Source organism: Aliiroseovarius sp., assembly GCF_030148435.1.
In the GTDB taxonomy this organism is placed as follows: Bacteria; Pseudomonadota; Alphaproteobacteria; order Rhodobacterales; family Rhodobacteraceae; genus JASBTN01.
Genome location: NZ_JASBTN010000015.1, coordinates 1 through 53,770, shown reverse-complemented (window position 1 = coordinate 53,770; position 53,770 = coordinate 1). Strand labels below are relative to the sequence as shown.

Annotated in this window: 43 protein-coding genes and 1 pseudogene; 18 read left to right on the top strand and 26 right to left on the bottom strand. The window is 60.9% G+C overall.

Annotated elements, in window-relative coordinates; translation table 11 throughout:
- Positions 1–75: 75 nt before the first annotated feature.
- From Q1V43_RS03240 to Q1V43_RS03195, 10 genes are all read left to right on the top strand, one after another.
- Positions 76–852, top strand: a complete 777-nt coding sequence (locus tag Q1V43_RS03240) for an enoyl-CoA hydratase (protein ID WP_300513881.1) — start codon at positions 76–78, stop codon at positions 850–852.
- Between the two features lie 144 nt (positions 853–996).
- Positions 997–1,260 (top strand): 30S ribosomal protein S20, encoded by a 264-nt coding sequence (gene rpsT / locus Q1V43_RS03235; protein ID WP_300513879.1) that lies wholly within the window; start codon positions 997–999, stop codon positions 1,258–1,260.
- Positions 1,261–1,466: 206 nt separating this feature from the next.
- Positions 1,467–1,916: a rhodanese-like domain-containing protein gene (locus Q1V43_RS03230; RefSeq protein WP_300513877.1), complete on the top strand. Its 450-nt coding sequence runs from the start codon at positions 1,467–1,469 to the stop codon at positions 1,914–1,916.
- Between the two features lie 76 nt (positions 1,917–1,992).
- Complete coding sequence (gene dnaA, locus Q1V43_RS03225) at positions 1,993–3,375, top strand: chromosomal replication initiator protein DnaA (protein WP_300513875.1); 1,383 nt, start codon at positions 1,993–1,995, stop codon at positions 3,373–3,375.
- A gap of 116 nt (positions 3,376–3,491) precedes the next feature.
- On the top strand, positions 3,492–4,610 hold the full coding sequence (gene dnaN, locus Q1V43_RS03220; protein ID WP_300513873.1) for a DNA polymerase III subunit beta: 1,119 nt from the start codon (positions 3,492–3,494) through the stop codon (positions 4,608–4,610).
- A 127-nt stretch (positions 4,611–4,737) separates the two neighbouring features.
- Positions 4,738–5,850 (top strand): DNA replication/repair protein RecF, encoded by a 1,113-nt coding sequence (gene recF / locus Q1V43_RS03215; protein WP_300513871.1) that lies wholly within the window; start codon positions 4,738–4,740, stop codon positions 5,848–5,850.
- Positions 5,847–6,263: a VOC family protein gene (locus Q1V43_RS03210; protein ID WP_300513869.1), complete on the top strand. Its 417-nt coding sequence runs from the start codon at positions 5,847–5,849 to the stop codon at positions 6,261–6,263. Before recF ends, Q1V43_RS03210 begins: the two co-directional genes overlap by 4 nt.
- Complete coding sequence (locus Q1V43_RS03205; protein ID WP_300513868.1) at positions 6,260–6,880, top strand: LysE family translocator; 621 nt, start codon at positions 6,260–6,262, stop codon at positions 6,878–6,880. Before Q1V43_RS03210 ends, Q1V43_RS03205 begins: the two co-directional genes overlap by 4 nt.
- A 79-nt stretch (positions 6,881–6,959) precedes the next feature.
- Positions 6,960–9,377: a DNA topoisomerase (ATP-hydrolyzing) subunit B gene (gene gyrB, locus Q1V43_RS03200; RefSeq protein ID WP_300513866.1), complete on the top strand. Its 2,418-nt coding sequence runs from the start codon at positions 6,960–6,962 to the stop codon at positions 9,375–9,377.
- Positions 9,378–9,453: 76 nt separating this feature from the next.
- Positions 9,454–9,750 (top strand): hypothetical protein, encoded by a 297-nt coding sequence (locus Q1V43_RS03195; RefSeq protein WP_300513864.1) that lies wholly within the window; start codon positions 9,454–9,456, stop codon positions 9,748–9,750.
- A 338-nt stretch (positions 9,751–10,088) separates the two neighbouring features.
- Here Q1V43_RS03195 and Q1V43_RS03190 read toward each other — a convergent pair whose 3' ends face one another.
- The gene (locus Q1V43_RS03190; protein WP_300513862.1) at positions 10,089–11,378 is read right to left on the bottom strand and encodes a glycosyltransferase; all 1,290 of its coding nucleotides are present in this window, start codon (positions 11,376–11,378) and stop codon (positions 10,089–10,091) included.
- A gap of 42 nt (positions 11,379–11,420) precedes the next feature.
- Between Q1V43_RS03190 and Q1V43_RS03185 the strand changes: the two genes are divergently transcribed.
- The 3 genes from Q1V43_RS03185 (at position 11,421) to Q1V43_RS03175 (ending at position 15,352) form a co-directional block, all read left to right on the top strand.
- Entirely contained in the window at positions 11,421–12,737 is a 1,317-nt protein-coding gene (locus tag Q1V43_RS03185; protein WP_366146200.1) for a PepSY-associated TM helix domain-containing protein, read from the top strand.
- Positions 12,738–12,788: 51 nt separating this feature from the next.
- Positions 12,789–13,778: a class I SAM-dependent methyltransferase gene (locus Q1V43_RS03180; RefSeq protein WP_300513858.1), complete on the top strand. Its 990-nt coding sequence runs from the start codon at positions 12,789–12,791 to the stop codon at positions 13,776–13,778.
- Positions 13,779–13,894: 116 nt separating this feature from the next.
- On the top strand, positions 13,895–15,352 hold the full coding sequence (locus Q1V43_RS03175) for a hypothetical protein (RefSeq protein WP_300513856.1): 1,458 nt from the start codon (positions 13,895–13,897) through the stop codon (positions 15,350–15,352).
- Positions 15,353–15,357: 5 nt separating this feature from the next.
- Here the strand turns inward: Q1V43_RS03175 and Q1V43_RS03170 are convergent, their stop codons facing one another.
- From Q1V43_RS03170 to Q1V43_RS03135, 8 genes are all read right to left on the bottom strand, one after another.
- Positions 15,358–16,395: a methyltransferase domain-containing protein gene (locus tag Q1V43_RS03170; protein ID WP_300513854.1), complete on the bottom strand. Its 1,038-nt coding sequence runs from the start codon at positions 16,393–16,395 to the stop codon at positions 15,358–15,360.
- A gap of 18 nt (positions 16,396–16,413) precedes the next feature.
- Positions 16,414–17,343, bottom strand: a complete 930-nt coding sequence (locus Q1V43_RS03165; protein WP_300513852.1) for a hypothetical protein — start codon at positions 17,341–17,343, stop codon at positions 16,414–16,416.
- The gene (locus Q1V43_RS03160) at positions 17,340–18,383 is read right to left on the bottom strand and encodes a Gfo/Idh/MocA family oxidoreductase (RefSeq protein WP_300513850.1); all 1,044 of its coding nucleotides are present in this window, start codon (positions 18,381–18,383) and stop codon (positions 17,340–17,342) included. Before Q1V43_RS03160 ends, Q1V43_RS03165 begins: the two co-directional genes overlap by 4 nt.
- 2 nt (positions 18,384–18,385) lie before the next feature.
- Positions 18,386–19,363: a class I SAM-dependent methyltransferase gene (locus tag Q1V43_RS03155; protein WP_300513848.1), complete on the bottom strand. Its 978-nt coding sequence runs from the start codon at positions 19,361–19,363 to the stop codon at positions 18,386–18,388.
- 74 nt (positions 19,364–19,437) lie between these two features.
- Complete coding sequence (locus Q1V43_RS03150) at positions 19,438–20,094, bottom strand: hypothetical protein (protein ID WP_300513846.1); 657 nt, start codon at positions 20,092–20,094, stop codon at positions 19,438–19,440.
- Between the two features lie 272 nt (positions 20,095–20,366).
- Complete coding sequence (locus tag Q1V43_RS03145; protein WP_300513844.1) at positions 20,367–21,557, bottom strand: glycosyltransferase family 1 protein; 1,191 nt, start codon at positions 21,555–21,557, stop codon at positions 20,367–20,369.
- Positions 21,557–22,408 (bottom strand): hypothetical protein, encoded by an 852-nt coding sequence (locus tag Q1V43_RS03140; protein WP_300513842.1) that lies wholly within the window; start codon positions 22,406–22,408, stop codon positions 21,557–21,559. The genes Q1V43_RS03145 and Q1V43_RS03140 overlap by 1 nt, the downstream gene beginning before the upstream one ends.
- Positions 22,405–23,436, bottom strand: a complete 1,032-nt coding sequence (locus Q1V43_RS03135) for a Gfo/Idh/MocA family oxidoreductase (RefSeq protein WP_300513841.1) — start codon at positions 23,434–23,436, stop codon at positions 22,405–22,407. Before Q1V43_RS03135 ends, Q1V43_RS03140 begins: the two co-directional genes overlap by 4 nt.
- 191 nt (positions 23,437–23,627) lie before the next feature.
- On the opposite strand from Q1V43_RS03135, the gene Q1V43_RS03130 reads away from it, so the two are divergent.
- The gene (locus Q1V43_RS03130; RefSeq protein ID WP_300513839.1) at positions 23,628–24,509 is read left to right on the top strand and encodes a hypothetical protein; all 882 of its coding nucleotides are present in this window, start codon (positions 23,628–23,630) and stop codon (positions 24,507–24,509) included.
- 87 nt (positions 24,510–24,596) lie between these two features.
- Here the strand turns inward: Q1V43_RS03130 and Q1V43_RS03125 are convergent, their stop codons facing one another.
- The 6 genes from Q1V43_RS03125 to Q1V43_RS03100 form a co-directional block, all read right to left on the bottom strand.
- Positions 24,597–25,664 carry a Gfo/Idh/MocA family oxidoreductase gene (locus Q1V43_RS03125; RefSeq protein WP_300513837.1) on the bottom strand — a complete coding sequence of 356 codons (1,068 nt, stop codon included), beginning with the start codon at positions 25,662–25,664 and terminating at the stop codon, positions 24,597–24,599.
- A gap of 25 nt (positions 25,665–25,689) precedes the next feature.
- Entirely contained in the window at positions 25,690–27,189 is a 1,500-nt protein-coding gene (locus Q1V43_RS03120; RefSeq protein WP_300513835.1) for an NAD(P)/FAD-dependent oxidoreductase, read from the bottom strand.
- A gap of 112 nt (positions 27,190–27,301) precedes the next feature.
- Positions 27,302–28,042, bottom strand: a complete 741-nt coding sequence (locus Q1V43_RS03115; protein ID WP_300513834.1) for a polysaccharide deacetylase family protein — start codon at positions 28,040–28,042, stop codon at positions 27,302–27,304.
- Entirely contained in the window at positions 28,039–29,055 is a 1,017-nt protein-coding gene (locus tag Q1V43_RS03110) for a glycosyltransferase (RefSeq protein ID WP_300513832.1), read from the bottom strand. Before Q1V43_RS03110 ends, Q1V43_RS03115 begins: the two co-directional genes overlap by 4 nt.
- Positions 29,056–29,066: 11 nt before the next feature.
- The gene (locus tag Q1V43_RS03105) at positions 29,067–30,500 is read right to left on the bottom strand and encodes a hypothetical protein (protein WP_300513830.1); all 1,434 of its coding nucleotides are present in this window, start codon (positions 30,498–30,500) and stop codon (positions 29,067–29,069) included.
- 76 nt (positions 30,501–30,576) lie between these two features.
- Positions 30,577–31,566 (bottom strand): UDP-glucuronic acid decarboxylase family protein, encoded by a 990-nt coding sequence (locus tag Q1V43_RS03100; RefSeq protein ID WP_300513828.1) that lies wholly within the window; start codon positions 31,564–31,566, stop codon positions 30,577–30,579.
- Between the two features lie 277 nt (positions 31,567–31,843).
- Between Q1V43_RS03100 and Q1V43_RS03095 the strand changes: the two are divergent.
- A pseudogene (locus tag Q1V43_RS03095) lies at positions 31,844–32,065 on the top strand (transposase); the annotation flags it as partial.
- A gap of 635 nt (positions 32,066–32,700) precedes the next feature.
- Complete coding sequence (locus Q1V43_RS03090; RefSeq protein ID WP_300513826.1) at positions 32,701–34,116, top strand: mannose-1-phosphate guanylyltransferase/mannose-6-phosphate isomerase; 1,416 nt, start codon at positions 32,701–32,703, stop codon at positions 34,114–34,116.
- Positions 34,117–34,438: 322 nt separating this feature from the next.
- Here the strand turns inward: Q1V43_RS03090 and Q1V43_RS03085 are convergent, their stop codons facing one another.
- The 10 genes from Q1V43_RS03085 to Q1V43_RS03040 all read right to left on the bottom strand — a co-directional run bounded on the left by Q1V43_RS03085 (position 34,439) and on the right by Q1V43_RS03040 (position 48,757).
- Complete coding sequence (locus Q1V43_RS03085; RefSeq protein WP_300513824.1) at positions 34,439–35,272, bottom strand: alkaline phosphatase family protein; 834 nt, start codon at positions 35,270–35,272, stop codon at positions 34,439–34,441.
- Between the two features lie 153 nt (positions 35,273–35,425).
- A complete protein-coding gene (locus Q1V43_RS03080; RefSeq protein WP_300513822.1) occupies positions 35,426–37,063 on the bottom strand; it encodes an ABC transporter ATP-binding protein in 1,638 nt (545 codons plus the stop codon).
- Positions 37,060–37,875 (bottom strand): ABC transporter permease, encoded by an 816-nt coding sequence (locus Q1V43_RS03075; protein WP_300513820.1) that lies wholly within the window; start codon positions 37,873–37,875, stop codon positions 37,060–37,062. Before Q1V43_RS03075 ends, Q1V43_RS03080 begins: the two co-directional genes overlap by 4 nt.
- The gene (locus Q1V43_RS03070) at positions 37,872–38,828 is read right to left on the bottom strand and encodes an ABC transporter permease (protein WP_300513818.1); all 957 of its coding nucleotides are present in this window, start codon (positions 38,826–38,828) and stop codon (positions 37,872–37,874) included. Before Q1V43_RS03070 ends, Q1V43_RS03075 begins: the two co-directional genes overlap by 4 nt.
- Position 38,829: 1 nt before the next feature.
- Positions 38,830–40,413: an ABC transporter substrate-binding protein gene (locus tag Q1V43_RS03065; RefSeq protein ID WP_300513816.1), complete on the bottom strand. Its 1,584-nt coding sequence runs from the start codon at positions 40,411–40,413 to the stop codon at positions 38,830–38,832.
- Positions 40,414–40,537: 124 nt separating this feature from the next.
- On the bottom strand, positions 40,538–42,517 hold the full coding sequence (locus Q1V43_RS03060; RefSeq protein WP_300513814.1) for a CocE/NonD family hydrolase: 1,980 nt from the start codon (positions 42,515–42,517) through the stop codon (positions 40,538–40,540).
- Between the two features lie 73 nt (positions 42,518–42,590).
- Positions 42,591–45,242, bottom strand: a complete 2,652-nt coding sequence (locus Q1V43_RS03055) for a TRAP transporter large permease subunit (protein ID WP_300513812.1) — start codon at positions 45,240–45,242, stop codon at positions 42,591–42,593.
- 19 nt (positions 45,243–45,261) lie between these two features.
- On the bottom strand, positions 45,262–46,254 hold the full coding sequence (locus tag Q1V43_RS03050) for a TRAP transporter small permease subunit (protein WP_300513810.1): 993 nt from the start codon (positions 46,252–46,254) through the stop codon (positions 45,262–45,264).
- A gap of 101 nt (positions 46,255–46,355) precedes the next feature.
- Positions 46,356–47,444: a TRAP transporter substrate-binding protein gene (locus Q1V43_RS03045; RefSeq protein ID WP_300513808.1), complete on the bottom strand. Its 1,089-nt coding sequence runs from the start codon at positions 47,442–47,444 to the stop codon at positions 46,356–46,358.
- A gap of 380 nt (positions 47,445–47,824) precedes the next feature.
- The gene (locus tag Q1V43_RS03040; protein WP_300513806.1) at positions 47,825–48,757 is read right to left on the bottom strand and encodes a LysR family transcriptional regulator; all 933 of its coding nucleotides are present in this window, start codon (positions 48,755–48,757) and stop codon (positions 47,825–47,827) included.
- Between the two features lie 51 nt (positions 48,758–48,808).
- Between Q1V43_RS03040 and Q1V43_RS03035 the strand changes: the two genes are divergently transcribed.
- Entirely contained in the window at positions 48,809–50,413 is a 1,605-nt protein-coding gene (locus Q1V43_RS03035) for a GMC family oxidoreductase N-terminal domain-containing protein (protein ID WP_300513804.1), read from the top strand.
- Positions 50,414–50,505: 92 nt separating this feature from the next.
- Here Q1V43_RS03035 and ilvD read toward each other — a convergent pair whose 3' ends face one another.
- Positions 50,506–52,338 carry a dihydroxy-acid dehydratase gene (ilvD, locus tag Q1V43_RS03030; RefSeq protein ID WP_300513802.1) on the bottom strand — a complete coding sequence of 611 codons (1,833 nt, stop codon included), beginning with the start codon at positions 52,336–52,338 and terminating at the stop codon, positions 50,506–50,508.
- Positions 52,339–52,612: 274 nt separating this feature from the next.
- On the opposite strand from ilvD, the gene Q1V43_RS03025 reads away from it, so the two are divergent.
- Positions 52,613–53,770 (top strand): site-specific integrase (locus Q1V43_RS03025; RefSeq protein ID WP_300513800.1); only part of this gene is annotated, 1,158 nt, incomplete at its 3' end.

Below are 53,770 nucleotides of genomic sequence, written 5' to 3'. Positions count from 1 at the left end.
GCTCGCTGCGACTAGGCATTAGCGCAAGACTCTCAGTCGCGATCATGATCGCAGATCAGATTTCAGGGGACCGCCATGGCTTACGAGACCATCATCATCGAAACCCGCGGCCGCGTCGGCCTTGTCCAGCTCAACCGGCCCAAGGCGCTCAATGCGCTGAACCTTGAACTGCTGGGTGAACTGGGCCAGGCCCTGGCCGAAGGTCAAAAGAACGAAAAAGTACGCTGCTTCGTCATCACCGGCTCGGAAAAGGCCTTTGCCGCCGGCGCCGACATCAAGATGATGGCCAGCCAGAGCTTTGTCGACGTCTTTGCCGGGGATCTTTTCACCCCGGAGGAAGACGCCATCATGCGCATCCGCAAGCCGATCATCGCGGCCGTATCGGGCTATGCGCTGGGCGGCGGCTGCGAACTGGCGATGATGTGCGACTTCATCATCGCTTCGGACACCGCGAAGTTCGGCCAGCCCGAGGTGAACCTGGGCGTCATGGCCGGCATGGGCGGCACCCAGCGCCTGACCAAGCTTATCGGTCGTGCCAAGTCGATGGACATGAACCTGACCGGCCGCTTCATGGACGCCGAGGAAGCCGAACGGTCCGGTCTGGTCAGCCGCGTCGTGCCAACCAAGGACCTGATGAAGGAAGCCCTGTCCGCCGCCGGCAAGATCGCCGAAAAATCGATGATCACCGTGATGGCAATCAAGGAGGCGGTGAACCGCGCCGAGCAACTGCCGCTGACCGAAGGCATCCTGTTCGAACGCCGCGTGTTCCATTCGCTCTTTGCGACCGAGGACCAAAAGGAAGGCATGGACGCCTTCGCCGAGAAGCGCGAAGCGCAGTTCCGCGACAAATAAGCCTTTTCATGACGGCTGCTTTCCCTTATAGGCAGCCGTCATACATGCGTGTGAGGCCCGCCTTGGCCAGAATCAGCCGGTTCAGAACCCGGTCGGGCTTTCGCGCAGAAGAAACGTAATCGACCCGACCCAAAGGACCACACCATGGCCAATTCGCCCCAAGCCAAGAAGCGCGCCCGTCAGAACGAAGCCCGCTTTCAAGTCAACAAAGCCCGCCGTTCGCGCATCCGCACCTACCTGCGCAAAGTGGAAGAAGCCATCGCTTCGGGCGACCAGGCCGCTGCCACCGCCGCTCTGAAAGAGGCCCAGCCGGAACTGATGCGCGGTGTCACCAAGGGTGTGTTGCACAAGAACACCGCTGCGCGCAAAATGTCGCGCCTGGCGTCGCGTGTGAAGGCGCTGGGATAACCGGATTCGGCCCCTTCCGGGACCAGAGAGAGGGTGTGCCAAGGCACACCCTTTTTTGTTTTCCCTTGGAAAAAAAGCACTTTCCAAACCGGTTCGGGATTCGTTTCGACAAAGACAGAGTCAAGCGTGAAGTTCTGTTGCGTGGCCCGCCGCCGACACGCTAGCTTGCCTTAGCGATTCACATCGTTGACTTGGGGACAGAAGGCATGAACGCGGTGGCAGAACCGGTTATATCAGAGGTTTTGCCCAACGCTGCGTGGGAGATCCTGGAGGGAGATCCAACCGCCGTACTGGTCGATGTACGCACGAAGTCCGAATGGGCCTTCGTCGGCGTGCCCGACCTGTCATCTCTGGGCCACCACCTTCTGCAGGTGGAATGGGCCCAGTTGCCGAACATGTCCCAGAACCCGCGTTTCGTGGGCGAGGTGCTGGAGCAGCTGGGTGATCGTGTGCCCTCGGTGTTCCTGTTCCTGTGCCGCAGCGGGGTGCGATCAGACGCCGGGGCCCGCGCGGTCAAGGCGCATCTGATGGCCATGGGTCAAAACGCCGAATGCGTGAACGTCTTGGGGGGGTTCGAAGGGGACCTGGACAAAGATGCGCACCGCGGCTGTGTGAATGGCTGGAAGGTTGCAGGGCTGCCCTGGCGGCAGTCGTAAACGGGAAATTTGGCGAATGTCACTGGACCACGCATCCGCGGGGTCCGGACGGGATATCTTTGCGGGTCGGAGAGAGATGAAGAACGAAGAATGGGGACAGGTCCGGGGAAAACTGCAACACACTGTGGGGCAGAACAATTATACAAACTGGATCGAACCTCTGGAGTTCGCACAGTTGGAGGACGGCGTGGCCACCTTCCTTGTGCCGACGAATTTCATGGGGAACTGGGTCGACCGGAACTTCGGTGACAAGATCCTGAAACAGATGGTGGGCCAGGGCGTGAACGTATCGCGCCTGGAGTTTGTGGTGCCCGCCAAACCGGTCGTGCGCAAACCCGGTGCTGCCTCTGCGGCCAACAGCGCCAACGCGTCCGGGGCCGTGCCCGCCGGCCCCTCGGCGGCCGAGGACAGGGACGACCTGCCTGGCGCCGCCCTGGACACGCGCTTTACCTTCGACAGCTTTGTCGTCGGAAAGCCGAACGAGCTGGCCCATGCCGCCGCGCGCCGCGTGGCCGAAGGCGGCCCTGTCACGTTCAACCCGCTGTTCCTGTACGGCGGCGTCGGCCTGGGCAAAACGCACCTGATGCACGCCATCGCCTGGGAAATCCAGGCGCGCAACCCCGAGCTGAAGGTTGTCTACCTCTCGGCCGAACAGTTCATGTACCGTTTCGTGCAGGCCCTGCGCGACAAGCAGATGATGGATTTCAAGAGCCTGTTCCGCTCGGTCGATGTGCTGATGGTGGATGACGTGCAGTTCATCGCCGGCAAGGATTCGACCCAGGAAGAGTTCTTCCACACGTTCAACGCGCTGGTGGACCAGAACAAGCAGATCATCATCTCGGCCGACCGTGCGCCGGGCGAGATCAAAGACCTTGAGGATCGCATCAAATCGCGCCTGCAATGCGGCCTGGTCGTCGACCTTCACCCGACCGATTACGAACTGCGTCTGGGCGTGCTCCAGACCAAGGTCAAACAGTACCGCGAGCAGTACAAGGATCTGGTGATCGCCGAGGGCGTGCTGGAATTCCTGGCCCATCGCATTTCGACCAATGTGCGTGTGCTGGAAGGGGCCTTGATGCGCCTTTTCGCCTTTGCCTCGCTGGTGGGGCGCGAGATCACGCTGGAGCTGACCCAGGACTGTCTGGCCGACATCCTGCGCGCCTCGGACCGCAAGGTCACGGTGGAAGAGATCCAGCGCAAGGTTTCAGAGCACTACAACATCCGCCTGTCCGACATGATCGGCCCCAAGCGGGTGCGCACCATTGCCCGTCCGCGCCAGGTCGCCATGTACCTTGCCAAGCACCTGACCTCGCGTTCGCTGCCCGAGATCGGGCGTCGCTTTGGCGGGCGTGACCACACCACGGTCATGCACGGGGTCAAACGGATCGACGAACTGAAGGCCACGGACAACCAGATCGCCGAGGATCTGGAGCTTTTGCGCCGCGCTCTCGAAGCATAACACGCGCGCGACCCTTCGGGGCCTTGACGGCCCCGGCAAACCATTGGACATTCCAACAAAACCAAAAGCCGGGTGGGGGAGCCTTCCTCCGCCCCGGTCGTCGTCAGGAGTGGGACATGAAGATCAGTATCGAACGCGGCACGCTGCTGAAAGCCGTCGGCCAAGCGCAATCGGTTGTCGAGCGCCGCAACACGATCCCGATCCTCGCCAACGTGCTGATCGAAGCCGAGGGCGACACCGTGTCCTTCCGCGCCACCGACCTGGATATCGAGGTCGTGGACAAGACCAACGCAATGGTCGAACGGGCCGGGTCCACCACCGTGTCGGCCGTTACCCTGCACGAGATCGTGCGCAAGCTGCCCGACGGGGCGCTGGTGCAGCTGACAGACGATGGCGCCGCCGGTCGCCTGACGGTCGAGGCAGGCCGCTCGAACTTCTCGCTCGCCACCCTGCCCAAGGAAGATTTCCCGGTCATGGCGAGCTCGGATTACTCCGCCAATTTCTCGGCCCCCGCGCCGGTGCTGCGCCGGCTGTTCGACAAGTCGAAATTCGCCATCTCGACCGAAGAAACCCGGTACTACCTGAACGGCGTCTACATGCATGTGGCCGATGGCGAGGATGGTAGGGTGCTGCGCTGTGTCGCCACCGATGGGCACCGTCTGGCCCGCATCGACGCGGACCTGCCCATGGGCGCCGAGGAGTTGCCCGGTGTGATTGTGCCGCGCAAGACAGTGGGCGAGCTGCACAAGCTCCTGGATGATGACGATGCCACCATCGCCGTGTCGGTCTCCGAAACCAAGGTGCGCTTTGCGACGCCCGAGATCACCCTGACCTCCAAGGTCATCGACGGGACCTTCCCGGACTACACCCGCGTCATTCCGGTGGGCAACACCCGCAAGATGGAAGTGGACGCGACCGAGTTTGCCCAGGCCGTGGACCGTGTCGCGACCGTATCGTCGGAACGCTCGCGCGCGGTGAAACTCGCGCTGGACGAGGACCGCCTGGTCCTGTCGGTGAACGCCCCTGATGCGGGTGCGGCCGAGGAGGAGCTGGCCGTCGCCTACGGCGACGAGCGGCTGGAGATCGGCTTCAACGCCAAATACCTGCTGGAGATCGCCAGCCAGGTCGATCGCGAAAACGCCGTCTTCCTGTTCAACAACTCGGGCGATCCGACCCTGATGCGCGAAGGGGGGGATACCTCCGCCGTCTACGTCGTCATGCCGATGCGCGTGTGACCGGGCGCTGCGGTCCTGACATTCCTCCCCTCTCGCACATTGCGCGAATGTGCCGCCGGGTCTGCGCGCCCGCAAACGGTCGCTTGGCCTCCGGCGGGGATATTTGTGGAAAGATGAAAGCGGGACGGTGAGCAAACTGGCCCTCTCCGAGCTGACCCTCAGCCACTTTCGCAGCCACAAGGCGGCGCGCCTGTCTCTGGACGGGCGGCCGGTGGCGATCCATGGGAAGAATGGCGCGGGCAAGACCAACGTGCTGGAGGCGGTGAGCCTGCTGTCGCCAGGCCGCGGTCTGCGGGGCGCCAAACCGGACGAAATGGCCCGCAGGCCCGAGGCGCTGGGCTGGAAGGTTCGCGCCGTCCTGCAAAGTCTGCATCAGCTGCACGAGGTCGAAACATGGTCCGAAGCGGGCGCACCGCGGCAGGTCAGGATTGACGACAAGCCCGCCCCGCAGGTGGCGCTGGGCCGTATTGCACGGGTGCTTTGGCTGGTGCCTTCGATGGACCGGCTCTGGACCGAAGGGGCCGAGGGGCGGCGCAGGTTCCTGGACCGCATGACGATGAGTTTCGAGCCCGCGCACGCGGATGCCGTTCTGACCTATGAAAAGGCAATGCGGGAGCGGAACCGGCTGTTGAAGGACGGGCAGAGCGACGCCCATTGGTATCACGCGCTGGAGGTGCAGATGGCCCAGGCCGGGGCGCGAATCCACGCGGGACGGCTGGCCGCCCTGGGGCAGCTCACCGCAGCGCAGGCCGAGGCCGGCACCGCCTTTCCGGTGGCCGACCTGACCCTGTTTCACGCCGATGGGTTCGCCCTGCCGCACGAACCCGACGACCTGGTCGACGCCCTTGCCGAAAGCCGCCCGCGCGACTTGCTGGCCGGGCGGACCCTGGTGGGTCCGCATCGTGCAGACATGGCGGCCGTCTACGCCGCCAAGGGCGTGGCCGCGCGGGACTGTTCAACCGGTGAGCAGAAGGCGCTGCTGGTCAGCCTGATCCTGGCCAATGGCCGCGCGCTTGCCCATGAATTCGGCGCCCCTCCGATCCTGCTGTTGGATGAGGTCGCCGCCCATCTTGACGCCGGTCGCCGCGCGGCGCTCTATGATGAAATCTGTGCCCTTGGCGCGCAGGCCTTCATGACCGGCACCGGGCCGGAACTGTTCGAGGCGCTGGGCGACCGGGCAATGTCTTTCGAGGTGCGCGAAACGGGAGGCACCTCGCACGTGGAAAGGGTGAACCCATGAAAGCCAATCGCGTCACGCTGATCACACTGGGGGTCAAGGATCTGGACCGCGCCCGCGCCTTCTACGAGGCGCTGGGCTGGCAGCCGTCCAATGTGCTGGACGAGGTCGTCTTCTATGACATGAACGGCATGAAATTCGGCTTCTACACGCTCGAGGGCCTGGCCAAGGACACGCGGCGCAAGGTCGAGGATCTGAAGACCGGCGCCATGACCCTGGCGCAGTGCTTTCCGACCGAGGCCGAGGTGGACGCGGCCTTCGACAGGGCGCTCGCCGCCGGCGCGACCGAGGTGGCGCGACCCGAAAAGGTCTTCTGGGGTGGCTATTCCGGCTATATCGCCGATCCGGACGGGCATCTGTGGGAATATGCCATGAACCCGTTCTGGGAGATGGATGAGGACGGGCACCTCACGTGACCATCGCGCCCTTCGAACTTGGCCTTTACATCGTCGGCCTGTTCATCCTGTTCCTGACCCCCGGCCCGGTCTGGGTCGCGCTGGTTGCCCGCGCGCTGGCGGGCGGGTTCCGGCAGGCCTGGCCAGTGACCATGGGGGTGGCAATCGGCGATGTGCTCTGGTCGGTGCTGGCGGTGCTGGGGGTGGGCTGGATCACCACCACCTGGGGCGGCGCGATGGAGGCGCTCAGATGGGTCGCCTTTGGCTTCTTCCTTTACCTCGGGATCACAATCCTGCGCCACGCGGGTGACAGCCTGGAACGCGACAGCCGCCTCACCCGCCCCGGCATGTGGGCGGGGTTTGTTGCCGGGCTGATCGTGATCTTGGGAAACCCCAAGGCGATCCTGTTCTACATGGGGGTGCTGCCCGGGTTCTTTGACCTTTCACGACTGACGATGCCGGACATTGCAGCCATCGCCACCGCCTCCTTTGCCGTGCCGTTGGTGGGCAACCTCTGCCTGGCCTGGTTTGTCGACCGGGTGCGGCGGGTTCTGGCCTCACCCAAGGCAGTCCGACGCATGAACCTGACCGCCGGCGTCCTGCTCGTCACCGTGGGTCTGGCGATCCCCTTCCTGTAACACAAAATCTTGTGCCATCCGCGTGACATCCCCCCCTGGAACCCATATAAAAACGGGAAGGCAGAACAGGACATTCCGAATGGCGGATGACGCACAGAAGGGCGCCGACTACGGCGCCGAATCCATCAAGGTTCTCAAAGGCTTGGAAGCGGTGCGCAAGCGCCCGGGCATGTATATCGGCGATACCGATGACGGCTCGGGCCTGCACCACATGGTCTATGAGGTGGTGGATAACGGCATCGACGAGGCGCTGGCCGGTCACGCGGATGCGGTGACGGTTACGATTCACGCGGATTCCTCTGTTTCCGTCTATGACAACGGGCGCGGCATTCCGGTGGACATCCACCCCGAAGAAGGCGTGTCCGCAGCCGAGGTCATCATGACCCAGCTGCACGCGGGCGGGAAGTTCGACTCGAACTCCTACAAGGTGTCGGGCGGTCTGCACGGCGTGGGTGTGTCGGTCGTGAACGCGCTGTCGGTCTGGCTGGAGCTGCGCATCTGGCGCAACGGCAAGGAACACTATGCCAAGTTCGCCCACGGCGAGACGGTCGAGCACCTGAAAGTGGTCGGCGACTGCGGCGACCGCACCGGGACCGAAGTGCGTTTCCTGGCCTCTACCGAGACTTTCTCGGACCTCGACTACCAGTTCAAGACACTGGAAAACCGCCTGCGCGAACTGGCCTTCCTGAACTCCGGTGTGCGCATTATTCTGGAAGATGAACGACCGGCCGAAAAGCTTTCCACCGACCTGCATTATGAAGGTGGCGTGAAGGAGTTCGTCAAATATCTGGACCGGCACAAGACCCCGATGGTCGAAGAGCCGATCTTCATCATCGGCGAAAGGGACGGCATCACCGTCGAGGTCGCGATGTGGTGGAACGACAGCTACCACGAGACCGTGCTGCCCTTTACCAACAACATCCCGCAGCGCGATGGCGGCACGCACCTGGCGGGCTTTCGCGGTGCGCTGACGCGGACAATCAACCTCTATGCCAACAGCTCGGGTCTGGCGAAGAAGGAAAAGGTGTCATTTACCGGCGACGACGCGCGCGAGGGTCTTACCTGTGTGCTGTCGGTGAAAGTGCCGGACCCGAAATTCAGCTCTCAGACCAAGGACAAGCTGGTGTCGTCCGAAGTGCGCCCCGCGGTCGAAGGGCTGATGAACGAGAAGCTGCAGGAGTGGTTTGACGAGAACCCGCAGCTGGCCAGGCTGATCGTCGGCAAGATCATCGAAGCGGCACTGGCCCGCGAAGCCGCCCGCAAGGCGCGCGAGATGACGCGCAAGAAATCCTCGCTGGACGTGGCCTCGCTGCCCGGGAAACTGGCCGATTGCCAGGAAAAGGACCCGGCCAAGCGCGAACTGTTCCTTGTCGAGGGGGATTCGGCCGGCGGGTCCGCCAAACAGGGCCGCTCGCGGCACGACCAGGCGGTTCTGCCCCTGCGCGGCAAGATCCTGAACGTGGAACGCGCGCGTTTTGACCGGATGCTGTCAAGCCAGGAGATCGGCACGCTGATCACCGCGCTGGGCACGGGCATCGGCCGCGACGAGTTCGACATTTCGAAGCTGCGCTATCACAAGGTCATCATCATGACCGATGCCGACGTCGATGGCGCCCACATCCGTACGCTGCTTTTGACCTTCTTCTTCCGCCAGATGCCGGAGCTGATCGAGGGCGGCTACCTCTATATCGCGCAGCCGCCGCTTTATAAGGTCAGCCGCGGCAAGTCCGAGGTTTATGTGAAGGACCAGACCGCGCTCGAAGATTACCTGGTGGCCCAGGGCATCGAGGGCACCGTTCTGCGCCTTGCTAGCGGTGAGGAAATCGCCGGTGCCGACCTGACCCGCGTGGTCGAGGGCGCGCGCACCTTCAAGCGCATCCTGGATGCCTTCCCGACCCACTATCCGCGCAACATCCTGGAGCAGGCCGCCCTTGCGGGTGCCTTCGACCCGGGCAAGGCGGATGCGGACCTGCAGGCCGTGGCCAATGACGTGGCCAACCGTCTGGACCAGGTCGCGGTGGAATATGAACGTGGTTGGAACGGGCGCATCACCCAGGACCACGGCATCCGCCTGTCGCGCATCCTGCGCGGGGTCGAGGAAATCCGCACCCTGGACGGCGCCGTCCTGCGGTCTGGCGAAGCACGGCGCCTGTCCGAGGTCTCGATGGACACGCGCGACATCTATGCCGATCCCGCCCGCCTGTCACGCAAGGAGCGTGAGGTCATCATCCACGGCCCGGTCGACCTGCTTGGCGCGATCCTGGCCGAAGGCGAAAAGGGCCTGACCCTTCAGCGCTACAAGGGTTTGGGCGAAATGAACCCGGACCAACTGTGGGAAACCACCCTCGACCACGAGGCCCGCACCCTGTTGCAGGTCAAGGTCGATGACCTGGGCGAGGCCGATGACATATTTACAAAGCTGATGGGCGACGTGGTCGAACCACGCCGCGAATTCATCCAGCAAAACGCCCTGTCGGTCGAGAACCTGGACTTCTGATCAGTTTGTAGGATTCCCCATAGCACTGCGGATACCCCATAGTTTTGCGGAATCCGCCCATAGTTCTGCGGGTTGGGTGGTTGGTTTTGAACGGGCGGCTCGGCGTTGGCGTGTCGTCATCGCATCGGCCATCCTGCCTTGCAGGCGGGCCTGTTCAAATCGAAAAGTGGCTACAGGGAAGCCACCCGACATCTACCTGATGGCATATCGCCCGCCGTTCGTCATGGGAAGCAAGCTCGGTGTGAAGCTGGAGCGGCGCTTGAGGAAAACAAAGAACTCGCCCAAGGACGTCTTTGCGAGCTCAATCGGCCAGCATTCGCTCGCTGCGTGCGACAAGGAGCGCCATGACAAGATCGTCGTGCACTCGAAATGACTGCTCTCCGATTTCGATACGATCAGCCCCAGGCACATCAAACCATGTATCTGCATCAAGGTCAGACATAGTTGCGTCGTCCCGAGAGCCGTTGAAGAGAATACTGAAAGCGTTGCTCTGCGGGTCAAGGATACGGCTGATCCCAGACATCGAGATTTACGATCGTGTGGCCGAGGTCGGGGTGGTGGACAACCTCACTTCGCTGATGGGCACCTTCCTGCGTCACTTCAAGAACGGTGGAAATCCCGACCACGTCGATCTTGTGTTGACGGTGATCCGTGTTCCTATTGCAGCGTCGAGAACCGACTTTCCAGCGCCCTGCCAGGGGTACACGCCACCTACGATGCGATGAACGATCCCTCAATGCTTTGCGCAAGGGCCGGGTTTCCCTTCCGGCGTGCGGCCCCGGCGAAAGCGGCACCATAAGCAGCTAACACACGGTCTTCGCGCCACAGCGCATCGAACCCGCTTTGGGCCCCGGCGGCAAGGCGGGCGCGTGTTGCCTTGTCGTTCTGCAGTTGCGCCATCGCCGCAACAAGCTCTTCCTGGGTTTCAAACAGCAGGCCGCCCCCGGCAGCGCCAACGATTTCGGGAAACGGCCCTAGCCGTCTGGCGATCACCGGCGTGCCCATCCGGAAGCTCTCGATCAGGATGGCGCCAAAAGTTTCATAGCACAGCGAAGGCACAAGGCTGGCAATCGCGGACTTGTAATAGGCTGTCAGCTTTTCAGGCGGCAGGCGGCCCAGGAAATGCACATGCGGGTTCCCTGCCGCCTTTTCCTTTAATGTTTGCGCAAACTCACCGTCCCCTGCGATCAAAAGATCGGCCTGTCCATGGCGCTGTATCGCCGGTAACAGATCCTGAACGCCTTTGATCATTTCGAGACGGCCAACAAACAGAAAATAGGGCCGGGGGTGCACGGGAGGCGCGCCGCTGCGGGTCTCGTTGCTCTCTGTCGCCGAGGGTGCAGCCAGAGGTGGCAGGAACAGTGGCAGCACCTCCATGTCCTGCTTCAGACCGTAGGCGCGATGCTTGTCGCGGCTGAACCGGCTTTTGGCGATGATAAGGTCCATTTTGTCCAGGCTCTTGTTCAGCATGCCAGTGGCCCGCCACAACTGCGGCGGACGTCGATGGGCAAGGACACAGCGCAGGCATTGGCGCGATTCACAGGGCTTCTGATTGTGTCGCCACAACACATGCGTCGGGCAAACCAACCAATGTTCGTGGGCCTCATAAACCCGCAGAGGTGCCTCGATCCCCAGAATTCCGGGGGCCCCCATGAGGGAGACATTGTTGTGCCAGATGATATCGGGGCGGGTGTCTGCCACAATCTGGCGCAATCGGTTTGCATGAAGAACGGCACGCCCGGTCTGCTGCACCAGAAGGTTGGACACCGGGCCAAAGCGGCTGCGCAACCCAATCACCTCAATGCCGTTCCGAGGGACCTCGGGTGCATCCCCCCTGAGCTCACCGCCAAGGGTCAGATAGGCGTTTTCATCGTGGACAACCGTCACCCTGTGACCGCGCGCGACCAAGGCCCGCGCCATGCGCTCGACACTCACGCCATCGCCGCCAAAGGAGTATGGCGGATAGAAAGTTGTCAACATCAGGATACGCAGTGAAGCCATTGAGCTGCTTTCGGTGAATGAAAACAGTTGACGGGTCAGGGGATGAAATTGCAATGCTCAAATGGAGAGATTTCCCGTGAAGGGTCCCCCGAACGCTGGAGAGTCAGACAAACCGAAACCCGGCGATTGAAGGGGCGGAAATTGATGAAGTCGTTTTTACGGAAGCTGCACATTCCTGTCACCGCGCGGGACTGGCATTCACTGGTTGGCATGGTTTTTCTGCTGGTCTTGTTGTTCCTCTTTGTGACTGGGACCCTGTCTGTTTTTGGCCGCGAGATTGACTGGCTCTTTACCCCTGAACAGCGGGTTGCGGTCCAAGCGGAGGGAAAGCAATCCTTTGGGGCCATCTATGATGCTGTTTCGGCAAGCCATCCTGGCGCCCGGTCGCTGTCCATTCTGCGATTGCCGGGCGCGCGTTTCGCGGATCAGGTCACGATACAGGACACCACGCGGGGCAAGCTGATTGTCTATGTGGATCCCTACCGTGCTTTGGTGCAGGGGGATGCCCCGTTTAACAACCTTTGGCGGACGCTGCGGGAACTCCATCGCGGATTGTCTTCAGAACGCCGACCGGTTCAGATCCTCATAACGTTCATGACGATCCCGCTGGCCGCGATGCTGATCACCAGCCTGATGTTGTATCCCAAATTTTATCGCGGATTTTTCCGCCTGCCAAAACGCGGCGCGCGACTACGTGCACAATTGAGCGATCTGCATCGGTTCATTGGCGCCTGGTCGATGGTGTTCATCATTGTTGTGGTGCTGACCTCGGCGGAATTCATGATCGAATCCGTTGGGCTTGGTCCGAATTACTATCCCTTCTACGCGGAACCGGCAAAAGACACTGAACCACCACTGCCCGAAGGGTTTTCCGGCGCCGATCTGGACAGATCAGTCGCGCTGGCGGTCGAAAAATATCCGGGTCTGATGGTTTCCGACATTGTCTTGCCCTCACGGAACGGCGAAGCTCTGGCGATCCGGGGCGACTTGACGGCCAAACTTGTGCGTCCCTCCGCAAATTCCGTCATTTTCGACCCTGCCACACTTGAACTGAGAGGCGCATATCGGGCTGAGACAAGCGGCATACACTTGTGGTTTTTTGAAGCGATGCGCGTCATCCACTATGGCAGCTTCGCGGGCCTGACAAGTCGCCTCCTCTGGCTGGTTTTGGGTCTGGGGCTGTCCGTGCTCGCGGCAGCAGGAGCGCTGATCTATGCAGAGCGGCTGATATTCATGTCAAAACGTGGGGATAAATACCAGCGACGGACACGATTTGGGCATATATGGTTCGGAATGGGGCCGGGAAAGTGGATTGGACTGGCGAGTTTGGTCGCGGCAATGTGGTGGACGATACAATAACCAGCGATATCATTCAGCTTTCAGTCGCATTCAGACTTGACCCTCTGTACCATGACGGGGATCAGCCTCATTCATTTGGGCATTCAATCGCTTGAACCCGGCAATATCAGGACCCCCATGACCGTTTCCTCAGATTTCAAAGCCAAAGACGCCGAAAGCTACGATGAGGTTGCGGACAAGTTCGACGAACTGGCACAGCTTTATGCTGGTCCACAGGCGCGTTATCTGACGCAGGCAATCGATATCGCGTCACGGAAACACGTGATTGATATGGGATGTGGCACAGGGCTTGTCTCCTTCGAGGCTGCCGCTACATCAAGCCACCAGACCACGATCACCGGCATCGACCTGTCTCAGGGGATGTTAACGCAAGCAAAGGCGAAGGCGGAACAGAACCTCCTGTCAGAACGGGTCACATTTCAGGCCGGCGATGCAGAGGCACTGGACTTGCCGGATGACTATGCTGACGGGTTTGTTTCGCTGTACGCTTTCAGCCATTTTCCGCATCCGGACAAGGCTGCGCACGAAGCACTCCGGGTGCTGTCGCCCGGCGGGCGGCTGGCGGTTGCCATCGGCAGTGGTCCGCAGCTGATGACACGCGCCGGCACAGGGCGTGCCGCAGCCGCCATACGGCGAAAATGGAGGCAGATGCGCGGGCGTGAGGTAACAGCCTGTGATCAGATTGACCGTCTGGTCCGCAAGCACCTTCCGCCAATCGCGGAAGGCAAGGTTGCAGACTGGGCGTCAGGCCAGCGAGATGTTGTCGGATTGCTTGAGGGCCTGTTTCAGGCCGCAGGTCTTGTTGACTGTCGGCGCGACTGGGTTGGCACCGATCACAGCGTACCGGATGCTGACGCTTTCTGGACGCTGCAATCGACGATTTCGACATTTGCCCGCAAGCATATCGCAGCGGCGACCCCTGCACAAAACGCAACGCTGAAAGAGGCGTTTCGCGCTGAATGTGATGCGGTGCTGCAGGCTAACGGCAAACTGACCTACAGCGTAGGGGCCGCCGTGATCAGCGGCCGCAAGCCGCACTGAAAGTGCGAGGGCAGGGCCATGAACCAAGACCGCCTTTCATACCTGTCGGGAACGGCAACCAACTTCGCAACATTTGAAAGCGCGTCTGGCAACAGCCGGCGCGCCAATGGCATGCGATGATCGTCATCGGTCTCATACAGATTGCGATCCTGCTGGCTTTCCTGCTCCGGGCCAAGGGGCTTGCCATCCTGATGGGGCCGGAGGGTGTCGGTGTAATCGGCACGATGGACCAGTTCATCGTTACCGTCACGCAGGTCGCCGCCTTTGGCATACCAGTCGCTGCGATGAAATTCATGTCCGCTGCGCATTCCGTCAGCGACACGGCCTTTCGCGACAGCTTTGCGGCCTTTGTCCGTGTCATTCTCGGGCTGGCATTTTTTGCATTCGTCATTGGCTTGTGCCTTCTTCTGGTCGTGCACACGCTGGTCAGCCCGTTAACATCCCAAAACTGGGTTTGGGTCGCCGCGCTGTTAAACGTACCGCCCATGATGCTGACCATTCTGATCGCGCATACATTGGCCGCTGCTCAACTGGCACGCCGGGCGGCGCTTTACAATTTGTGTTTCCTGTCCGGGGTCGCAATATCCGGGTTGACGGGGGCTTGGTTAGGCGGGATCCCCGGCTTCTACTATGGCACCGCAATTTCTGGATCCATTGTTGTGGTGCTTGGTCTCGCGTGGCTTTGGCGACGACTGGGGCTTTCAGTCCTGCGAAAGGGTGTTTCGATCCGGGACCAACTGACCCTGCGCCCAAAGCTGTTTGGCACCGCGCTGACGGCATCGATTTCGTTGGTCTCGTTTTCCCTCACAATGCTGTTGGTCCGCTATATTGTCATTGTTCGCATGGGAGAAGAACCGACAGGGTATCTGCAGGCCGCTCTCGCGTTGGCGCTGAGCCTTGGCTCCGTTCTGGCGGCCATCAATTCGCTGCAGCTTGCACCCAGCATGAACCGTGACCAGCCCAACACTGAGCGGTTTCAGCGCGCGGAGGATTTTGTCAATCGCGTCGTCCTGCTGGCGATGGCAGGGGCGGTTCCGCTGGCGTTGTTGCCCGGGCTGGGGCTGACAATCCTGTTCACATCGGAATTTGTGCCCGCAGGCATGGCCCTGGTTCTCTGCTTGGTCTGGCAACTGGCCCATCAATTCCGGGTCACACTCCTGCAGCTTTTGATCGGGACAGACCACCCGCTTTCCGGCGCACTTGCCATGGTTTCAGCATTCAGCGTGGCCGTGGGGGTTACGATGATGTTGATCGCGACATTTGGAATACTGGCGGCACCGATAGGGTTGATACTGGGAGATATTGCGGCGGTTGCGCTTATGCTTGTCCGATTGCGTACTGCGGTGGCGATGCCGATCCCTTGGGCGGTCGTGGCGCGGTCTGTCGCCGCTGCCCTCGCAATATTGGGGGCAGGCTTGTTGTTTGATCCAACCCGCGTGCTACCAGATATGGCGGGCATGGAACTGCGGCTGATTTACGCGATAGGTGGGTTTGTGCTGATCTGGAGCACCATGCCCTCCTACCTGTCCCCGGCGGCGGCATTGGGCTGGGTGCGCAACAGGCGCAGGCGCTGACCGCCTCAGCGCGCCTTAGGCTTTGTCCCGCTTGCTCGATAATAGGCCCCGACAAGGGGCATCACCGGTCTGGCCAGCGCAGATTGCGTTATCGTGTTATAGGCGTGGGCCATACCTGTCTTCAGCTTGGAAAACTGCAGGATCTCTTCGGGGCTGATCGGCGGGAATACAACGTCAAGGTCCAGTCCCGCCTCGCGCCGGAACAGGCGCCTGATCTCGCCAGTGCTCAGCAACCGGCAATAGGCATACTCCCGTCCCGACATCAATTTGACCCACGGGGCCTGCCAGCGGACAGGCAGATATCCAACCCCCCAGACATGGGCGTGCGGTTCAGGAGACAGGCTGTAGCGGTTTGGTGTCACCATGGCGACCGTCCCACCAGGGGCAAGCACTCGCCCTATCTCGGACGCATAGCGCTTTTGGTTGCCCACGTGTTCAATCACATCATAGGAAATGACCGATCCAAGCGCACCCGCTCGCAGCGGCAAATGCTCTGCCAGGGCGCCTGCAAGCATTGGCTCCACCCCAAAGGACCGCGACCAGTGCTTGGCGATCATCAGCCACTCCAGAGACACGTCAATGCCCTGCATCACCCGGCCTTCTCGGGCCGCCGCCGCCACAAACTGGCCTGGTCCAACGCCAAGGTCCAGCACCGGGTCGCGGGTCAGAGGGGCCAGCCAGCCCGACATCTCCCGGCTGCATTTCTCGATGCCAAACAGGACTTGTTTCAGACGATAGCGGCTCTTTTTTTCGTCAAACTTTCTTGAATTGCGGAAGATATCAATGATCGCTTCGGACAAACCCTGTTCGCGGGCGACCGTATCAATGTGCAGGGCGCGATCCCGGTCGTGATCAAAATCAATCCAGGCCGGGGCTTCAACTCTGAAGTCAGGAATTTCCGCGACAAGTGGATAGCGGCGGGCGCATTCTTTGCAGACCAATGTGTCAGGATTGGCGTCAAGTTCGCCATGACAGGCCGGGCACGCCCAGCTTAGCCTGAGCTGTTTCATGGGCGACGCTGCTGCCTGTTCATCTATCTTCATGCCACTCGATCCAGAAATTTAATACAAACTATCACAGGACGTTCCTGTGCCAAACCATGATCCCGTGGCTTCGCCCGCGGACCAGGCAAGACAAAGCGCGGACAGCGCCGCCGCCCCGCTCAGGCCCAGACGTTCTACACTTTGGGCGCGGAAACTTGCGCCGAGGTGGCGATATAGCAAGAGAGCCGGCACGATCGGGGCGCCCAGCCTGTAGGTCCAGCGTTTGCCCTTGGCGGCCAATGCGGCGCGGGTCCCGCCAAAGCAGCGGGCATAGCGATACCGGCTGGCAAGCAGCGATCGCAGATTGTATCGTGTGCGGATTTGCACCGCCATGTCAGGGATCATGACGACTGGTACGCCGTTGTCCTTCAGTCGCGCCTGACAGAACGGTTTGTTCAGACCTTCGCTGCTGAGGATGTCCTTGCAGTGGTGGCGAAGGGCCTCTGCGGGCAGGATCATGTTGTTTCCCGGCAGGTCCGCAGGAGGGGCCTGCGATACCCTCGCGGGGGCAAACGCCAAATACTCGAACGCGTAAGCGGCCCTGTCGGCGGCCCCGCCCGGTGCCAGTGTGACCGCGCCACCCAAGGCTGCGCCGGGATGCGCATCCAGTGCGGCCAGCGCGGCACGCAGCCATCCTGTGACTGGCACCGCCTTGGGTTCGAGAAAGGCCACATGCTGACCCCGGGCACGTGCCAGCCCTTCGGCCTTGAGCAGGGGCATGTTCAGTCCGGGCCGCAGGAGGCGGAGCAATGGATCCGGCACTGTATCGGGTAACGCACCGGCTGTGGGCCGCCCATCTGCCAGGATGACTTCCCATTGGAAAGGTTCCGCCAAACCCGCCGTTTCGGACGCCAACGCCGCCAACACCGAATCCGGGGTTTCCTGCGGGTGGCGCACGATCAGCACCACCGAAAGGACAGGAGCCCTGGCTGTTGGCGAGAGGCTCATTCAAGCGTTTCCAAGACAACCGGCTTACCTGTTTCAGAAGCGCTGTAGACCGCCTGGGCAATTTCGACCGAGCGAAACCCGTCCTGCCCCGTGGCAATGGCAGTCCCGGTGCTGCGCCCTTTCGTCAGGGCAATGAAATCCTGCATTTCCTCAACGAAAGTCTGGATCGCTGTAGACTGCCAACCCTTGAATTTCTCGGTAAAAATCAGCGGCAGATAGAGTTTTCGCCGCTTTGTACGCGCGCCGCCGGGGCGGTCCATCGTCACCTCGGAAAAGAACATCGGCGCGTAATAGGCCCGCGCCATGCCGCGTGTGCCATAGACTTCGACGTAGAAATGATACCCTTTCCATTCCGTCCAGCTTGCTCCGGCGCTGCCGATTGTTCCGGTGGGGCCCCGGAGAAGCGCAAACCCGTTGTCTTCGACACGGTCCAGCTCCCAGGTCTTGTTCTGCGTCAGCCCGTAGACATCCTTGACCGGGCCCATCAGGTGGTGAACCAGGTCGATCATGTGAATCCCGTTGTCCAGCAATGCGCCGCCGCCCATCACGTCCTTGGAATACATCCATTCGGCCTTGAACTCTGACAGGCCGGTGTGCCCGGAATAGCCACGTACGTGCGAAATCTCTCCCAACCGCCCCGAGGCGATGCTGGCGCGGATTTCCTTCACCGCCGGGAAGTAACGGTGATTGAACCCGACGGTCAGCACACGGTCATTTTTCTTGGCGGCAGCGATCATGCGTTTGCAGTCTTTGGTGGTCGGGGCCATGGGTTTTTCCACGATCACATGTTTGCCTGCCTCAGCCGCAGCTATGGCCATGTCCGCATGGCTGTCTGGCGGGGTGCACAGGATCACCGTTTCGACCCCGGCATCGGCGAGCAACTCATCAAATGTCGCATAAGTCCGCGCGCCGCCCGCCAGCGCTGTCGCGCGCTCGGGCAGCATGTCAAAGACACCGGCAAGGTTGCTGCCTTCCAGAAGATCAATGGCCGCTTTACGCAGCTGGGCAATAGCGCCTGCACCAACGATCGCAAATTTCATATTCAGGTCCTTTTGCTTGAGGGCATGCCGGGCGTACGCCGTGCGGTGATTTCAAAGACTGGGCCAATGTGAAGCAAGGCCTTGCGGGTCAGCGCATTGGAACAAAGCAGACGATAAAGGGTCAAAGCAATCCGTTTCGCACCTTCGGACGCACGAACCCGGTCCACCGATACCGTCATCGGGGCAATCCGGGTACATTCAAACCCCGCCTTGGTCAGCGCCCGGCCCAGCCCAGCAGGAGACTGCATGTTCTGAAATCGCAATGTGTCAAGACCCCTTCGCCAAACCACGTAGCGTCGTCGAATGGCCGCCGGCAGAAACCCGACACCCCAAAGGCCTGCGGGTGGGTAGGGGGCAAGTGTAAACCGGTTCGCGCCGGTCACATGAAGACACCCGCCGGGCGCCAGCAATGAACTGATCGCCCGCGCCCCGGCACCGGTGTCCGGCAGATGTTCAAAAAGGTCGGCCGCTACAATACGCTCAAAAGCGGCATCCGGGAGCGGCGGATTGGCAATGTCAGCGCAGACCAATTCCGCGCTCAGCCCCTCTTCGGACAGATGTTTTTGTGCGATCACCAGCCAGCGCAGTGCAATGTCGATGCCACTGACAGACTGACCGGCCCGCGCGGCCGCAACGACTACTCCTCCGGCGCCACAGCCCACATCCAGCACCGCAGGTCGATTGCCATCAGCGGGGGGAAAGCTGTCGAGCATCGAACGGCCCCGTGCCTCTCCGGCAAGGACGTAATCGGCAAACCGGGTGGCCATGGGGGGCGGCACATCATCGGTGATGCGATAATACTCGGCGACCGTTTCAGCAAAGCTGTGGGTCTGCGCATAAACGTGCAGGCGGGTGGCCTTGGCGCGCTCTTCTGCAATGGTCAGATAACGGTCAGATGACAGGCGGAAGTCGGGAATACCACACAGAACCGGAAACCGCATATCACAGCCTTTGCAGACATAGCTTTCATCTTCCGGCACGACTGGCAGGCGGCATTGCGGGCAGACATAGTCACCGGGCTGTCGCATGTGCTCTGATTTTGCATGTGGTGCCGTCATGGATTTTTGCCCCTGGGCGCGCGAAGGGCATCGCCGTAGCCACAAGCCTCACCAAGGCACCAACTGGCCAGGAAGCCGTAAAAGGGCAGAGCGGCACCCAGAAAACCAGATCGAAGCTCCGGGTGCGACAGCACTTTTCGGGTTTGTTTGAAGGCAAAAACAGGAAAGGCAGCCGGCGCGGCAAGGACCATGACCCATTGCATCCAGCGAGGGCGGCCCGCGCTGCGGTGACGCCCAAAGACACGACCATGCCACCGCCGCTGTTGGCGGAATTCAGCAGCCGTGTAGCGGTTCTTGTGAACAACGGTCAGGTCCGGGATGTGCTCCATGACAAACCCGGCAGACAGAAAACGACGGTGGTAGTTGGGTTCCCAAAACCCATCGGGCAACAGGTCGGAACAGGCCACCACCGCGTCACGGCGATAAAGGGCGTTGTCCGCAGATAAATCACTGACATGCGCGCGCGCGCGCTCGGGGCCTGCATCAGCGTAGCGCAGCAAATGCACCCCGCGCCCGACAGGGTCCGCGTCAGGATCCGCGAGGATCGTTCCGCCGAAAGCGGCATGCTGTTTTCCGGCTTCCGTGCCAACCAGCAATAGCGCGCGCGCCAGCCATCCCGTGCTGGGGGGACAATGGCTGGTCAATGTTGCCACCCACATGCCCTGTGCCGCCAGGAAACCGTCCCGCCACATTTCCGGAATAAGCGCCCCCGGCGCACCGGCGACCAGACGCAGGTCTGCCCTGGTCTCGGCAAGCCGTTCGAAGGCAGAGACCTGGGGGTCATCCGACGCATGGCAAATCAGGATCTCGACCCCCGTTTCGGGGGGGAGGATGTCCAGAAATGCACCCACATCAGATTGCGCGCCCTGAACGCCAACCGCAAGACTCAGCACGATGTCGGACGCAGCCTTGTCGGAGGAGTGATTCATCGGCTGTCGATCCCTGTCTTGAGGTTCTCGAGCGCCGCGATTGTCAGCTCTGCCGCCTGATCCCAGGTATTGCGTGACGTTTCAGGGATCGCATTGCCCCGCAGGGTCGCAGCAAATGCGTCATCCCGTGCGACTCGCTTCATCGCGCTGGCCATATCCTCCACATCATAGGGATCAAACCCTAGGCCCGCCGACCCGGCAACCTCCATGACCGCTCCATCCCTGGCCCCCAGAACCGGGGCCCCGCAAGACATGGCCTCAAGCGCAGGCAACCCAAATCCTTCGGACAACGAAGGCAGCACCATCGCGAGAGTTTCAGAATAGAGCGCGGCCAGATCAGCGTCGGACACGTAACCGGGAAACCTGACCTGTTTTGCCAGGCGCGGAGATGCCGCCATCAGACCGCACAGCTCGTCATAGATCGAATGAAACCCGCCACCTTTCGGGTCTCCGACCATTACGAGGACCAGGTCTGGAAATTCAGGCTCCTGGAGCACGCGGTCAAAGGCCTCAAACAGGCGCACCAGGTTTTTATGCGGCGCAAACCCCCCGACATAGGTCAGGAACCGCGCCTCAGGTTCCAAACCGACGGTCTGTCGGGTTCTACTGCGGTGTCCCTTGTCACTCACCGGGGCAAATACCGGCGCAGACCCTTCGCAGATCACGTCAATCCGGTCGCTGTTTATGTTCAGATACTCGATGATTTCCCGCTTGGCGCTTTGAGAAACAGTCAGGATCCGGTCGGCGGCATTCTGGGCCAACCATGTCTTGACCGTCCAGGGCAGACGCTGGCGCCAATTGGGAAAGACCAGCTCGGGGAAATGTTCGGCAATGGCGTCATGAAACGTTACCAGATTGGGCACACCTCTTGGCGGGGGAAACCAAGAATAGACCGCCGGATAAAACAGCGCGTCGGGCCGGGCAGCCGCGGCCGCACGGCGAAAGGCCAGCACATCGCGAATACCGCGCCGGGCGTCCGCGGTGGCGGAGTCGATGACCCGCCGTGCCGTTTCGACCTGCAGCAGCTCTGCGGATGCGCTCAAGTCCCCCAGTGTCAGATCATCATCCGTCAGCAAGATATAGTCGTTCACCGTGTCACGGCGCAGCATCGCGCTGACCAGTTCACGTGTGAACCGGCCAAACCCGCGATTATTGAGCCAGCAAGAGGCGTCTATGACGATGCGCATCAGTTCCAACTCCGTTCGCTGTTGCCTTTGCCGGCAATCTGCCCTGTCAGTTCGCCAAGCGCCCAGGCAGTTGCCATCAAGATGATCCAGGGCATTTCGGGCACCCATTGCCGGGCGGGGCCAGCACGGCGCGCCGCCCGCAAAGCCCGCAGGCTGAGTACCGGCATCGCGAGCGCAGCCTTTATGATACCAATGAACGGATTCCCCCCCCGATCAGCCCCATAAAGGCGACCGTGCCCGAACCGCGTGGACAGCCGTGCGCCTGCTACATCGGGCTTTGCATACACCGCCGTGAGCGCCGCAATACAGCTTATCTTGCGGCCCGCCGCCAAAAGACGCCTTTCCAGATCGTGTTCGATAATGCCCTCTTGGGGATCATGGGTCTGCTCTAGGTCCGTCAGCCGGATTGCAAATGCGTTTCCGGGCAATGACCCTGTCGCTGTGCTCCCGTCGAAACGACCATATTCCAGCCGACCCAGCGCGCGATAGCGCGGGGGCAGGTCAGGCGCCACTTTGACCGGCCCGCAGGCAGCCCCCACAGCTGCATCCGCAAAAATCTCACAAAGCACGGTGGCCCAGCCGGATTGCAAAACTGTCGTGTCCTCGATCAGGAAGGCGACGGGCGCCGTCGCACTATCGGTTGCGCGGCGTCGGCGCAGCGGCACGTTATCCGCATTTGCTCCCCTCAGGACTGTCCGAACCGAAACGCCCGCTGCCGACCGGGCCTCTGTTTCCAGATCTGCCGCATTCCTCTTGGCCTCCGCCGGCCCCAGCAGCTCGATGACGACCGCGTCACAGGTGACGGGCCCATCAATGCCTTTCCTTTGGTTCGCGTTCAACGCTGCGGTCATGCTTCCCGCGCCTCTGGTTGAACGGTCCGTGAAAGAAAATGGTCCCGGATGACGGCCACCGCTATGGCCTCTTCGGCGCCAATGGGTGACTGCCCATGCCTGGCAGTCGCGGTGTAGAATGCCGCCAGTAGCGTGCGCAATCCCGGATAGGCCGGCTCCCGGCGCAGGGCGCGCCCTGTCAGATTGACCGCCGCATGCCGCAGAATGGAGCCCGCATCGCTGAACGGGCGCAGGGTCTTGGAGCGGCGACTGGCTGTCCCGTCACGAAACCGGGCATAGCCATGGAAAAGGTCCGCCTCCCAGGCCCCTTTGTTACCGTATAGAGCAAGCGACGCCTCGCTCGGGCGCGCGGCAAGACTGAGCGTAATACGCAGCGCGACGGTGTCTATGTTCGCGCTCACCTGCCATCCGGCGGACCCGACCGGTGCTATTGTCCAGTCAACCAGATCCAGCGGACGCTCGGGCCAAAACCTTTGCGCGATGGCGATTGGGTGGGGCAGGATATCTCCGGCGATGCGAGGCAGGTCGCGGGCATCCGCACCCACAGCGCCTGCAGAAAAAAACCGCATGTCGATCAGTTCCGGCCGACCAACTCTGTCGCGCTGCGCGCGAATCCGTTCCAGCGCTGGCTGAAACGCATATTGATGCACCGGGCACAGCAACACCTGCGCCTTATCAGCCTGTTCGCAAAGATCCCGTGTTTCCGTGGCGTCCGTGGCCAAGGGCTTTTCGGCAAACACATGGATGCCATGCGCGATGGCGGCGCGGATGATCTCACCATGACTGCCGCTGGGGGTACAAAGGTGCACAACATCAGGATCAACGGACTCGAACAGAGCTTGCGGACTGGTAAAAACAGGCACGTCTGGGCCCGCCACCGCCCGCGCGCGATCCGGATCGGTATCCCCTACAGCAATGATCTGCGCACCCAGACGTCGCGCAGCATGTGCATGCCATCGGCCCATCAGGCCGGCTCCCAGAACAGCGACCCTGGGCGCAGATATTCTGGTGCGCGGGGTCAACTGCATTGACCGGAATCGGAGGAATTCGTAGGCACGTCCTGAAGAAGGGCAGGGCAATGTCTTGCATCTGCGTCTTTCATATCAGCGATCGGCAAATGCCATTCTAGGATCGCAGCCGACTGACGCCCATTCAAAGGACACTCAGCTTGAAATCCGATAGCAAATCCCAGCAAACGTCCCTGCCCGACCTTTCTGTCGTGATCCCCTCGGTCAACAGCTTTGATGACGTTGATGGCTGCCTTCGCGCGCTTGAGGCCGCACAGGGCGCGCAACTTGAAATCATCGTCATTGACCGGCTTGGCGAGCATGTCCGCCACTTCATTCGACGGGAGCATCCTGGTGTTACCGTGCGCGCCGTGCCCCCCGAGACGACCATCCCGCAGATGCGTGCCTTGGGGATTCGACAGGCCAGCAGCCCGGCGACTGCGGTGATCGAAGACCATGTGATTGTCCCTGAAGGCTGGGCGAAAGCCATGCTTGACGCGTTGCACGACGCGGGGGACCAGATTGGCGCTGTGGGCGGTCCGGTGGACAATGCCGCCACCGAAAACCGCGTCGACTGGGCCGCTTTCCTGTGTGAATACAGTTCCACCCTGCCACCTCTGCCCGCAGGCAGCGCCACTTGGTTGCCGGGCAACAACGTCATCTATCCAACAGAAATTCTGCGAAAACATGACGCGGTGCTGGACCGCAATGCGTGGGAAGGGGCATTGCATGATGCCATTCTTGAAGGAGGCAATCCTCTGGCGATGCGCCCGGATATCATCGTTGGCCACAAGATGCATTACACGATGGGCCTGTACCTGTCGCAGCGATACTATTACTCGCGCAGCTTTGCCAGCGTCCGCGGCGCGCAGATGCCGTTTCTCAAGCGGCTGGCGGCCGGGGCCGCGGCGCTTGTTGTTCTGCCCCCTTTGATGTTCATCCGAACGGTGGCGCGGGTGCGGGGCAAATCGCCCTACAACGCGCATCTGGTCGCCTCGCTGCCGATGTTGGTGCCGTTCTGCATCTCCTGGGGTTTGGGCGAAGCGGCGGGCTTCTGGTTCGGGGGAGGCAACGCGCTTGCCAAGGTGCGGTGATGGGCCAGCCGGGGCTTGCCGGTTACGGGGCACAACAATTACTTCCATAAACGCACTCCGCATCGGCCCGTCCGAGAAAAGAATATCCTAGACCGATTGGTCTGTCAGCTTGAGAAACGCACCACCGGCCTCGCTTGACTGATACGCGGACAACATCAGCGCCAGCGTATTGAGGTTATCCTCAGCGCTGCACGGAGGCTTTTCGCCGTCACGGATCGACTGCAACATCGCGCGCAAAAGATTGGCTGTTGAATTGGCAAAAAGATCCAGCGGGTCGGTTGCGATCCGGCTGCGGCGCTCCCCCTGATAGAGGTCAGCAGATGCGCTGGCGGCCAGGTCCAGGCGGGCAAAAGGCTTTTTCGACCCGCTCCGCAACCCGAAACTGGCTTCCGCCTTGCCGCCAATGTGGGTTTCGATACAGGCGTTGCTGCCGTCAAGACGGATGTCGAGGTACCGATGCGGCCCGCGCGACAGCCGGTCCAGCGTGATATGGGCAACCCGGTCGCCAGAGAATTCCAGCTGAATGAGATTGAGGTAATCCGCACCCTCCGGGTTGTTCGGCTTTGGCATTCGCGCCGAGATGGCATGCGGCTCTTCACCGAAGAAGAACCGGCACAGGTCCAGCGCGTGGGTGCCGAATTCAAAGCAGGTTCGCTGCTTGCTTTCGCCGCGCCATCCTTTTTCGGTTTCTTCCGTCACAAAAAACGTCTGGTGCATGGAAACAAAGAGCAGATCCCCAAACCTCTCGCTACCGATCGCTTTCTGGGCTGCCTCATGTACATTCATGAAGCGGAATTCATTGTTTACAACAACATGGCGATCTACTGCCCGGGCGACCTTGATCACCTCGTGACCTTCTTCCATCGACAGCACAAAAGGCTTCTCGCAAAATACATGCGCCCCCGCTTTCAGCGCGTCCATGGCAATCCTGCCATGGCTGTCTGGTGGAGTGACGATTGCGACGACATCAGGCTGGCACTCGGCCAGAAGACGGCTGAAGTCACGATAAACCGGAAATTTGAATGCACTGGCATCGGCGACGGGGTCCACGCCGCCCACAATCCTGAGGCCCGGCGTCTTTGCAATCGCAGGCAGGTGAATCCTGCGTGCGGCAGCACCCAGTCCGACAACGGCTATCCCGAGCAGATTGGTCATCTGCAATCCCTTCGATCAAAGTACGTCAGGCTGTCGAAAGGCGCGCGTCCGTGTTTGATTTGTCAGAACTGATCTGGAATTCCTCGTGGTAGGAACGCTCTACGTTGACGTCCCAGACATTGTGGTTTTCGCCCACAATGTTGCGCGCCGCCAGCATCGCAGACAACATGGAGTGATCCTGATTGTTGTAGCGATGCAAGCCGTTGCGCCCGACGGTCTGGAAGTTCTCCAGATTTTCCATCCATTTCCGGATCACCTCCAAGGCACCCTGATACTCGTCGTCGTATACCGGATAGGCCTTGGGTTGACGGATAATGGCAGATCCGATGACGCTGCTTGCCGACCCCAGGCCCAACTCCTCGAGCTCTTGCGACGCGAGCGCCGTCAGATCATCATCTTCCATGGTCCATAGACCGTCGCCCTCCTGGCAGAAGTACTCCATACCAATTGACGCTGTGTTCTGATCAGGCAGCATTTCCGGCGACCAGGCACGGAAGTTCTGGATGCGACCACATTTGATGTGAGAGCTATGGATGTAAATCCAGTTGTCCGGGAACGGATCCTTTTCATCCAGAACCAGCGTCACGATCATGAAATCACGATAGCTCAGCTTGTCAGCGGCATCGAGCACCTCCTGTGGCGGCGGCGGTTGCATGCAGTGCAGCAAATCACGCATGGCCATGGAGTTCACAAATTCATCGGCTTCAAATCTGGTGATCTTGTTGCCTGTCTTATCGGCGGGATCTGAATCGGGGTCCCAGGACTCAAGATCAACGGATGTGACGCGATTGCCCTCCCGATTGACCTGCACAACCTTTGTGTTCATCTGGACTTCACCGCCATTTTCGATGACCTTTTCGGTGCAGCGCTCCCACATCATTCCGGGGCCAAGCCGCGGGTACTGAAATTCTTCGATCAGACTTGCGGTATCATTCGACCCGGTCAGGGCGTTCCAGACCGCCTTGGGAAGGGACAGGTTCTTGATCCGCTGCGCGGCCCAATCGGCACTGATCAGCTTGGGGTCGATGCCCCATACCTTCTGCGTGTAACTGCGGAAAAAGTGCATATAGAGACGACCGCCAAATCGGTTGATCACCCACTCTTCGAACGTCCGCTCAGTGCGATAGGGGCGCACCTTCCATTTCGTGAACGAAATGATGATACGGAAAGTTTCGTACACACCGATATTCTTCAACGCATTAAATATCTTAAGTGGGTAATCGAAGAACTTTCCACGATAGTAAATTCGGCTGAGACGTGGAACCGTGATGAAATCAGTCCCCAGCACTTCGTGCCACATCTGTTCGACTTCTTCCACTTTGGTGAAGAAGCGATGGCCTCCGATATCAAACCGATAGCCGTTATGAGACTCTGTCCTGGAAATTCCGCCAACTGAATCGCTGGCTTCAAAAACGACAGGTTTGTGGGTGTCGCTGCGGCGCTGCAACTCATAGGCAGCAGTCAGCCCTGCCGGACCAGCACCGATGACAGCGACAACTTTATTGCTTGTAGGGGAACGGGTCAAAGAGATCTCCAAAAAAAGACGTTACCGGTTTTACCATGTGAGCCCCGGGCGGGTCAATTTTTTCACTTGTTTCGTTAAGTTTGGTTAACAATAACCACATTTCAGAGCTACTTCATGAAATTTGTGAACGAATTTGTCGAAATGCACGTCTTAGTTGAAGGTACAGGCCACCCCGGCCCTCGAGATGAGCCCGCCATCGGATTAGATTGGTGAAGTAGTACATTTCCAATCTTGGCAGATCGTGCAGATCACTTGACGGCCCCGCGGTGGCAAGTCGCGTTCCCACGGATGTCAGTCGATCCCGTGCCATGATACGCCGTGCCGCGTCAGAACTGCGGCCATAGGGGGGGGCACAGTGCAACGGACGGCGCCCAAGCTCGCGCTGCATGCGCGCGTCTGCCGTACCCAGTTCATTGGCTATGGCCGCTTCATCCAATGCAGACAGATCCGAATGGGTGGCCGTGTGGTTGCCGAAATCCACGCCATCAGACGCCAATTGACGAACCTCGTTCCATGTCATCAGGGGTCGCGGTGGATCATGGGCACCGTCCCAGCGTTCTGTGCCGTCCATGCAATCCGTTGGCAGATAGACCATCGCCGACAAATCCAACCGACGCAAAACAGGCCATGCGACCTCTGCAAAGTCGCGAAACCCGTCATCAAAAGTGATTGCGACAGCCCGGCCCTGACCTCCGCTCAGATGCGCCGGCACATCGTCCATCCGAAGAACCGGCAGGCCCGAGGTCGCAAGCGCCATCATCTGTGCTTCGAACAGCTCTGGCGCGATCGAAGTGGGGCCAGGCGCCTCGGCAATAGAGTGGTACATCAGGATGTCGACCGTGCCACCCATCATGGCACGTGCAGACGGTTGCGCCTGCGCAGAACATGATACTCAAACAGGCACCACACATAGGCTGTTGCGGAATAGACGTAATATACCTGGTGATACAGCATGCCCCCGACGGCAAGCCGCAGCCCGCCTTTCCTGAACAGGAACCGTGCGAAAGCCCCGTTCATGAACAGCGCCAAGAGCGCGATCAGTACGGCAAGCGGCCACAGATCAGGTCTGATCAGCAAAATCGCCGGTTGCAAAAGCAAGGCCAAAGCGACGACGGCCTTTACCCGCTCAGCCCACCCCGTATTCAAATCGTTCGTTAGACCTTCGCGGGAAATCATCAAGCGTGACCAAGGCAGTGCGCGACGGAAAATGTCGGTGAACATTGCATTGCGGATGGTCCAGACCTTAAGGTGTTTGGCCTCCAGATCCGGCAGCAGCAGGATGCGCCCACCGGCATTTCGAATGCGATAACCAAGCTCGATATCCTCAATCGAAGGAACCGCGTAGGTTTCGACATCAAATCCGCCAACCTTGAGAAACATCTCGCGGTCAATGGCACCACATCCGGCCCAAAACGTCTGTGCTTCGCGGTTGGCACGCTGGTGATAGAAGCGGTGCATCAGGTTCTTGTAACGTGAGAACCAGGGCGTCCCTGCCGGTGCATCATCGTAGGATCCGAAAACAGCTTTGACGTCCGGTTCCTCAAAGGCGCGGCGAATGATGGCACCGCCCCCTTCCCGGGCGATTACATCGCTGTCCACCAGCCACAGAATATCGCCCACGGCCGTAGCCGCAGCCAGGTTGCGCGCGGCGCCAGGCCCCCCGTTTTGGGGCGTCGCCAGTACCCGGGCGCCAAGGTCGCGCGCAACCTGGGCAGTATCATCAGGTGAGCAATCGTCGATGACCAGCACCTCGGCCACCTCTCCGGACTTCTGCATCGCCAGAAGCGGTGCAAGCACATCTGGCAACAGATGGGCCGCGTTGTAGGCGGGCACAATAACACTGATGCTTTGGGGAGGGGCGGTCATCGGGAACTCCGTTACTCAGTTGCAATGCGTTTTAAGGGATCGGAACGTTCTTCCCTGCGACGAGCGAAAAGGACGGCGCCGCCGATCACGGCAGCAACGGGCAAAAGCCAGATCACACGCGCTCCATATCGGTTGGCGGGTTGCGACAGCACACCACAGACAATCGCATTGGCCACCACGCCAATCAGGATCATTACCAGGAATGTTGCCACCGCAGGCGGCAAGCGGCCGCTGAAAAGAAAGCCCAGCACAAAAAGTGCCGCAAGCAGGTACAGAACAGACTGCGCAGGGTTGGCGATGGCCAGCCATCCGGTATCGGCCGTCAGCCGACCTGCCGCAAATTCCCCCCAGGCCATTCCAGCCATCCCGGTTGCCTGTTCCACGATCTCATCGGTCTGAAGCGTCATATTCACGCTATTCAGGGTCAACTGGCGGTATACGTTGCCTATAATCGCCCATGAAGTTTCGAGCGGTCGGTCAACTAGAACATCCAGGAAAAACCGGAACTGCTGCTGGGCAACCCTACGCTGATCATCCGCCGACATCAGTTGGAACGACCCGGTCGTCGGGCTTATTGAAAATGAAATATTCGTGGCGGTGAACCGGGTCGGGTCATCCGAGGCAGACAGGGCTTTCAGAAGGGCACAGCTAGGTTCGGGGTCTACCGGACACATGTCCAACAGATAGGAATACCCCGGCCCGTCCTGAATCAGTCTTGCCGTCAAAAATGGCCGATAGATGACCTCGGCGCTTTCCACCTGCTTGGCGGCGAGGCGCAGAACCATCTGCTCGCCAACCCCTGCAAGAAGCACCACCAGGAACAGCACGGAACCCAACCAGCGGCGCGGGCTTCGACTCAAAACGGACCTCAGCAAGAGGATCGGCATCAGGATCAACCCGATAGCGAGGTGTGATGGGCTGGCTGTAATGGCAAGAATACCCAGTGCCGTGACAAGACAAAGCTCCCATATCCGCATCCTTGGGGCATATGCTGCCAACAGCGCGGCTGACATCAGCAGGACCGGTGCCAGCATGTCGGGCATCAGAAAAGCGACGTAGAACGACAAGGATCCAACGGCTGCCAACCCCACGGCGGCAAGAGAGATACTTAAAGATCGCGGCGCATGCGAAAGGCCACGCACAGACAAACGGCTGGCCAACCAGACAATGCCGACGCCAAGCGCCGCATTCATCGCAACCATGCCGTCAACGGCCCCGATCCAGAAAAATGCGCCCAGAAGCAGCGAATAGATCATCGACCGTGAGCCATCGACCGTTTCGACCGAGCCACCTGCCGCAATTTCCTGAGGCGTCCCAGACGACGCTGCTGACACCTCCCGCAGCGGGGCCAGATCCAGACCGACCAGGGACAACACCTGATGACCGCGATCAAGATAGAAGATGGTATCATAGTAAAAGGTTGCCCCGCCGTTGGCCAGAAACACCCACAGTGAAAGAAGCAAGGAAAATACGATTGCAAACGTGCCCGTTCCTACCCGTCCCCAGACAGAACTCATTCCTTCAGGCCCTCCCGCTGCGCTGCGCTTGTGCAGCATTTCCTGACTTTTGGAGGGCATCTGCGAAATAGCTGATCGTTGCATCGAGGCCCTGTTCCAGACTGATCTGCGGTTCCCAATCCAGAAGCTCTTTGGCACGGGTTATGTCAGGCTGGCGCTGAACCGGATCATCCATCGGCAGGGGTTTCAGAACAAGCGGTGCAGTGCTGCCGGTTTTGGCAAGTACCATTTCAGCAAGTTGAAGAATGGTCAGCTCGCGCGGATTGCCCAGGTTTACCGGCCCGGTCACATCGTCAGATGACGCCATCAATCGCATGAGTCCGTCGATCAGCTCCGAAACAAAGCAGAACGAACGGGTTTGTTTGCCATCCCCGAAAATCGTGATCTGATCCCCGGAAAGAGCCTGAACGATAAAGTTCGAGACCACCCGACCGTCATCAGGCAACATGCGCGGCCCGTAGGTGTTAAAGATCCGGGCGACTTTGATCCTTACTCCGTGCTGGCGGTAATAATCAAAGAACAGTGTTTCGGCACAGCGTTTGCCTTCATCATAACAAGAGCGCTGCCCAATGGGGTTGGTGTTCCCCCAGTACTCCTCATGTTGCGGATGCTGGGTCGGATCGCCGTAAATCTCGCTTGTTGACGCTTGGAGAATTTTGCACCCGAGCCGTTTTGCCAATCCCAGCATGTTGATCGCACCATGAACAGAGGTCTTGGTGGTTTGCACAGGGTCGTGCTGATAGTGGACGGGGGAGGCGGGACAGGCGAGGTTGTAGATTTCGTCAACCTCGACATAGAGCGGAAAAGTAACGTCGTGGCGCAGCAGTTCAAACCGGGGCTCGCTCAACAAATGCCCCACATTGGAGCGCCTGCCGGTAAAGAAGTTGTCGACGCAAAGAACCTCGTGACCTTCTTTCAGCAAACGTTCGCACAAATGGGAGCCCAGGAATCCAGCACCCCCCGTCACCAGTATTCGCCTCAGATTGTACGTCATTTCTGCTCCACTACCGTTATTCTACAAGTCAATGCTTAAGGCGTTCCGGAGCAAATTGATAGACGGTCTGCTGGTGTCCGAATATCCGAACTGGGCTTTAGGTTCAGACGGCAAGCTCAACCCGATCATCAATGGGGTAATCTTGGAAACGTCAACACAAGACCGAATAAGTTGTGCCAGCCTCCTTTTTTCCCCTCCAGGGTCCAAACCCAAGCAAACCATTGGTTTCAATTGGTCGTACTGTTTTCACTTCTGAAAGTTGAACAGGAACGGAACAATGGCAGGTGAGTTTTGGCTTTCGGATCGGGCATGGGCAGCGGTCGGGCCGCCGCTGCCCAGGAACCAGCCAGGCGCGCGCAGGGTGGATGACCGCAGGGTGATCAGAGGTATCGTCCATGCGTTGAAACCGGGATGTCGATGCAAGGGCTGCCCGTCTGTCTACGGCCCGCCGACGACGATCTATAACCGGTTCAACCGCTGGAACTGGAAAGGTAACTGGGGCTGCATCTTTGCCGAGCTTGTGGCCCCGGCGGCAATGCCCGCCCCCTCCCGTCCCGCCTGATCGCGGACAAGGGATACGACGCCAACCATTTGCGGATGCCCTGGCCGATGGCGGTGTCGAGGCCGTCATCCCCTCGACCTGCGGGGTGTTGAGGGCCACAGCCCGGACCTTCCCTCTCTTCCCGGCGTTCCCCTCCTGAGGCGTCACGGTCGTTCAAGGCGGCTGGGCGCCGGGCGATTGAGACGCCCGACAGGCCGGGCTGCTGCCGGGATCTCATCCGGGGACCTGGTCTGGCCGGGCCTGTTTTCAATGACGTAAGAAAACACGTCAGAGACAAAAACCTGTACAGTCTCTGTAAAAGTTGAAAATCTTTCTACGGATTAAGCACGAGGAGATGATCAACTCAGCAGCGCTCCTCCATCAGGTCCAAAGCCTAAACAAAAGTGAATGAAAGGCGGGCACCTGACCCATTTGGCTTGGATGAAAAACCGCGAAATCAAACTGAAATTATTGCCCTGGAGAGAATAACTTGACCCATAAAAAGATTTTCTTTTACAACATTCGACACATATGCGGTTGGTTTCGAAATCAAGCCCAGAAAAGTCTTCGAGATGGTTTAGGGAGAGTATGAAATGATTACTCCTATCCTACTCTGTGGAGGTTCCGGAACGCGGCTTTGGCCCCTCAGTCGCAAAAGCTATCCAAAACAGTTTTCCCCGCTGATCGGAGACACATCCCTGTTCCAGGCGTCGGCACAAAGACTATCAGGAGACGGGTTTTCTGCCCCACTGGTGCTGACCAACTCGGATTTCCGCTTCATCGTCACCGAGCAGCTAGCCGAAATTGGCATTGATCCAGGTGCTATCCTGATTGAACCGCAAGGGCGCAACACGGCACCGGCCGTTCTGGCTGCTGCTCTCTTGCTGGAAAAGACGGACCCGGAGGCGTTGATGCTGGTCGCACCGTCTGACCACGTGGTGCCCGATCCTGCAGCATTCCGGGAGGCGGTCGAAGCCGGCGCTGAAGCTGCCAATGCCGGTCAGTTGGTGACGTTTGGTATTACCCCTGATCATGCGGAAACGGGCTATGGCTATCTGGAGCTCGGGGCCCGGATTGACGGGTTGTCACCGCTGCCCCTGAAGCGGTTCGTCGAAAAACCTGATACGCCCCGTGCTGAAGCAATGCTGGCCGATGGCCGTCACCTCTGGAATGCCGGCATATTCCTGTTTTCGGTCAGGACCATTCTGGAGGCGTTCCGCGAACATGCACCCGACTTGATTGCGCCGGTGCAAGCGGCATTGGATGACAGCAAACCCGATCTTGGTTTCCTTAGACTGGATCCTGCTGCATGGGGCAGTGTTCAGGAGATCTCGATCGATTATGCGGTGATGGAACACGCGAGCAATCTCTCGGTCGTACCCTTTTCCGCCGGCTGGTCTGATCTGGGTGGCTGGGATACGGTCTGGCGTGAGGGGACACGCGATGAACGGGGCGTTGGTACCAACGGCCATGCAACCGCAATAGATTGCGAAGACACACTTCTTCGTTCCGAAGACGAAGGGCTCGAGGTCGTTGGGATAGGTCTTAAAGACATCATCACCGTGGCCATGCCCGATGCGGTTCTGGTCGCCGATGCAAACCGTGCGCAGGATGTTAGAAAAGCGGTCTCAGCCCTAAAGGAAAAACGGGCTAAACAGGCTGAAACTTTCCCGAAAGATCACCGTCCCTGGGGGTGGTTTGAGAGCCTTGCCATCGGAGACCGGTTTCAGGTGAAACGCATCGTCGTTCACCCCGGCGCGGCCCTGAGCCTGCAAAGCCACCACCACAGAGCCGAGCACTGGATCGTGGTCGAAGGCACCGCCAAGGTCACGATTGATGATCGGGAGCAGTTGGTGTCCGAGAACCAGTCGGTCTACATCCCCCTGGGGGCCATTCACAGAATGGAAAACCCGGGCAAGGTGCCAATGGTTTTGATCGAAGTGCAGACAGGGTCCTATCTCGGGGAAGACGACATTATCCGCTATGAGGATGTGTATGCGCGGGGCTGAGCTTACCTGTTTCAAGGCCTGGGGCCCAAACCCAACCAAACTATAAGTTTCCATTGATCCTACTGATTCACTTCTGAAAAATTGAACAGGAACGGAACAATGGCAGGTGAGTTTTGGCTTTCGGGTCGAGCACGGGCAGCGGTCGGGCCGCTGTTTCCCAGGAACCAACCGGACGCGCGCACCACTCGGCGCACTGCGGAAACGGGCTGTGCAGATTCAGGCCATCCATCGCCCAAGTTGGGCCCGTAAGCGCTGACGTCAGCCAGTCGGAAGGTGCCCCAAGCCGCCCCGGAGCGATGATCTTCTCCACCGGGGCCGTTTCTTACAGGAAGGGCGCGGCCCGCATCGTCTCGGGGATCGGCACGCCCAGACGCTTCAGTATGGTCGGAGCCAGCTGAAGCTGGTCCAGCCGTTCGTCGTAATCCGGTCCTTCGGCTTCTCCGAAATAATAGAGCGCGAAATCCTGCTGCAGTTCACTGTGCCCGCCGTGGTGGCCGCGCTCGTCCTGGCCATGATCGGCGGTGACGATCACCTCGTACCCGGCCTCGCGCCACCTGCGGATGAACGGCGCCAGCATTTCGTCGGCGACGAAACAGGCGTGGTCCATTTCCGGGCAGTCATGGTGGAACCTGTGCCCCATGCTGTCCAGCGTACAGCTGTGCAGAATGCCGTAGTTCAGCCCATGGCGCTGGCACAGGCTGGTCAGTGTGGCAAAGAGGTCCACGTCCGAGGGCGTCATCTGGTTGGCATGGCCATAGCCGGTCATCGAATGGAACCGGCCGTGGTTGATCGTCTTGCTTTCGGGCTCGTCATACTCGATATCGCGCACGTAGTCGAAGGGCGAACGGTTGAAGAACTCGGACCAGAAGGAATGCGTCACCGCCCCGGTCACACCGCCCGCCTTGCGCACTTCGGAAAAGATATCGGGATGGGACAGGCGGAATACATTGCCATTGCCGGTGCAGCCATGTTCCTGCGGGTTCACGCCGGTGTGGATCGAGGCATAGCAACTGGCCGAGGTCGAGGGCAGCACCGACCGCATTTTCCAGCGCTGCGCATCGCCACTGTCCACCCAGCCTTCCATGTTACCGAACAGGCGCCGCCAGTTGCGCCAGGGCACCCCGTCCAGAATGATCAGCAAAAGTTTCCGGTCCATTGCGCATTCTCCCTTGAGCGCTTCGGTTTGGATCACCCTAACCCGATGGGGTCACAGGGTTATACCCAGTCGCGCCATGGGTTGCCTCTTTGCGACAGGGTTCAAACAGCAATAGGGGCCGCCGATGGCAGCCCCCGGAAAAATTCGCCGGTCTCAGTTCCCCGCGCTTTCCATCTTGCGGTTGGCGATCACCTCTTCCAGCCAACCCAGCCGCATTTCCGGCACCGAGGACAACAGCAGGTCGGTATAATCGTCAAACGGCGGGCTCAGAACCTCGGTCTTGGTGCCGTAGCGCACCAGGTTGCCCTGGTACATCACGGCAATGCTGTCCGCGATTGCCTTTACCGTCGCCAGGTCATGGGTGATGAACAGATAGGCGACATCCTCGATCTCCTGCAGGTTCAGCAGAAGGTTCAGGATTTCTTCGGCCACCAGTGGATCCAGCGCCGAGGTCACTTCGTCGCAGATGATCAGCTTGGGTTTTGCCGCCAGGGCGCGGGCAATGCAGACACGCTGCTTCTGCCCCCCCGACAGCTCTGCCGGATAACGGTCGATGAATTCGACCCCCATCTCGATCTCGTCCAGTAGCTCGATGATCCGCTTGCGCTTTTCCGCCCCTTTCAGGCCGAAATAGAATTCCAGCGGACGGCCGATGATCGTGCCCACGGTCTGGCGCGGGTTCATCGCCACATCGGCCATCTGGTAGATCATCTGCAGCTCGCGCAAATCCTCACGCGACCGGCTGGCCATGTCGCGGCTCAGCTCGCGCCCATCGAACTCGATCCGCCCGTCACGCGGCGGCAGAAGGCCGGTAATCACGCGAGCCAGCGTTGACTTGCCGGACCCGGATTCACCCACGACCGCCAGGGTTTGCCCCGGCCTGAGCTCGACATTGACATCATGCAGCACGTCGAAGTTGGTGCCCTTGTAGCGCGCGGTGATATGCTCGCATTTCAGCACCGGTTCCGTGGTCGGCGGCTTTTCAGGGTGCTCGCTGGAGCGGACCGAGACCAGCGCCTTGGTATAGTCCTCCTGCGGATTGTTGATGATCTGGTCGACCGAGCCATACTCCACCGTATCGCCCATTTTCAGCACCATGATGTCGTCGGACACCTGCGCCACGACCGCAAGGTCATGGGTAATGTAGAGCGCCGCGACGCCGGTGTCCCGGATCGCTTCCTTGATGGCCATCAGAACGTCGATCTGCGTGGTCACGTCCAGCGCCGTGGTGGGTTCATCGAACACCACCAGATCGGGTTCCGGACACAGGGCCAGGGCCGTCATGCAGCGTTGCAACTGCCCGCCCGAGACCTGGTGCGGGTAGCGAGAGCCAATGTTATCCGGATCCGGCAGACCCAGTTTCCTGAACAGCTCCACCGCGCGGGCTTCGGCGTCCTTCTTCGAGAACTTGCCCTGGCTGATTGCGGCTTCAATGACCTGGTCCATGATCTTCTTGGCCGGGTTGAAGCTGGCGGCAGCGGACTGCGACACATAGGTCACTTCGGTCCCACGAAGCCTTCGCAGATCCTTCACAGAGGTTTTCAGGATGTCCCGACCATTGACCCAGACTTCTCCTCCGGTCAGCTCGACCCCGCCACGGCCATAGGCCATGGTGGCCAGGCCGATGGTGGACTTGCCCGCGCCGCTCTCGCCGATCAGGCCAAGGACCTTGCCCTTCTCCAGATCGAAATCGACCCCGTGCACAATTTCGATGTCATGCGGCTTTTCGCCGGGCGGATAGACCGTTGCACCGATCTTCAGGCCACGAATCTTTACAAGGCTATCGGTCATCCCCGACCCCCTTTCAGGCTGGTGGTGCGGTTCAGAACCCAGTCGGCGACAAGGTTGACCGAGATCGCCAGCGTGGCGATCGCCACGGCGGGCCAGAGCGCCGCGCCAATGCCCCAGACGATGCCGTCCTTGTTCTCCTTCACGATCCCGCCCCAGTCAGCCTCGGGCGGTTGTACACCCAGGCCCAGGAAGGACAGGGTCGAAACAAAGAGCACCATGAAGATGAAGCGCAGGCCCATTTCGGCGACCAGCGGCGACAGGGCGTTTGGCAGGATCTCGCGGAAGATGATCCAGGCACGGCCCTCACCGCGCAGCTTGGCGGCCTCGACGAAGTCCATCACGTTGATATCCACCGCAACGGCGCGCGACAGGCGATAGACGCGGGTGGCGTCCAGAAGGCCCATGACAATGATCAGCATCGGAATAGTCACCGGCATGACCGACAGCACCACGAGGGCGAAGATCAGTGTCGGGATCGACATGATCAGGTCGACGAACCGGCTCATCGCCTGATCGACCCAGCCGCCGATCACGGCTGCGGTAAAGCCCAGCACCGACCCGGTGGTAAAGCTCACCAATGTCGCCGCCGTGGCGATAAAGATCGTGGTGCGCCCGCCATAGATCATGCGGCTCAGCAGGTCACGGCCGATATTGTCGGTGCCCAGCCAGTGCTTGGCGCTCATCGGCTCCCACACGCCGCCAACGACCTCGGCCATGCCATAGGGAGCAAGAAACGGAGCGAAGATGGCGACCAGGAAATAGGACGCCGTGAAGATCAGGCCAATCATTGCGGCCAGCGGGATTTTCATCATTTCGGATGCCTCAGACGCGGGTTGGCCAGGATCGACACGATGTCGGCCACCATGTTCAGACCGATGTAGACCGCGGCGAAGATCAGGCCGGAGGCCTGCACCACGGGTACGTCCCGTTTGGACACGTGATCGACCAGATACTGTCCCATACCGGGATAGGCAAAAACGACCTCGACCACGACAACGCCGACAATCAGATAGGCCAGGTTCAGCATCACCACGTTCACGATCGGTGCGATGGCATTCGGGAAGGCGTGCCTGGCAATGACCTGAAAGCCCGAAAGGCCCTTCAGTTCGGCGGTTTCGATATAGGCCGACTGCATCACGTTCAGGATCGCGGCACGGGTCATGCGCATCATATGCGCCAGCACCACCATGGTCAGCGTGATCGCTGGCAGCAGCACCAGGGTCAGGCGCTCGCCGAAAGGCATGCCGTCATAGACAGTCGCCAGTGGTGGAAGCCAGCGGAGTTTCACCGCGAAGATCAGGATCAGCACATAGCCGATGAAGAACTCCGGCAGCGAGATCGAGGCAAGCGTCACGCCGGAAATCAGCTTGTCCGGCCAACGCTCGCGAAAGCGCACGGCGATCAGACCCAAAAGAATGGCCAGCGGGATGGCGATCACCGCCGCGACCCCGGCCAAGAACAGGGTGTTGCCCAGACGCGCGCCAATGGCCTCGGAAATGTCGGCGCCAGAGGTCAGGGCGGTGCCCAGGTCCCCGGTCAGCGCTCCACCCAGCCACGTGAAATAGCGGGTGACGGCAGGTTCGTTCAGCCCCATGTCGCGGCGCAGGTTCTCCAGCGCCTCGGGGGTTGCGGATTGTCCCAGGATCGACTGCGCCACGTCACCCGGAAGGATTTGGGTGCCGGCGAAGATCAGAACCGAGACGGCGAGCAGAAGGAGGAGGCCCAGCGCAAGGCGCTGGACCACCAATCGAGTTGCAAGACCCATTTTAACCCACGAGCCACATCTTGGCGGGGGCGTAGTTGTTCATGACGTCGAAGCCCTTGGTGTCGCGCCATCCGGCAACCTTGTCCGAAGTGGCATCGATGAAGTCATTGAACATCGGGCCAATCAGACCGCCTTCGTCACGCAGGATGGTCGACATGTCGGCATACATCTGGGTGCGGGTTGCTTCGTTCAGTTCGGCGCGGGCCGCAAACAGCAGCTGGTCGAACTGTTCGTTGAAGAAGCGGGTATCGTTCCAGTCCGCCGTCGACAGGTAAGCGGTCGAGAACATGGCGTCCTGGGTAGCGCGGCCCGACCAGTAGCTGGTCGAGAACGGCTTGTTGTTCCACACTTCGGACCAGTAGCCATCATTCGGCTCGCGCTTGATCTCCAGGTCGATGCCGGCACCTTTCAGAGACTGCTGGAACAGGGCCGAGGCATCCGGTGCGCCCGGGAAGGAGTTGTCCGAGGTGCGCAGCAGGATCGGACCCTCGTGACCCGAGGCCTTGAAGAAAGCCGCAGCCTTTTCTGGATCGTATTCACGCTGTTCGGTGGGTGTGAACAGCGGGTAGGAGGCGTTGATCGGCGTGTCATTGCCAACCGAGCCATAGCCGAACAGAATCTTGTCGACCATTTCCTGGCGGTTGATGCCATATTTCAGCGCCATCCGCAGATCCTTGTTGTCGAAAGGCGCGGTGTTGGCGTGCATGATGAACACGTAATGGCCCGGACCGGCGGTCGAGCGAACCTCGACACCCGGCGCACGCGAGATCAGACCGGCGATCTTCGGCGGAACGCGGTTGGCGATATGCACCTGACCCGACTGGATCGCGGACATGCGCGCGGTATCGTCGTTGATCGCCAGAATCTCGATCGTGTCGGCATGACCCATCGTGTCCAGCCAGGCGTGCGGGTTGCGCTCGAATACGGTGCGCACCCCGGCTTCGTGATCCTTGATCACATAGGGTCCGGTGCCGATTGCGGCGGTGGGGTTGTCCTTGCCGCCATTGGGCTGGATCATCAGGTGGTAATCGGTCAGCAGGTAGGGAAGGTCGGCGTTCGGCCCGTCCAGCTCGACGACGAAGGCACCGTCTTCCACCCGCATGTCCTTGATGCCACGCAGGAGGCCCAGCGCGCCCGACTTCGATTCTTCGCCCGCGTGACGCTCCATCGTCGCCAGCACGTCTTCGGCGGTCAGCGGCTGACCGTTCGAGAAGCTGATGCCCTTGCGGATCTTGAACGTCCAGACGCGCGCGTCCGGCGAGGACGAGAATTCCTCGGCGATGATTGGATCCAGACCGCCAGTTTCGCCCAGTTCCAACAACGGCTGGCCCCACAAACGCGTAATGCTGGACATGGTGGTGTTTGTGGACAGCGCCGGATCAAGACTGTCCGTGGCCGACCCGCCAGACAGCGCAACCTTGATCGTGCCACCTTTGACCGGCTCGGCGGCATGGGCTGCGTTCGACAGAAAGGTCCCGGCAGCGGTGGCGCTGAGGCCCAGTGCCGAGGCGCGGCCCAGGAAAGACCGGCGGTTCATCTTGCGCTGGATCACGCGAGACGCGAGATAGTCGAGTTCTTTGGACATTGAGAGCTCCCTGATTGGCGGGCCCTTCGGGGCCCTTGTCATTCTTTGTACCGGTGAAGCTTTGCCCAATATTTCGCATCGGGCAAGGGTTCTGTCGTTTTCAGATGGCCTGAAAGCGACAGACTCATAGGCATTTGCGAATTATCTGCGCTTCTTCGTCGCGGGCATGGAGCAGGCTGTCCCCCTCATAGGCCTCGATTCGCGCCCTGAGGTGGAAATGGGTCGCATCCGCCCACATCCGGGTCGAAGCCTCGGTGCGCACCGACCAATCGCCCCGCCGCAAAGTCTGGGTCCAATTGGTTTCCCCGACGGCAGATGTTGGGTCATCCGGGTGAATCACCCAGCGTTCGCGGGCTATGGTTCCGTTTATCAGCCCATGGTCGGCATCCTCGACCTCGCCGAAATCATCCTCGATCATCAAGGTCATGTAGCCGGTGCCGTGATCGGTCTTGGTCACTCGGCTGTTGGCCGCCGCGCGCAGGATGCGGGTGGCCCAGGGGTCCGCGGCGTCCGGCGGTTCGAACTGCCATTCGTCGTGATCCGCCGTGGCGCGCATCGGCAGATCCAGATAACCCGCAGTCAGGGTCAAGGTGCCCTTCATCGGCGCCGGCCAGACCATCGGCCAATAGGCGTTGGAGATCGACACCCGCAGACGATGACCGGCAGGCAGGCGATAGGCGATCTGGTCGAGTTGCAGCGTCAGGCCGATTTCCTGCCCGATCGGCAGCGGTCGAGGTTCGGCGGCGCCGTCGCGATGCGCCAGGTTCAGCACGCCCCAGGTAATCCGGGTCGAGGCCCCGTCGGGATGCACATGGCACAGGCGCACCGCGATCTGGCCCTGGGGCGCATTCGCCCGCAACCTGAGCCGCACCGCCGGGGCGCCGACGATATCCATGTCCGTCTCTGCCGGTTCACTGTCGAAACAGACCGACAGGCTGTCGTCCCGCCGCTGGTCCCCCGGCAACTCCGGCCCCAGCCAGATGGCGCAGTATTCGCCGCCCGCGTAACCGGTGGTCTGGACCGACGCGATGATCTCGCAGAGCTCCGCCCCGCCATCCCCCAGGCGTCGCCCGCGCCCAAAGGGCAGGCGCTGCACCGGCACCTCGGCCGGGTCCCTAGACATGGCAATCCAGCGCCCCGGACGGTGTTCGTACCAGGTTGCCGGCCGCACCCCGTCCATCAGGTAGTAGCGCAGGTCCGGATCCTCCTCGACGCCCGTATCCACGCCCTTCAGCCATCTGTCCCACCACCTGAGCGCCTCCTGAAGGAAACCGATGCGCGGTTCGGGCACGGCGAAATGCGGGTATTTGTGCACCCAGGGGCCGATAATGCCTTTCACGGGGGCATGAAGGTTGCGCACCAGAGCAGGCACCGCGTTCTTGTAGGCATCGCCCCAACCGCCCACGGCAAGGGTCGCCGCCGTGATCGCCGAATAGTCCTCGCAGACCGACCCATGCTGCCAGTACGCATCGCGCGATTGATGCTCCAGCCACCTGGCGGCGAGGAAGGGCAGGTTCTCAAGCCGTTCCAGCCACATCTCGCGCCACTTGTCACCGACCAGCGCCGGGTCGGGCGGGCGAGAGCTGTAGCTCCACATCGTACCGCCCCAGCCAAGGTTCTCGTTCAGCAGGCAGCCGCCCTTGTAATGGATGTCGTCGGCAAAGCGGTCCACGGTGGAACAGAGTGTAACAATCGCCTTCAGGGGTTTCGGGTCCAGGGCCGCGACTTGCAGCGCGTTGAATCCTCCCCAGCTGATCCCCATCATGCCAACATTGCCGTCGCACCAGGGCTGCGCGGCGAGCCAGTCGATCACCTCCAGAGCATCCGCCTGTTCCTGCGGCGCGTATTCATCCGTCATCAGCCCTTCGCTGTCCCCGTTCCCGCGCATGTCGACACGGATGCAGGCGTATCCGCGCGCAGCAAAATACGGGTGGGTCAGCGCATCGCGGGCGCAGGTGCCGTCGCGTTTGCGATAGGGCAGGTATTCCAGGATCGCCGGAACGGGTGTTCCGTCCGCCGGGCGCCAGATACGGGCCGACAGGCGGGTGCCGTCGGACAGGATGATGCCCTCGTCGGGCAGCTCGATGATGTCATGCAGGGTCATGCGCCCATGGGGAAAGGAAAAGGGCGCCCCGTCAAGTGACAAGGCGCCCCGATCGGTGTCGTTTTTCTGCCGATCAGAAGTTCAGCGAGATATCGCGGTGATAGGACGAACAGCTTGCCATCTCCAACGCCTGCTCGCGGGTAAAGCGGTCCTGCAGGCGGACACCCAGCGTACCGCGAATCCCGTCCATGTAGGTTTGGATCCCCGGGACCAGGGCTTCTGCTTCGGCGCGCCAGACAAGCTGTTCCTCGAAGGCGGTGACAGCCTTGTCGAACTCCTCCAGAGCCTTCTCGCGGTCCGGCGTCCTGGCGCGCAGCGCCTTGCGGGCCTTGTCCAGCGCCTTCTTGACGTCGCTTGCCCCATCGACCGAGCCGAACTCGCGCGCCAGATCCTTGACCAGCTCCTGGCTTTCGTCCTCGGACAGGGCCTCGATCTGGCCACGCATCTCGCGCAGCGGGGTTTCGAGCGCGGCAAAGGCCTCGTTCGCCGAGATCACCGCCAGCACCTCGACCGCCCCTTCCCAGGCACCATCGGCGGCGCGACGATAGGTGTTGCGCGCCTTGGTCTCGGCATTGGTCAGCAGGGCGAAGGTCTTGTGCTCCTCCTCCCAGGAGGCCGGGATCGTGGTTTCCAGATGCTCGACCTCGGCTTGCAGCACGGCCACCTCGGCTTCCAGCTCGGCACGGGCCTCGGCCTGGGCCTCGTCGCGCATGCGCCCGGCCGTGGTCGACATTGCCTTGGCCTCGGCCTCCAGACGGCGGATCTGCTTTTCGATCCCGCGCACCAGAGTCAGCTGCGGACGGTAGACATCAGCCGCCTCTTCAACCGCCTCGGCCGCGACAAAGACAGCCTTGATCTGCTCGATCGCCTTGTCGGCATTGTCCAGCGTATCCTCGAAGTCACCCGCCAGACCCTTTGGCAGGGCGGACAGATCCAGACCACGCGCGGCTTCGATCGCCTGCACGGTCGCCGCCTCCTCGGCCAGTTTCTGCCCGATATAGTCCTCGAGGCAGAGCTGCAGTTTCGGGTTGCGCGGCGGCGGCGAGCTTTCCGACAGGAAGCTCACCCGGTTTGGCAGGTAGTTCACCAGCGGCGGATAGAGCCCCACAATGGCCAGCGCCATCAGCTGCAGCGTGATGAAGGCGATGACGCCCTTGTACATCTGCACCGTCTTGACAACCGCCGGGGCCACACCACGCAGATAGAACAGCGCGAAGCCGAAGGGCGGGGTCAGGAAGCTGGTCTGGATGTTCAGCCCGATCATCACACCCAGCCACACGGCGGTAATGTTCGCCTGCGGATCGGCCAGCAGGATCGGGGCGACGATCGGCACCACGACCACGGCGATCTCGATGAAGTCCAGGAAGAAGCCCAGGATGAAGATCACCAGCATGACGATGACGAACTGGGTCCAGAAGCCACCCGGAAGCGAGTTCAGGAACTCGCGCACCAGTTCCTCGCCCCCGAAAGCGCGGAAGGCGGCGGTCAGCATTGCGGCCCCCAGCAGGATGATGAAGACCAGCGCAGTGGTCTTGGCGGTCTCCAGCATCACCCCCTGCAGGGTGGATTCGAGCTTGAACACCCGCCAGCCCGACCAGATCAGCGCGGTCAGGAACATCAGCGTCGCGATCACGCCCAGCAGGATGCCCAGGCGATCGCTGCCGTCGTTGGCGGCTTTGACGTTCATCTCGAAATTGGCCAGCGCAAAGCCGACCAGCACCAGCGAGGCAATGGCCAGAAGCGCAGGCGCATAGAGCCCCTTGGACTGTTCCGGCAGGCGATAGCCCGCCATGATCATCGCACCGGCCGCGCCGATGGCACCGGCCTGGTTCACCGTGGCGACCCCGGCGATGATCGAGCCCAGCACGAGGAAGATCAGCGCGAGCGGCGGCACGAGCGTGATCAGCACATTCTTCAGAAACGCGCCGTCATACTTGCCCTCATAGGGCACGGCGGGAGCGTGTTTCGGCCGCAGGATCGCGAAGACAAGGATGTAGACCATGTAGATCCCGACCAGCAGCAGGCCCGGCACGAATGCGCCCAGGAACATCTCGCCGGCCGAGGTCGAAGCCACATCGAAGGTCGACGGCATCGACAGCTCTCCGGTCGCATTCTTGTGCAGCGCCTTGCGCAGGGATGACGCCTGGTCGGTGGCCGAGGCCAGCTGGTCGGCCAGGATGATCAGCACGATCGAGGGCGGGATGATCTGCCCCAAGGTGCCCGAGGCGGCAATCGTGCCGGTCGCCAGCGACGGCGAATAATTGTTGCGCAGCATCGCAGGCAAGCTGATCAGGCCCATCGCCACCACGGTGGCGCCGACGATGCCGGTCGTGGCAGCCAGAAGCGCGCCGACGAAGACGACCGAGATGCCCAACCCGCCCGGCACCGGGCCGAACAGGCGCGCCATCGTGACCAGAAGGTCCTCGGCGATCTTCGAGCGCTGCAGCATGATGCCCATGAAGATGAACAGTGGGATGGCGATGAGCGTATCCCTCTCGACCTCCCAAAAGACCCCTCGCAGGTTCGTTACCCCCGCCGACAGCCATTGCTGCGGTCCGCCGGAGTGAAAGAAGGCATCTGTCGAGCCTGCAAAGATATACCCGGTCCCGGCGGCAAGGCCGATGGTGATGATCGCAGCGCCCGGCAGCGCGAAGGCAACGGGAAAACCCGAGCCCAGCGCCATGGCCATGATCAGGATGAGAAGGGCGAGGAAAAAGAGTTCCATGTGTGTGTCCTATCCGATCTCAGTGCGCCGCAGGGGTGACATCGCGGTGGCCGGGCTCGTCCCGTTTGTCCGCGACCGCGTCGAAGAAATAGCTGACGAACTGGATCAGCATGGTAATGGCGAAGAGGCCCAGGAAGGCGGCCATCTGGTATTTGATGAACATTCCGACCGAACCGGTCTGCGAGACTTCGAAATTGGCAACCGGGCTGTTGATGATCGACCGGGCGCCGTTGAAGCCGATGCCGATGATCACCCAGCAGGTGCTCATGCCCAGGGCAATCGCGCCGATCGCATTGACGAAGCCGCGGGTCGTGGGACCGAAACCGGCATAGAGAACATCGACGCGCACATGGCCTTCCTCGAACAATGTATAGGCCGAGGCGAACAGGAACAGCGCGGCGTACCAATACCGCACAAGGTCGCCCATCAGCGCCTGTTCATAGGAAAAGACGAAGCGCGAGATCACGATCAGCAGCTCGGCGACTACAACCATCAGCGCCAGCCAGGTAAAGCCAAGCGTGCGGGTAAAGAAGGCCAGGATGAACCCGGCGACGATCAGCGGCATGTGGATATAGGGACCAACCCAGCGCGCCTTGCCGAACAGGCGAGCGGTTTCTTCGCCAACCAGCACATCGAAGATCTTTTCGACCCGCATGAAGGCCACCGTCGCATCGACGATGCCAACCAGGAACACCGACCAGAACAGCGCGCGGATCAGGTAGACGTTGAACCGGTGGATCAGGTGCGCATCCCAGCGCAGCGCGGTTGTTGCCGAACGCATCACGTAGAGCACCGCAACAGCGATGGCCGCGCCGTAGATGGCGAGCTCAAGCCAGGTTCCGGCGGTGGCTCCGCCCGAGGCGATCGAAGTGACCGGCGCGATGCCGAACCCGACGGTAAGCACATTGTTGACCTGAAAAGCGAACAGAACCGCCAACATGCACCAGCCGAACAGGCGGGCAAGGATGGCGGGATCGCCGGTACGCGGAATTTCGATGGGTGAGCTGGCCATTGGTCCCCTCAACTGGCAGTGCGGGCGGGTTTGCACCTCCGCCCACTGGCAAAAGAGCGGGACCGAAGCCCCGCTCTGAGTGTTTTGCAAGCGGCGTGGGTTTATTCACCCAGGCCCAGAACGCGGTTACGCTCGTTCACGAACTTGGTTTCGAACAGCGCCATGGCGCCACCGATTTCGCGCAGCGCGGCCTGGAAGGCGTCGTCGACTTCCACGGCCAGGTCCGAGTGATCGCGGGTCTCTTCGAACACTTCCGCCGCGGCTTCGCCGAAGGCATCCCAGACGTCTTCGCCGAACTCTCGCACTTCCACGCCCTGTTCGTTGATCAGCTTGTTCAGGTACTGGCCGTTCAGCGCCATCGCCTCTTCGTACATGTTGGCGGTCTCTTCGGCCGAGGCGGCCTCGATCACGGCGCGCTCCCAATCCGACAGGCTTTCCCACCAGGCTTTGTTCATGCCCAGCGCCAGGTTGGCGTTCGGCTCGTGCATGCCGGCGGTGTAGTAGTACTTGGCCGCTTCGTAGAACTTCATGAAGTAGTCGTTGTACGGACCCACCCATTCGGTCGCGTCAATGGCGCCCGACACCAGGTTTTCATAGATCTGGCCACCCGGCAGCGACACGGTCGACACGCCCAGTTTCGACATCACGTTGCCGCCCAGACCCGGAATACGCATCTTCAGGCCCTTCAGGTCTTCGGGGCTGTTGATTTCCTTGTTGAACCAGCCGCCCGCCTGGGTACCGGTGGCACCGCAGACCAGCGGTTTCAGACCGAATTCGCCCGAGACCTTGTCCCACAGGGCCTGACCGCCGCCGAACTTGACCCATGCGTTCCATTCCACAACGGTCATGCCGAAGGGCACGGTGGTGAAATAGGCAAAGGCCGGGTGCTTGCCGACCCAGTAGTAATCCGCGGCGATATAAGCCTGCGAGTTGCCCGAAGCGACTTCGTCAAACGTGTCGAACGCACCGACGCGTTCCCCGGCGGCAAAATATTCGACGTTGATCGCACCGTCCGACAGCTGGCCGATACGGGCGGCCAGGCGCTGGGCCGAGGTCCCCAGACCGGGGAAGTCGCGCGGCCAGGTCGAAACGATGGTCATGGTCTTGCCGCCTTGGGCAAGTGCCGGGGTCGCCAGTGCGGTTGCACCGGCGCCAAGGGCTGCGCCCTTCAGAAATTTACGACGTTCCATTTAAATTCTTCTCCTCCGAGTTTGGACAGTATTCTTGTCACAACATGCCCCGCCAGTTGGCTTGGCAGGGGCTGCACGCCAATTACTACGGAAGTAGCGGCAGATTTCAAATGGATTTTTCCTGAACTGGTAAGATATCTTTACCAAACACCGGTACGGTAGCGTATAACCCCTTAATAATAAACGCACGGCGTAGAAACCATTAGGTATTACTACTACCACATGGCCGCTCCATCATGCCGTAGCAATTGCACGCCAAACTATACAGATTTAACCACATTTCCTGGGTCAGCCACCGCCCGTTCGCCTCTCTGACAGACTGAACTTCACCGGGTTTGCCGCTTGACGTTTGGTCAGCTTCCCGCACCAGCCCCGCCCCCTCAGCCCGGCTGAAATCGGAACAGGGGCCCGGCGTTGCGCACGGCTCCGACGATGAAATCCGCAGTGGTTCGAATGCGGGGTTGGTCGCGGATGTCCTCGCGAATGAGCAGCCAATAGGCACGCTGAAACCCGACCCGGTCGGGCAGCACCGCCTCCACCCCCTGCCCCCGCGCCATATAACTGGGCAGCACGCCCAGCCCCGCCCCACCGCGCACCGCATCCAGCTGCGCCTGGACCGTCGCGGCGCGGTAGGTCTCGACAAGCCCCGGATGGATCGCACGGTTGAAATCGAGCTCGTCGGTGTAGAGAAGATCGCCAATGTACCCGACAAAGGGAAATCGCGGCAGGCCCCCGGTGGATCCGGGTCGCCCCATCCGGTCCAGCAGCGCAGGCGCGCCGTAGAGCCGCAGGTCGTAATCCACCAGCTTGCGCCGCACCACGCGACCGGTCTCGGGCCGCTCCAGGCTGATCGCGATATCCACGTCGCGTTTCCACAGCTTGTGGGCGCGGGGCACCGGAACCAGCTCAAACGCCATCGAAGGCTGCGCCACCGCCAGCCGCGGCAGTTCACGCGACAGAAAGGCATTGCCAAACCCGTCCGGCGCGCCGATGCGCACGGTGCCTGAAACGTCGCCCTGCCCCGCCAGCCGGTCGCCGATCGCGGTGCCCGCATCCTCCATCCGTTGTGCCAGCGCCAGGATTTCGACCCCGGCCTCGGTCAGGCGGAAGCCTTCTCCACGTTCGAACAGCTCCACCGACAGGCTGTCGGTCAGCCGGGCAAGATGCCGGGCCACGGTGGTGTGGCTGACCCCGAGCCGCCGCGCAGCCCCGGTCAGGCTGCCGGCCCGGTGCGCCTCGAGAAAAAACCGTATGTCATCCCAGTGATAGAGCAACTGAACCCTTTCGAACGACACCTGTGCAGAATCGTTCATTGCCTGACGCCACTCTTGCCCCGATCCTGTGGCGGATCAAGGAGGCCGTGCATGAAACAGCTGGGCAATTTCGACTACATCATCGTCGGCGCGGGCTCGGCGGGCTGCGTACTGGCCAATCGCCTGTCCGAGGATGGCGCCAAGCGGGTGCTGCTTTTGGAGGCCGGGGGCAGCGACAATTACCACTGGGTCCACATTCCCGTGGGCTATCTCTACTGCATCGGCAACCCGCGCACCGACTGGATGTATTCGACCCAGGCCGAGCCGGGGCTGAACGGGCGCGAGATCCTCTATCCGCGCGGCAAGTTGCTGGGTGGCTGCAGCTCGATCAACGGAATGCTCTATCTGCGCGGCCAGGCGCGGGACTATGATATGTGGCGCCAGGCGGGCAATACCGGCTGGGGCTGGGACGATGTGCTGCCCCATTTCCTGAAATCCGAGGATCACTTCGACGGCCGGACACCGATGCACGGCGAGGGTGGCGAGTGGAAGGTCAACAGGCAGCGCCTGAGCTGGGAGCTGCTGGACCGGTTTGCCGATGCCTGCGAGGCCGCCGGCATTCCCCGCACTGATGACTTCAACACCGGCACGAACGAGGGCGTGAGCTATTTCCAGGTCAACCAGCGCAAGGGCTGGCGCTGGAGCACGGCCAAGGGCTTCCTGCGCCCCGCCAGGGGACGCACCAATCTGGTGGTCGAGACCGGTGCTCAGGTCGAACGGCTGATCTTCGACGGCAAACGCGCGACCGGCGTGCGTTTCATCCAAAACGGCGGCCCGGTCGAGGCCCATGCCAATGCCGAGGTGATCCTGTCGGCGGGCGCGGTAAACTCGCCGCAGCTTCTTATGCTGTCAGGGATCGGCCCGGCAGATCACCTGAAGGCGCATGGAATCGAGGTTTTGCACGACGCGCGCGACGTGGGCGGCAACCTGCAGGATCACCTGCAACTGCGGCTGAGCTACAGGGTCGAGGGGGTCAAGACCCTGAACCAGCAGGCCTCCACGCTTTGGGGCAAGGCCGGGATCGGGTTGCAGTACCTGCTGACCCGCTCCGGCCCGATGTCCATGGCTCCCAGCCAGCTGGGTGCCTTCATCCGCTCACATGAAAGCGTCGAGACCCCGGACCTGGAATATCACGTGCAGCCGCTGTCGCTGGGCAGTTTCGGTGGCGATCTGGACCCGTTCCCGGGCTTTACCGCCAGCGTGTGCAACCTCAGGCCCGACAGCCGCGGCACGATCCGGCTGGCCTCGGCCCGCGCAGCGGACGCCCCGCTGATCGCGCCCAACTACCTGTCCACCGAAAGCGACCGGCTGACCGCGATGCGCGCGATCCGGCGCACCCGCGAGATCGTCTCCCAGGCCCCGCTGGCGCAGTTCAAGCCCGAAGAGATGCGCCCCGGCCCCGCCTATAACACGGACGATGAGCTGGTCGAGGCGGCGGGCAACATCGGCACCACGATCTTCCACCCGACCTGCACCGCGCGCATGGGGCAGGACGAACACGCAGTGCTGGACGAACGGCTGCGCCTGCGCGGGGTGGACGGGCTTCGCGTGGTGGATGCCTCGATCATGCCGAACATCGTGTCGGGCAATACCAATTCCCCAACCATCATGATCGGCGAGAAAGCCTCGGCGATGATCCGCGAGGACGCGCGCTAGGGGTTTGCAGAAGGCAGGGTTCTTGCCTGCGTCGCGCAAACAAAAAGCCCCGGAGTCTCCTCCGGGGCTTTTGTCATTCCATCCGGGTCCGGTCAGACCTTGCGCACCGCGCCCTTGGCCGCCGATGTGGCCATGGCCGCATAGGCCCTGAGCGCGGTCGAGACCTTGCGCTTGCGCGGCTCGGCGGGATGCCAGCCCTTCTCGTCCTGCACCTTGCGGCGCGCGGCAAGCTCCTCCTCCGACACCGCCAGGTTGATGGTACGGTTGGGGATGTCGATTTCGATCTTGTCACCGTCCTGCACCAGACCGATCGCGCCACCTTCGGCGGCTTCCGGCGAAGCGTGACCAATCGACAGGCCGGACGTCCCGCCCGAGAAACGGCCATCCGTCAAGAGCGCACAGGCTTTGCCCAGCCCCTTCGATTTCAGGTAGCTGGTCGGGTAGAGCATCTCCTGCATCCCCGGCCCACCACGCGGCCCTTCGTAACGAATGACGACCACGTCGCCTTCCTTGACCTTACCGGTCAGGATGTTGTTCACGGCGGCGTCCTGGCTTTCGCAGACATGCGCTGTGCCGGTGAATTTCAGAATGCTTTCATCCACACCGGCCGTTTTCACGATGCAGCCATCCTCGGCGATATTGCCGAACAGAACCGCCAGACCACCGTCCTTGGAAAACGCGCTTTCGACCGAGCGGATCACGCCATTGTCGCGGTCCGTGTCCAGCTCCTTGAACCGGTTCGCCTGGCTGAACGCCTGCGTGGTGCGCACGCCACCGGGTGCCGCCTTGAACAGGCTTTCGGCCTCGGGGTTGTTGGCGACCTTGATGTCCCACTTGGCAATTGCCTCGCCCATGGTCGAGCTGTGCACGGTGGACACATCGTTGTGCAGCAGACCCGCGCGGCTGAGTTCGCCCAGAATCGAGAAAATACCCCCGGCGCGGTGCACGTCTTCCATATGCACATTGTGAATATTCGGTGCGACCTTGCACAGGCAGGGCACCTTTCGGCTGAGCCGGTCCATGTCGGTCATGTCGAAATCGACCTCGCCTTCCTGGGCGATGGCCAAGAGGTGCAGCACCGTGTTGGTCGATCCGCCCATGGCAATGTCCAGCGACATGGCGTTCTCGAACGCTTGATAGGTGGCGATCTCACGCGGCAGAAGGCCCTTTTCCTCGTCCTGATAATGCCGCTTGGTGATCTCGACGATCTTGCGCCCGGCCTCCAGAAACAGCGCCTTGCGGTCGGCGTGGGTGGCCAGGGTCGAGCCATTGCCCGGCAACGCGAGGCCCAGCGCCTCGGCCAGGCAGTTCATCGAGTTCGCGGTGAACATGCCCGAACACGAGCCGCAGGTCGGGCAGGCGTTTTCCTCGATATGCTGGACCTGCTCGTCGGTCAGGTCCTCGCTGGCGGCGGCGACCATGGCGTCGACCAGGTCGATCTTGTCCATGTCCAGCCCCTCGACATCGATCTTGCCCGCTTCCATCGGCCCGCCCGAGACGAAGATCACCGGAATGTTCAGGCGCATGGCGGCCATCATCATGCCGGGCGTAATCTTGTCGCAGTTCGAGATGCAGACCATCGCATCGGCGCAATGGGCGTTGACCATGTATTCGACACTGTCCGCGATCAGCTCGCGCGAGGGCAGCGAATAGAGCATACCGTCATGACCCATGGCGATCCCGTCATCCACGGCGATCGTGTTGAACTCCTTGGCCACACCCCCGGCGGCCTCGACCTCGCGCGCCACCATCTGGCCCAGATCTTTCAGGTGCACGTGGCCGGGCACGAATTGGGTAAACGAGTTCACGATGGCGATGATCGGCTTGCCGAAGTCGCTGTCGGTCATCCCTGTCGCGCGCCAAAGGCCACGCGCGCCCGCCATGTTGCGGCCGTGGGTCGAAGTTCTGGAGCGATAAGCTGGCATGGTTCCACCTGGCATATTTGAATAGACCGCACCCTTTTGCTGCGTCGCGGGTGAAGAAACAAGGGGGGACGCCGCCAGAGCGGTGCTTTCGTGATCTTACCGGGGAAAAATGGTGCCGATGATAGGCATTGAATACCTATATCATGTGGTTCCATGCTGTTCCGAATTCCACGAAATTCCAGCTAGTTCCATGTAATGTCCGTTTCATGCTGTTTCATCCTGTACCTTTCTATACTATATATAGAGGGTGGATATTTAGGGGGGCGTAATTTTGATGGAATTGAACAAGCTTACGGCAGCGAAAATCAAGAACGCCCCTCCTGGCAAGTACTCCGATGGTGCAGGCCTCTGGATTCACAAGCGCGAAGACGGAGGCGCACAGTGGATTCTCCGCGTGTCCGTTCATGGCCGGAGACGGGAAATGGGCCTTGGGGGATACGACTCCAGTGGCAAGTATGGCGTCTCGCTCAAGATGGCGCGGCTGGAGGCCCAGCAGTGGCAAGCCTTGGCGCGTCAGGGCCAGGACCCCATCAAAGTACGCGAGAAGCAACGCAGGGAAACGATGCGGTCTGACCATACTCTGAACGTTGTCGCACACGAAGCTTTCGAGGCTCGAAAGGCTGAGCTGAAAGGCAATGGGAAGGCCGGGCGCTGGTTTTCACCGCTCGAACTGCATGTTCTTCCCAAGCTGGGCAAAGTGCCCGTTGAGGACATCGACCAGCAAGACATCAAGAACACCCTAGATCCAATCTGGCACACCAAGGCGGATACGGCCCGAAAGGCGATGAACAGGCTGAACATTGTTTTGAACCACGGCGCAGCCATGGGGTTGGATGTGGACCTGCAAGCCATATCGAAGGCAAAGGCGCTGCTCGGCAAGACACGCCATCAGGCGTCCCACACGCCCGCCCTCCCTTGGAAAGAAGTGCCTGCATTTTATGAAAGCCTGAACGATGGCACTGTGACTCATCTCGCGCTGCGCTTTTTGATCCTGACAGCGGTACGGTCGAAGCCGATCCGCTTCGCCCGCCTAGATGAAATTGAAGACGACGTTTGGACCATCCCCGCTGAGAACATGAAGGGCACGAAAGACAAGGCGCAGGATTTCAGGGTGCCATTTTCTCAGGAAGCATTAGCCGTCATCGAACAAGTCAAGCCGCTGGCGCGCGCTGGGTTCCTGTTTCCAAGTGTGCGTAAGGGTGTGATTTCAGACGCCACCATGTCCCGCCTAATGGAGCGTAGGGGCATGAAGGAACGCCCCCACGGCTTCCGGTCCAGTTTTCGCACCTGGTGCGCCGAGGCGACCGACACGCCGCGTGAGGTGGCGGAAACGGCCCTGGCGCATGTGACAGGTAGCGCAGTTGAACGCTCGTACCGTCGGACGGATTATCTTGAGCAACGTCGCGTATTGATGGAACGTTGGGCGGATCAT

Bases quoted from the DNA above. Each gene is read 5' to 3' on its own strand.
- Q1V43_RS03045 (WP_300513808.1), bottom strand. From the start codon at position 47,444: ATGGAACGTCGTAAATTTCTGAAGGGCGCAGCCCTTGGCGCCGGTGCA.
- Q1V43_RS03090 (WP_300513826.1), top strand. From the start codon at position 32,701: ATGATTACTCCTATCCTACTCTGTGGAGGTTCCGGAACGCGGCTTTGG.
- Q1V43_RS03145 (WP_300513844.1), bottom strand. From the start codon at position 21,557: ATGCGCATCGTCATAGACGCCTCTTGCTGGCTCAATAATCGCGGGTTT.
- Q1V43_RS03100 (WP_300513828.1), bottom strand. From the start codon at position 31,566: ATGACGTACAATCTGAGGCGAATACTGGTGACGGGGGGTGCTGGATTC.
- Q1V43_RS03185 (WP_366146200.1), top strand. From the start codon at position 11,421: ATGAAATTGCAATGCTCAAATGGAGAGATTTCCCGTGAAGGGTCCCCC.
- Q1V43_RS03160 (WP_300513850.1), bottom strand. From the start codon at position 18,383: ATGAAATTTGCGATCGTTGGTGCAGGCGCTATTGCCCAGCTGCGTAAA.
- Q1V43_RS03110 (WP_300513832.1), bottom strand. From the start codon at position 29,055: ATGACCGCCCCTCCCCAAAGCATCAGTGTTATTGTGCCCGCCTACAAC.
- Q1V43_RS03175 (WP_300513856.1), top strand. From the start codon at position 13,895: ATGATCGTCATCGGTCTCATACAGATTGCGATCCTGCTGGCTTTCCTG.
- Q1V43_RS03170 (WP_300513854.1), bottom strand. From the start codon at position 16,395: ATGAAGATAGATGAACAGGCAGCAGCGTCGCCCATGAAACAGCTCAGG.
- Q1V43_RS03065 (WP_300513816.1), bottom strand. From the start codon at position 40,413: ATGTCCAAAGAACTCGACTATCTCGCGTCTCGCGTGATCCAGCGCAAG.
- Q1V43_RS03210 (WP_300513869.1), top strand. From the start codon at position 5,847: ATGAAAGCCAATCGCGTCACGCTGATCACACTGGGGGTCAAGGATCTG.
- Q1V43_RS03075 (WP_300513820.1), bottom strand. From the start codon at position 37,875: ATGATGAAAATCCCGCTGGCCGCAATGATTGGCCTGATCTTCACGGCG.
- Q1V43_RS03230 (WP_300513877.1), top strand. From the start codon at position 1,467: ATGAACGCGGTGGCAGAACCGGTTATATCAGAGGTTTTGCCCAACGCT.
- rpsT (WP_300513879.1), top strand. From the start codon at position 997: ATGGCCAATTCGCCCCAAGCCAAGAAGCGCGCCCGTCAGAACGAAGCC.
- Q1V43_RS03190 (WP_300513862.1), bottom strand. From the start codon at position 11,378: ATGGCTTCACTGCGTATCCTGATGTTGACAACTTTCTATCCGCCATAC.
- Q1V43_RS03085 (WP_300513824.1), bottom strand. From the start codon at position 35,272: ATGGACCGGAAACTTTTGCTGATCATTCTGGACGGGGTGCCCTGGCGC.
- Q1V43_RS03040 (WP_300513806.1), bottom strand. From the start codon at position 48,757: ATGAACGATTCTGCACAGGTGTCGTTCGAAAGGGTTCAGTTGCTCTAT.
- Q1V43_RS03240 (WP_300513881.1), top strand. From the start codon at position 76: ATGGCTTACGAGACCATCATCATCGAAACCCGCGGCCGCGTCGGCCTT.
- Q1V43_RS03070 (WP_300513818.1), bottom strand. From the start codon at position 38,828: ATGGGTCTTGCAACTCGATTGGTGGTCCAGCGCCTTGCGCTGGGCCTC.
- Q1V43_RS03115 (WP_300513834.1), bottom strand. From the start codon at position 28,042: ATGATGGGTGGCACGGTCGACATCCTGATGTACCACTCTATTGCCGAG.
- Q1V43_RS03140 (WP_300513842.1), bottom strand. From the start codon at position 22,408: ATGACCGCAGCGTTGAACGCGAACCAAAGGAAAGGCATTGATGGGCCC.
- Q1V43_RS03180 (WP_300513858.1), top strand. From the start codon at position 12,789: ATGACGGGGATCAGCCTCATTCATTTGGGCATTCAATCGCTTGAACCC.
- Q1V43_RS03135 (WP_300513841.1), bottom strand. From the start codon at position 23,436: ATGCAGTTGACCCCGCGCACCAGAATATCTGCGCCCAGGGTCGCTGTT.
- Q1V43_RS03165 (WP_300513852.1), bottom strand. From the start codon at position 17,343: ATGAGCCTCTCGCCAACAGCCAGGGCTCCTGTCCTTTCGGTGGTGCTG.
- gyrB (WP_300513866.1), top strand. From the start codon at position 6,960: ATGGCGGATGACGCACAGAAGGGCGCCGACTACGGCGCCGAATCCATC.
- Q1V43_RS03035 (WP_300513804.1), top strand. From the start codon at position 48,809: ATGAAACAGCTGGGCAATTTCGACTACATCATCGTCGGCGCGGGCTCG.
- dnaA (WP_300513875.1), top strand. From the start codon at position 1,993: ATGAAGAACGAAGAATGGGGACAGGTCCGGGGAAAACTGCAACACACT.
- Q1V43_RS03050 (WP_300513810.1), bottom strand. From the start codon at position 46,254: ATGGCCAGCTCACCCATCGAAATTCCGCGTACCGGCGATCCCGCCATC.
- ilvD (WP_300513802.1), bottom strand. From the start codon at position 52,338: ATGCCAGCTTATCGCTCCAGAACTTCGACCCACGGCCGCAACATGGCG.
- Q1V43_RS03060 (WP_300513814.1), bottom strand. From the start codon at position 42,517: ATGACCCTGCATGACATCATCGAGCTGCCCGACGAGGGCATCATCCTG.
- Q1V43_RS03080 (WP_300513822.1), bottom strand. From the start codon at position 37,063: ATGACCGATAGCCTTGTAAAGATTCGTGGCCTGAAGATCGGTGCAACG.
- dnaN (WP_300513873.1), top strand. From the start codon at position 3,492: ATGAAGATCAGTATCGAACGCGGCACGCTGCTGAAAGCCGTCGGCCAA.
- Q1V43_RS03125 (WP_300513837.1), bottom strand. From the start codon at position 25,664: ATGACCAATCTGCTCGGGATAGCCGTTGTCGGACTGGGTGCTGCCGCA.
- Q1V43_RS03055 (WP_300513812.1), bottom strand. From the start codon at position 45,242: ATGGAACTCTTTTTCCTCGCCCTTCTCATCCTGATCATGGCCATGGCG.